At 39.3% G+C, this 57671-nt stretch carries 58 protein-coding genes and 1 tRNA gene (2 of these 59 cut by a window edge); 35 read left to right on the top strand and 24 right to left on the bottom strand.

What is annotated here, in order from left to right; all coding sequences use genetic code 11:
* The 12 genes from E4635_RS04695 to E4635_RS04640 all read left to right on the top strand — a co-directional run.
* Positions 1-389 carry the 3' portion of a Dps family protein gene (locus tag E4635_RS04695; protein WP_135525462.1) on the top strand. Its footprint begins 85 nt before the window's first position, so the window shows 389 of its 474 coding nt (coding positions 86-474); the start codon falls outside the window, past its left edge; it ends in the stop codon at positions 387-389.
* A 37-nt stretch (positions 390-426) separates the two neighbouring features.
* Complete coding sequence (locus E4635_RS04690) at positions 427-1185, top strand: MlaE family ABC transporter permease (RefSeq protein WP_135525461.1); 759 nt, start codon at positions 427-429, stop codon at positions 1183-1185.
* Positions 1186-1192: 7 nt separating this feature from the next.
* A complete protein-coding gene (locus tag E4635_RS04685; RefSeq protein WP_135525460.1) occupies positions 1193-1930 on the top strand; it encodes an ABC transporter ATP-binding protein in 738 nt (245 codons plus the stop codon).
* A gap of 17 nt (positions 1931-1947) precedes the next feature.
* Positions 1948-2694, top strand: a complete 747-nt coding sequence (locus E4635_RS04680) for an MlaD family protein (RefSeq protein WP_135525459.1) — start codon at positions 1948-1950, stop codon at positions 2692-2694.
* A gap of 23 nt (positions 2695-2717) precedes the next feature.
* Positions 2718-3137 (top strand): hypothetical protein, encoded by a 420-nt coding sequence (locus tag E4635_RS04675; protein ID WP_246020682.1) that lies wholly within the window; start codon positions 2718-2720, stop codon positions 3135-3137.
* A 284-nt stretch (positions 3138-3421) separates the two neighbouring features.
* The gene (locus E4635_RS04670) at positions 3422-3640 is read left to right on the top strand and encodes a hypothetical protein (RefSeq protein ID WP_135525458.1); all 219 of its coding nucleotides are present in this window, start codon (positions 3422-3424) and stop codon (positions 3638-3640) included.
* Between the two features lie 8 nt (positions 3641-3648).
* The gene (locus tag E4635_RS04665) at positions 3649-4035 is read left to right on the top strand and encodes a hypothetical protein (RefSeq protein ID WP_211518730.1); all 387 of its coding nucleotides are present in this window, start codon (positions 3649-3651) and stop codon (positions 4033-4035) included.
* 207 nt (positions 4036-4242) lie between these two features.
* Positions 4243-5049, top strand: coding sequence for a porin family protein (locus E4635_RS04660; RefSeq protein WP_246020681.1), 807 nt, complete (start codon positions 4243-4245; stop codon positions 5047-5049).
* 29 nt (positions 5050-5078) lie between these two features.
* Positions 5079-5234, top strand: a complete 156-nt coding sequence (locus E4635_RS04655; RefSeq protein ID WP_135525457.1) for a lmo0937 family membrane protein — start codon at positions 5079-5081, stop codon at positions 5232-5234.
* A 20-nt stretch (positions 5235-5254) separates the two neighbouring features.
* Complete coding sequence (locus E4635_RS04650) at positions 5255-5488, top strand: YtxH domain-containing protein (protein ID WP_135525456.1); 234 nt, start codon at positions 5255-5257, stop codon at positions 5486-5488.
* 90 nt (positions 5489-5578) lie between these two features.
* A complete protein-coding gene (locus tag E4635_RS04645) occupies positions 5579-5926 on the top strand; it encodes a hypothetical protein (protein WP_135525455.1) in 348 nt (115 codons plus the stop codon).
* A 1-nt stretch (position 5927) separates the two neighbouring features.
* Entirely contained in the window at positions 5928-6305 is a 378-nt protein-coding gene (locus E4635_RS04640; protein ID WP_135525454.1) for a hypothetical protein, read from the top strand.
* A gap of 102 nt (positions 6306-6407) precedes the next feature.
* On the opposite strand, the gene E4635_RS15875 is transcribed toward E4635_RS04640, so the two are convergent.
* Positions 6408-6533, bottom strand: a complete 126-nt coding sequence (locus E4635_RS15875; protein ID WP_262710629.1) for a hypothetical protein — start codon at positions 6531-6533, stop codon at positions 6408-6410.
* Between the two features lie 453 nt (positions 6534-6986).
* A complete protein-coding gene (locus tag E4635_RS04635; RefSeq protein WP_135525453.1) occupies positions 6987-8828 on the bottom strand; it encodes a BamA/TamA family outer membrane protein in 1842 nt (613 codons plus the stop codon).
* Positions 8829-9517: 689 nt separating this feature from the next.
* On the opposite strand from E4635_RS04635, the gene E4635_RS04630 reads away from it, so the two are divergent.
* The gene (locus E4635_RS04630; protein ID WP_135525452.1) at positions 9518-11437 is read left to right on the top strand and encodes a hypothetical protein; all 1920 of its coding nucleotides are present in this window, start codon (positions 9518-9520) and stop codon (positions 11435-11437) included.
* Between the two features lie 286 nt (positions 11438-11723).
* On the opposite strand, the gene E4635_RS04625 is transcribed toward E4635_RS04630, so the two are convergent.
* The 3 genes from E4635_RS04625 to E4635_RS04615 form a co-directional block, all read right to left on the bottom strand.
* Positions 11724-12470, bottom strand: coding sequence for a hypothetical protein (locus E4635_RS04625; RefSeq protein ID WP_135525451.1), 747 nt, complete (start codon positions 12468-12470; stop codon positions 11724-11726).
* A 37-nt stretch (positions 12471-12507) separates the two neighbouring features.
* Complete coding sequence (locus E4635_RS04620) at positions 12508-13605, bottom strand: Fic family protein (RefSeq protein ID WP_135525450.1); 1098 nt, start codon at positions 13603-13605, stop codon at positions 12508-12510.
* Between the two features lie 274 nt (positions 13606-13879).
* Positions 13880-14467, bottom strand: a complete 588-nt coding sequence (locus E4635_RS04615; protein WP_394345973.1) for a GNAT family N-acetyltransferase — start codon at positions 14465-14467, stop codon at positions 13880-13882.
* A 207-nt stretch (positions 14468-14674) separates the two neighbouring features.
* Here E4635_RS04615 and E4635_RS04610 point away from each other — a divergent pair, with 207 nt between their 5' ends.
* The 4 genes from E4635_RS04610 (at position 14675) to E4635_RS04595 (ending at position 18701) form a co-directional block, all read left to right on the top strand.
* Positions 14675-16393, top strand: a complete 1719-nt coding sequence (locus E4635_RS04610; protein ID WP_135525448.1) for a hypothetical protein — start codon at positions 14675-14677, stop codon at positions 16391-16393.
* 261 nt (positions 16394-16654) lie between these two features.
* Complete coding sequence (locus E4635_RS04605; protein WP_135525447.1) at positions 16655-17359, top strand: hypothetical protein; 705 nt, start codon at positions 16655-16657, stop codon at positions 17357-17359.
* A gap of 171 nt (positions 17360-17530) precedes the next feature.
* Positions 17531-18091 (top strand): hypothetical protein, encoded by a 561-nt coding sequence (locus tag E4635_RS04600; protein ID WP_135525446.1) that lies wholly within the window; start codon positions 17531-17533, stop codon positions 18089-18091.
* Between the two features lie 46 nt (positions 18092-18137).
* A complete protein-coding gene (locus E4635_RS04595) occupies positions 18138-18701 on the top strand; it encodes a hypothetical protein (RefSeq protein WP_135525445.1) in 564 nt (187 codons plus the stop codon).
* A gap of 380 nt (positions 18702-19081) precedes the next feature.
* Here E4635_RS04595 and E4635_RS04590 read toward each other — a convergent pair whose 3' ends face one another.
* The 5 genes from E4635_RS04590 to E4635_RS04570 form a co-directional block, all read right to left on the bottom strand.
* Positions 19082-19795, bottom strand: coding sequence for a hypothetical protein (locus E4635_RS04590; RefSeq protein WP_135525444.1), 714 nt, complete (start codon positions 19793-19795; stop codon positions 19082-19084).
* Positions 19752-26015 (bottom strand): ATP-binding protein, encoded by a 6264-nt coding sequence (locus E4635_RS04585; protein WP_135525443.1) that lies wholly within the window; start codon positions 26013-26015, stop codon positions 19752-19754. The genes E4635_RS04590 and E4635_RS04585 overlap by 44 nt, the downstream gene beginning before the upstream one ends.
* A 197-nt stretch (positions 26016-26212) precedes the next feature.
* Complete coding sequence (locus tag E4635_RS04580) at positions 26213-26491, bottom strand: helix-turn-helix domain-containing protein (protein WP_135525442.1); 279 nt, start codon at positions 26489-26491, stop codon at positions 26213-26215.
* A gap of 227 nt (positions 26492-26718) precedes the next feature.
* Positions 26719-27963 carry a site-specific integrase gene (locus tag E4635_RS04575; protein WP_135525441.1) on the bottom strand — a complete coding sequence of 415 codons (1245 nt, stop codon included), beginning with the start codon at positions 27961-27963 and terminating at the stop codon, positions 26719-26721.
* 299 nt (positions 27964-28262) lie between these two features.
* Positions 28263-28337, bottom strand: a tRNA-Pro gene (locus E4635_RS04570).
* Between the two features lie 371 nt (positions 28338-28708).
* Here E4635_RS04570 and E4635_RS04565 point away from each other — a divergent pair.
* The gene (locus tag E4635_RS04565; RefSeq protein ID WP_135525440.1) at positions 28709-29047 is read left to right on the top strand and encodes a hypothetical protein; all 339 of its coding nucleotides are present in this window, start codon (positions 28709-28711) and stop codon (positions 29045-29047) included.
* A gap of 196 nt (positions 29048-29243) precedes the next feature.
* Positions 29244-30194, top strand: a complete 951-nt coding sequence (gene trxB / locus E4635_RS04560) for a thioredoxin-disulfide reductase (protein WP_135525439.1) — start codon at positions 29244-29246, stop codon at positions 30192-30194.
* A 71-nt stretch (positions 30195-30265) separates the two neighbouring features.
* Here trxB and E4635_RS04555 read toward each other — a convergent pair whose 3' ends face one another.
* The 6 genes from E4635_RS04555 to E4635_RS04530 form a co-directional block, all read right to left on the bottom strand.
* Positions 30266-31102: a GIN domain-containing protein gene (locus E4635_RS04555; protein ID WP_135525438.1), complete on the bottom strand. Its 837-nt coding sequence runs from the start codon at positions 31100-31102 to the stop codon at positions 30266-30268.
* A gap of 79 nt (positions 31103-31181) precedes the next feature.
* Entirely contained in the window at positions 31182-31913 is a 732-nt protein-coding gene (locus tag E4635_RS04550) for a head GIN domain-containing protein (protein ID WP_135525437.1), read from the bottom strand.
* A gap of 40 nt (positions 31914-31953) precedes the next feature.
* A complete protein-coding gene (locus E4635_RS04545) occupies positions 31954-33027 on the bottom strand; it encodes a M23 family metallopeptidase (protein WP_135525436.1) in 1074 nt (357 codons plus the stop codon).
* Between the two features lie 6 nt (positions 33028-33033).
* A complete protein-coding gene (locus tag E4635_RS04540; RefSeq protein WP_135525435.1) occupies positions 33034-34746 on the bottom strand; it encodes a PspC domain-containing protein in 1713 nt (570 codons plus the stop codon).
* A 2-nt stretch (positions 34747-34748) separates the two neighbouring features.
* Positions 34749-35081 carry a PadR family transcriptional regulator gene (locus tag E4635_RS04535; RefSeq protein ID WP_135525434.1) on the bottom strand — a complete coding sequence of 111 codons (333 nt, stop codon included), beginning with the start codon at positions 35079-35081 and terminating at the stop codon, positions 34749-34751.
* 64 nt (positions 35082-35145) lie between these two features.
* Positions 35146-35598, bottom strand: a complete 453-nt coding sequence (locus tag E4635_RS04530) for a DUF4870 domain-containing protein (protein ID WP_135525433.1) — start codon at positions 35596-35598, stop codon at positions 35146-35148.
* A gap of 207 nt (positions 35599-35805) precedes the next feature.
* On the opposite strand from E4635_RS04530, the gene E4635_RS04525 reads away from it, so the two are divergent.
* The 10 genes from E4635_RS04525 to E4635_RS04480 all read left to right on the top strand — a co-directional run bounded on the left by E4635_RS04525 (position 35806) and on the right by E4635_RS04480 (position 44317).
* A complete protein-coding gene (locus tag E4635_RS04525) occupies positions 35806-36258 on the top strand; it encodes a DUF4442 domain-containing protein (RefSeq protein ID WP_135525432.1) in 453 nt (150 codons plus the stop codon).
* A 92-nt stretch (positions 36259-36350) separates the two neighbouring features.
* The gene (locus E4635_RS04520) at positions 36351-37259 is read left to right on the top strand and encodes a TIGR01777 family oxidoreductase (RefSeq protein ID WP_135525431.1); all 909 of its coding nucleotides are present in this window, start codon (positions 36351-36353) and stop codon (positions 37257-37259) included.
* 186 nt (positions 37260-37445) lie between these two features.
* Positions 37446-38018 carry a nucleotide exchange factor GrpE gene (locus tag E4635_RS04515; RefSeq protein ID WP_135525430.1) on the top strand — a complete coding sequence of 191 codons (573 nt, stop codon included), beginning with the start codon at positions 37446-37448 and terminating at the stop codon, positions 38016-38018.
* 41 nt (positions 38019-38059) lie between these two features.
* Positions 38060-39175: a molecular chaperone DnaJ gene (dnaJ, locus tag E4635_RS04510; protein WP_135525429.1), complete on the top strand. Its 1116-nt coding sequence runs from the start codon at positions 38060-38062 to the stop codon at positions 39173-39175.
* Positions 39176-39290: 115 nt separating this feature from the next.
* The gene (locus E4635_RS04505; protein WP_135525428.1) at positions 39291-39785 is read left to right on the top strand and encodes a hypothetical protein; all 495 of its coding nucleotides are present in this window, start codon (positions 39291-39293) and stop codon (positions 39783-39785) included.
* A 107-nt stretch (positions 39786-39892) separates the two neighbouring features.
* Positions 39893-40816, top strand: a complete 924-nt coding sequence (locus E4635_RS04500; protein WP_135525427.1) for an ABC transporter ATP-binding protein — start codon at positions 39893-39895, stop codon at positions 40814-40816.
* Between the two features lie 64 nt (positions 40817-40880).
* Complete coding sequence (locus tag E4635_RS04495; protein ID WP_135525426.1) at positions 40881-42185, top strand: ABC transporter permease; 1305 nt, start codon at positions 40881-40883, stop codon at positions 42183-42185.
* An 83-nt stretch (positions 42186-42268) separates the two neighbouring features.
* Entirely contained in the window at positions 42269-43432 is a 1164-nt protein-coding gene (locus E4635_RS04490; protein WP_135525425.1) for a sigma-54-dependent transcriptional regulator, read from the top strand.
* 17 nt (positions 43433-43449) lie between these two features.
* Positions 43450-44079 (top strand): DEAD/DEAH box helicase, encoded by a 630-nt coding sequence (locus tag E4635_RS04485; protein ID WP_135525424.1) that lies wholly within the window; start codon positions 43450-43452, stop codon positions 44077-44079.
* A gap of 19 nt (positions 44080-44098) precedes the next feature.
* Complete coding sequence (locus tag E4635_RS04480; protein WP_135525423.1) at positions 44099-44317, top strand: putative signal transducing protein; 219 nt, start codon at positions 44099-44101, stop codon at positions 44315-44317.
* 74 nt (positions 44318-44391) lie between these two features.
* On the opposite strand, the gene E4635_RS04475 is transcribed toward E4635_RS04480, so the two are convergent.
* The gene (locus E4635_RS04475) at positions 44392-45636 is read right to left on the bottom strand and encodes a tRNA modification GTPase (protein ID WP_135525422.1); all 1245 of its coding nucleotides are present in this window, start codon (positions 45634-45636) and stop codon (positions 44392-44394) included.
* A 136-nt stretch (positions 45637-45772) separates the two neighbouring features.
* Between E4635_RS04475 and E4635_RS04470 the strand changes: the two genes are divergently transcribed.
* Positions 45773-47404, top strand: coding sequence for an ABC-F family ATP-binding cassette domain-containing protein (locus tag E4635_RS04470; protein ID WP_135525421.1), 1632 nt, complete (start codon positions 45773-45775; stop codon positions 47402-47404).
* 182 nt (positions 47405-47586) lie between these two features.
* Positions 47587-48669, top strand: a complete 1083-nt coding sequence (locus tag E4635_RS04465; RefSeq protein ID WP_135525420.1) for a PAS domain-containing sensor histidine kinase — start codon at positions 47587-47589, stop codon at positions 48667-48669.
* 64 nt (positions 48670-48733) lie between these two features.
* Here E4635_RS04465 and E4635_RS04460 read toward each other — a convergent pair whose 3' ends face one another.
* The 5 genes from E4635_RS04460 to E4635_RS04440 all read right to left on the bottom strand — a co-directional run bounded on the left by E4635_RS04460 (position 48734) and on the right by E4635_RS04440 (position 52297).
* Positions 48734-49129: a TonB-dependent receptor plug domain-containing protein gene (locus tag E4635_RS04460; RefSeq protein WP_135525419.1), complete on the bottom strand. Its 396-nt coding sequence runs from the start codon at positions 49127-49129 to the stop codon at positions 48734-48736.
* A gap of 15 nt (positions 49130-49144) precedes the next feature.
* On the bottom strand, positions 49145-50074 hold the full coding sequence (locus tag E4635_RS04455; protein ID WP_135525418.1) for a hypothetical protein: 930 nt from the start codon (positions 50072-50074) through the stop codon (positions 49145-49147).
* Position 50075: 1 nt separating this feature from the next.
* On the bottom strand, positions 50076-50576 hold the full coding sequence (locus E4635_RS04450) for an RNA polymerase sigma factor (RefSeq protein WP_169630199.1): 501 nt from the start codon (positions 50574-50576) through the stop codon (positions 50076-50078).
* Between the two features lie 217 nt (positions 50577-50793).
* Positions 50794-51384, bottom strand: coding sequence for a phospholipid scramblase-related protein (locus E4635_RS04445; protein WP_135525416.1), 591 nt, complete (start codon positions 51382-51384; stop codon positions 50794-50796).
* A gap of 52 nt (positions 51385-51436) precedes the next feature.
* Positions 51437-52297, bottom strand: a complete 861-nt coding sequence (locus E4635_RS04440) for a DUF6929 family protein (RefSeq protein ID WP_135525415.1) — start codon at positions 52295-52297, stop codon at positions 51437-51439.
* 71 nt (positions 52298-52368) lie between these two features.
* Here E4635_RS04440 and E4635_RS04435 point away from each other — a divergent pair, with 71 nt between their 5' ends.
* Positions 52369-53244, top strand: coding sequence for a PPK2 family polyphosphate kinase (locus E4635_RS04435; protein WP_135525414.1), 876 nt, complete (start codon positions 52369-52371; stop codon positions 53242-53244).
* Between the two features lie 414 nt (positions 53245-53658).
* On the opposite strand, the gene E4635_RS04430 is transcribed toward E4635_RS04435, so the two are convergent.
* Positions 53659-54132: a hypothetical protein gene (locus E4635_RS04430; RefSeq protein WP_135525413.1), complete on the bottom strand. Its 474-nt coding sequence runs from the start codon at positions 54130-54132 to the stop codon at positions 53659-53661.
* Between the two features lie 140 nt (positions 54133-54272).
* On the opposite strand from E4635_RS04430, the gene E4635_RS04425 reads away from it, so the two are divergent.
* From E4635_RS04425 to E4635_RS04415, 3 genes are all read left to right on the top strand, one after another.
* Positions 54273-55649 carry an MATE family efflux transporter gene (locus tag E4635_RS04425; RefSeq protein ID WP_135525412.1) on the top strand — a complete coding sequence of 459 codons (1377 nt, stop codon included), beginning with the start codon at positions 54273-54275 and terminating at the stop codon, positions 55647-55649.
* Positions 55650-55657: 8 nt separating this feature from the next.
* Positions 55658-55888 carry a hypothetical protein gene (locus tag E4635_RS04420; RefSeq protein ID WP_135525411.1) on the top strand — a complete coding sequence of 77 codons (231 nt, stop codon included), beginning with the start codon at positions 55658-55660 and terminating at the stop codon, positions 55886-55888.
* A gap of 221 nt (positions 55889-56109) precedes the next feature.
* A complete protein-coding gene (locus E4635_RS04415; RefSeq protein WP_135525410.1) occupies positions 56110-56655 on the top strand; it encodes a hypothetical protein in 546 nt (181 codons plus the stop codon).
* Positions 56656-56711: 56 nt separating this feature from the next.
* On the opposite strand, the gene meaB is transcribed toward E4635_RS04415, so the two are convergent.
* A protein-coding gene (meaB, locus tag E4635_RS04410) for a methylmalonyl Co-A mutase-associated GTPase MeaB (RefSeq protein ID WP_169630198.1) crosses the window boundary here: on the bottom strand, positions 56712-57671 show its 3' portion. The gene runs 138 nt beyond the window's last position; only the last 960 of its 1098 coding nucleotides appear in the window; its start codon lies beyond the right edge, outside the window; its stop codon occupies positions 56712-56714.

Raw genomic sequence — 57671 nt, 5'->3', positions numbered from 1 at the left:
TGTATACCAAACTTAGGAAATTTCATTGGAATGTGGCCGGGGAAAGTTTTATGGAGCTTCATAAATTATTCGAAGGACAGTATTCGGAATTGGAATTGGTTATTGATGAAATTGCGGAAAGAATCAACAAATTAGGAAGCAAAACCATCGGGACCATGACCGAATTCCTCGAACAGACCCGGTTAAAAGAAGCTCCTAAAGTGTATCCTTCTCAAAAACAGATGAAAGAATTGCTTTTGAAGGACCATGAAACACTAATTGCGGAATTGCGAAAGGATATCGATACCTGCGCTGATGAAGCCCATGACGCCGGGACTGCAGACTTACTTACCAAAATCCTGCAACAGCACGAAACGATGGCTTGGGTACTCAGAAGATACTTGAGTTAATTGGCAATAGGCCACATAACCTAAAAAAAATAAGACGTTGATACTATACCTGAAAAATATATTTACCGATGTAGGTAACGTAACCTTGTTTATGGCACGATTCTTTAAAGAAATCGCCGTATTGCCTTTTCATTTTAATGAATTTTTCAGGCAGTCTTACGCCATTGGTTATAAATCATTGTCTTTGGTTACCATAACAGGATTTATCATGGGTTTGGTGCTTACCGTACAATCCAGGCCTACCATGGCAAAGTTTGGAGCCGAATCCTGGTTGCCCAGCATGGTTTCGCTTTCGTTGGTCAGGGAAATCGCACCGGTCATTACCGCACTTATCTGCGCCGGGAAAATTGCTTCCGGGATAGGGGCGGAGCTGGGATCGATGAAAGTAACCGAACAGATAGATGCCATGGAAGTTTCAGCCATTAATCCGTTTAAATATTTAGTGACAACACGGATCCTGGCCACGACTTTTATGATCCCTATTTTAGTGATTTATGCAGATTTCATAGGTGTTTTAGGAGGATATATAGGGTATAATATCCGCGGTGATATTTCGCTGCTCCGGTATTTTACCAATGTATTTGAGCACCTGGAATTTATGGATCTTCTGCCTGCTACGATAAAAACGTTCTTTTTCGGGTTTTTTATAGGGCTGATCGGCTGTTATAAAGGTTTTAATGCCGAAAGAGGAACGGAAAGTGTCGGCAAGGCAGCTAATTCTGCGGTAGTTACGGCCTCGCTTTCAGTGTTTATTTTAGATATGCTGGCCGTTCAGATCACTGATTTTTTATTCTGAAAGAAATATGGCAGCCACAACACCGGTAATAGAGATCAAGAACGTATCCAAATCGTTTGGGGACAATGAGGTGCTCAAAGGGATCAATATCACTCTGATGGAAGGGGAAGACCTGATCATCATCGGAAAGTCCGGTTCGGGAAAATCGGTCACGATAAAATGCCTGGTGGGATTGCTTACCGCCGATGAAGGCGAAATAAAGGTTTTTGGAACCGATATTACCCATGCCAGCCATTCGGAACTCAATGAAATCAGGTCCAGGATTGGTTTTTTATTCCAGAACGGGGCACTTTATGATTCGATGTCCGTAAGGCAGAACCTGGCTTTTACGCTCAAGCACCATAACCGGGGCCTTGCTCCCGAAGAAGTGCAAAATATGATCATGGAAGCCTTGGAAAGTGTGGGGTTGGAAGAGGCGATTGATAAAATGCCTTCCGAACTCTCCGGCGGGATGAGGAAACGCATCGGGTTGGCCAGGGCACTTATTATAAAACCGGAAATCCTGCTGTATGATGAGCCAACTTCAGGGTTGGACACCATTACCTCGCGGGAAATTACAGAATTGATGCTGTCTACACAACAAAAACGCAAAACGGCATCCATCATGATCACCCACGATATGGCTTCTGCAAAATTAGCAGGAAATAAGATCATGGTCCTAAAGGACGGAAAGATCAGTGCCGAAGGAAGTTACGAAGAATTAGAAAAAAGCAAGGATGAATGGGTGCGTTCTTTTTTCATTTAAACTAAAAAAAGCAAGCCATGAACAAAAATGCAGGATATATATGGAAATTGGGAATGTTTGTCGTTATAGGAGTTGTTTTGTTTGCCGTTACCGTCTACTTCATTGGTGTCAACAAGAATTTATTCGTGCCCACTTTCCAGCTGCAATCGCATTTTAAAAATGTGAGCGGCCTTAAAATTGGTAGTAATGTGCGTTTTTCAGGTATCAATGTAGGAACGGTGAAAGAAATCGAATTTGTTTCCGATACTGCTGTGGTAGTCAAATTATCGGTAAAAAAAGAAGTACAGCAATATATCAAAACAGATGCCATGGCCAGCATTGGTTCCGATGGATTAATGGGCGACAAAGTACTGACCATATCACCTGGAACAGATTCCCAAACCATAGTAAAAGACAATGCTTCCATACAATCTGTTACGGCCGTCGAAATGGACGACCTGATGAGAAGCATCAAAATTACCGTAGACAATGCTAGTGTCATTACCGAACAGCTGGCCCAGTTCAGTTACAAAATGAACAGCAAGGACGGCGCATTGTCTAAATTAATGGACGATAAGGCTTTTGCCAACCGTATCGATACAACGATGAAGAACATCCAGAAAGCCTCCAAAGGATTAAATGAAAACATGGAGGCGGCAAAACATAATTTCCTTTTGCGTGGTTATTTCAACAAAAAGAAAAAAGCGGAAGAGAAAAAACAAAAAGAAACCAAAAAGGCTGAAGAAAAAAAACAGGAAGCTTTGACTGATGAAAAAGCAAAATGAGTATTAATTTAAAATGTAAGATCATGAAAACGTTGAAATTAATGATAGTAGGGCTATTCTTTTTATTTGTTAATCAGGCAATAGCCCAGGTTTCGGTAAATGTAAACCTTGGAACGCCCCCAGCTTGGGGACCGGCAGGATATACTGAAGTGGAATATTATTATTTACCGGATTTAGAAATGTATTATGATGTGCACCAAACCCAATTTATTTATTTTTCCGGCGGAAGATGGGTACGTAGTGCCTACTTGCCAAGAAGGTACAGGGGTTATGATTTGTACGGAGGCTATAAAGTTGTGCTCAACGATTACCACGGCCCGGCTCCGTATACCTATTTCAAAGACCATAAGGTAAAATATTACAAAGGTTACCGTAATGGGCACCAGGCTACCATTGGTGTAAGAGGAGAGAAAAAACACAAAGGAAAAAAACACCATGATTAAAAAGATGGGAATTCTATAGTACAGAAGCAAAGTTATATAACACTTTTATATGCCTTATTCCCCAACTTTGTTTCTGTACTTCGTTCTTATAATTGTTTTAAAAGAGATTGTCTTACGTGATCATACCGGAGAGGCTAAAAATTCGCGTAGCTGTATGTATTGACAACATCATACCAATACAGTTTGGCGACTGCTTAAAGTGTCCGGGTTACTATCGCTTGAAGACAATCTCTATTTAAAAAGCAAACCAGCCGCTGCCATCGTAAAACTTAAATAACAATGTCATGAAAACTGAAAAAGAACTCAATAGCGATATTCTGGAGCTTACCATGAGCATCAAGAAAAATTATCCGGAACTGACAAAATACCTCAAAGAAATGCAGGTTACCTTACCGGATAATACCAAACCGGAAATTACGGTCAAGATTTTACAGGAATATTACGATTCTTTAAATGAAATGCTCGACAAATACGCCGAAAACAATCATTTAAGCCTACATTAAATACAATTATGATGAAAATAGTCAAAAAAATAGGCCTCTGGATGGACAATTCCATCGCATACATCATAGAATTTGTCCTGGAGCCTTTTCAGATCCAAACCATCGAATCGGAATTTACTCCTTTTGAAAAAGAAAGTACCCCAAGCCATAGTGAAAAACACATGCACCATAAAGAACAGCAGCTGCAAAAGGAATATTATAAAAAATTATCTGAAATTATCATGGCCAACGATGAGGTCCTTCTATTTGGGCCAACCAATGCCAAACTGGAATTGTTCAACATACTCAAAAAGGACAACCGCTTCGATACCATAAAAATTGAAGTACGCCAGGCGGCTCAAATGACCCCTAATCAGAAACTGGCCTTCGTCCGTGATTATTTTTCAGACAATTAAAAGAGATTCAAAAGTTACTTTACCATTCATTTTTAACCTTTATTGCAATCGGAGGCAGGGCGTAAAAACCCTGCCTTTTTTTATGCCCGGAAGCCGCAGGTTTTTACGTGTGAATGATATAAATATTGGGTAAAGTTTTGTAACACAATCCATTCCAATAATAAGCAACTTTACAGTATAACAAATGTCCCATTAAATTTAAATAGTATGGAAAAATTAAAAAAAGCATGGTCTGCTGAAAAAACAAATCAGCCAGGCCTGGAAAGAAAGCCAAAATCACTTTTCTCGGATTTTACCGGTTTCGGTCTAAAATCACTGCTACAGCTTTTCGACAAGGTGCCGGAGATGCTAAACGGGTCCACAATCAAAAATACCGTTGCAGTAGTATTATTTTCTTTAATGATAGGTTTTACGCAAACCGCCATGGCCCAGGAACCAAATCCTGAACAATGCCAGGTCCGTTTCGGGGTTAAGGGAGGTGTCAATTTCTCCAACATGTACACAGATGATGTTGATGACGAAAATGTGCTCACAGGATTCCACGTAGGGGTATTCGCCAAAATGCAATTCAACGATAACATCGCTTTGCAGCCCGAGCTTCTCTACACTACAAAAGGATCGGAACTTACCTATAACAACGCCTTTGCGGAAGGAACGGCAAAATTCAGGCTGAACTATATAGAAGCACCGGTTTTACTGGTCGTTAACCTTACAGACAACCTTAACGTACACGCCGGGCCTTATTTCGCGTATTTAATTGACGGTAAAGCCACAAATGATTCTGACGCTAATTTTTTCGACTCCGAAGAAGAATTGGATAACGATGACTTCAACAAGTTCGATTTCGGGCTGTCAGCCGGGCTAGGATTTGATTTCGACTCCTTCAGCGTTGGTGCCCGCTACAATTATGGTCTTACCACTGTTGGTAAGGACAGGGATTTCGGAGGAACCACATACACCTTTCCTGATGGAAAAAACAGTGCCATCAACGTATATGCGGCCTTCTCTTTTTAACTAAATAGTATAACACTAACATCACTATTATGAGTAATTTACTTTATACAATAGCACTAATCCTGGTGATATTTTGGGCGATAGGTTTTTTCGCCTACAGTGCAGGTAATTTGATCCACATTCTGCTTGTTATCGCGGTCATTGCGGTAATATTGAGAATCATACAAGGAAAAAAAGCAATATAAATCTTTAAAAATCAATAATCATGGAAACAAGCAAAGTATTATTAGGAGTATTGGGCGGAGTCGCCGTCGGAACTGTTTTAGGAATTTTATTTGCCCCTGATAAAGGAGTAAATACCAGAAAAAAACTGGTAGACCAAGGAATGGGCTACGCCGATAACTTAAAAGGAAAAATCAACGACATCAAACAGGAAGTCACCAACAAATACGACAGCCTTTTGGGTGACGCTAAAGAATTGGCAAAAAAAGAAGTTTAGGCTCTTAGAAGGAAAGCCTGTAGGATATCGTCAAAAATATCACACAGGCTTTTTTCAACATTTTCAGTGCAACATTTTTAAACTCAAATTATGGAAAGTAATGCGTCAACAATAGAAAAACTGGCCGAAAAAGCAGAAACCTACGCTAAAACAACCTTCGAGCTCTATAAATACAGCGTAGTAGACAAATCTGCAGATATTTTCTCAAAACTGGCCGCCAGATTGGTCATTACCCTAATTATCCTCATGTTTTTCCTCATGGCCACCATCGGCCTTGCCTTATGGGCAGGAGAATTATTAGGCAAAGAATATTACGGTTTTTTTGCCATAGCCGCCGGTTACCTGGTTTTGGCCCTGCTGCTTTATGTTTTCAGAAAACATTTCATCAAAAAACCGGTAAGCAATTTCATCATTGGCTGTACCTTAAAAGAAGACTGACATGAAAACAACCGACAAAAAAGAAGCGCTAAGGAACAAAATTATCTTTCTGCAAAACAAGCAGGCAGAAGACCTGCAGTCACTCAAAGAGCAATTCCACTTAACTTACAACAGTTTTAAACCTTTAAACCTGTTAAAAAACACCTTGAGCGAAGCCTCGTCTTCTTCCGAGATGAAAAAAGACCTGCTCATGGGTGCCCTGAACCTAACCACAGGTTACCTGTCGCATAAAATAACAGACATCGGTAACAACCCCATCCAGAAAATACTCGGCAACGCCCTGAATTTTGTCCTTAAGAAATTCGCCGGCAAAAAACAGGACAGCAAAGAAACAGATGAACACCAGCCTGTAGTACCACCACCGGAGAAAGATTATTGATTAGAAGAGGCAAGAGAAAAGAGACAAGAAAAAAGAGAGAATACACTCATTTCCACAATCTTGTCATTCCGACGAAGGAGGAATCTCCGCAATCTTTCCAAGTTATCCGGAAAGAAGAAATGAATTCTGCTGATGTAATCTGTTTTTCATGATGTAATTGTCTATTGCACTGATGTAATTGCTTATTTCACTGATGTAATTGAATATTTCGTTGATGTAATTGTTCATTTCACTGATGTAAATGCTTATTTTGCTGATGTAAGAGCATTTTTCGTGATGTAACTGTCTATTGCATTGATGTAATTGTTCATTTCACCGATGTAATTGAATATTTCGTGATGTAAATGCCTATTGTACTCTAAAGCCGCAGCTACTATGCTCTCTTGTCATTCCGACGAAGGAGGAACCTCCTCAATCTTTCCACGCCAGCCATTTTTAACAGAAAAGAATAAAGAAAATAAAACCAAGAAATAAGTTTGCGGAGATTTACTTCGTCAGTTCGCTTCGCTCGTGCCCTCCTTCGTCGGAATAACAAACGTTATGCAATCTCGTCATTCCGACGAAGCAGCAATCTCCGCCATCAAACTCATACTAACTACAAGTAACCCTAAAAAACTGTTAGACTCCTGAGACTGAAAACTGCAACTGCGACTGAAAACTGCGACTGCAACTGAAAGCTACCTACTGATACGGCACAATATACGGTTTTGATAAATCAAATTCCTGCAGCCCCAAGTCATACGATTTGATAGAATTGGTCTTAAAGGTCGAACCGGCATCCACCGGAATCCTCGGATAATACGAAAAAGAGAACTGGAAATTATGGAACACTAGGAAGTCATTGCTCAAAATCACGCCCAAACCAATCTGCGAATAGACTTCACTGTTTTTAAAATCAACATTTTCCTGCCCCAGCATCCCCAAAGAAAAATTCAGGAACGGATTTAGCCTGAAACCCAAAAGCTTCCAGGGCGAATACCCCTGCGTCTGGAAAGTGACCAGCAATTTTTTGGTCCCGAAAAGCGTTTGGCTGCTAAAACCCCTGATTCCCGCATCACCATTAAAAGTAAGCCTGTCGGTATTGCTGTTCAGCCTGTTGTGGCCAATGATGAGTTCCGGTTTTATAAACTGCCTGAATTTCCAGCGACCGGTCCCGTTTTCATACAAATTGGTAAAATAAACGGTGCTGATGTTAAAAGTATTCTGTACTGTTTTGGAATGGTCAAAATAAGTCCCGTATTCTATGTTGGTGCTCAGGTAACCAAAATCAAAATATTTACCCAGTGCAAACCGCCCGCCCAGGTAAAACCTGTAATCGTTGTTTTTTTTCTGGTAACCGGTCGTAATATTATACAAAACCCCCGAAGCGACATCTTCTACAATATTAAAATTGAAGATATACTTATCCTGCGTATACTGCCGAGAGGACAGCCCTATTCCCAGCAGGTAAAGGCTCTCGCTCGTATAAAGCCCTAAACTGTCCTGGAGCTCCACGGGTTTTTCGATATAATTCTTATGGTAATACCGAAGGCTGGTAATAAGGTTCGTGGCGCGGTTTTCTTCGGTATTCCCTTCAAAAACCTTAAACGAATGCCCGCCCCAGTAATCCTGCGAATTGGACTTGAAACTCTGGTCCTGCAGCACCTGGTTGGCATCAAGCACTTTACTATGGTTAAACTGCTGGTCCAGGTAAACACCGGCAGCCCATCTGGTGTAAGTGGAAAAGAACGGCCTTTCGATATTGACGAGTTTGGTAAAATTCCCGTCCAGGTCAATAGTATAACTCACCGTAGATTTGATAAAGGTATTCATGATATTCGGGACGGTATAGCTGGTTTTGTACCCTTCCTGGCTGCTTTTTAGGCTTTTGGTATACGAATTGGCAAATTCATGGCCTGTTCCGGCAAAGTTCCTATCAGTGAGGTAAAAAGTAGATTTCGAGCTTGAAGCCGAAAAATCAGGAAGCAGGCTCCAGCTATCCAGGACACGGATGGACACATCTACCGAATCCGAGTTTTTGGAAGCCAGTTGCGCCGTGATGCGGACACCTCTTATATACCGCTGGCTTCGAATTAACCTTTCCGATTCCTTTACCAGCATAGAATCCAGGGGCGTGTTGCGTTTTATCAGCAAAAGGTTTTTAATAGCCAGCGCTTTGGTTTTGGTATGCAACGAATTACCGGTTTTGTAGATGAAACGTTTCGGTTTAACTGTCGTATCTATTTCGGAATACCCAAAAGGATCCAGCGTGGTAATTTGTATCTGCCGGATAATTTTCCCTTCCAGGCCGTCATAGACCTGCCGTTTTGTTTTTTGGAAGGAATTCTTTTTCATCCGTTGTTTTTCTACCGGCTTGAAGACCAACCGGTGCAGGAACTTGGTAAAGCCCCTTTTCTTGGAATACTTCTCGATAGACCGGTACACCTTGAGTGTATCTTTGGCTTTGGGTTTGATTTGGGCATGGGAAACTGGATAACTGCAAATTATCAAGATAAATAACAGGAATTTAAAAATAGAAGGCATTGCAGGTTTTAATATCAAAAATACAACTAAAAAGAGGTATTCACCAGTAAATATGTAAATTATGAAACGTATCGGGGAAATCCTAAAAGAGATACACCGGCACTATACTACTGATAACGTTTTACAAACAATGATATTGCAGTTTTTTTAAGGAGGAAGGCTGTTTTTTAATGATGGCAGAAGAACTGTTGATAACCATAAAAAATAAAAGCCTGTAAATGTGAAATTTACAGGCTTTTTATGAATTGACAACTTGGTTGTCGGGGTGGCAGGGTTTGGCTCTGGAAGGCAGGATTTGGCGTAATACAAATTAATAGCAAAGGATTTAATTTGTATTTTTGTAATACTAAGCGTTGGTTATAAACTAAATACGCATTGTGTTTATTTGTTCCTATCGCCAATGCTCAAAAATAACGATAGTAATCAAGATGAAATACAATAAATAAAAAACAAAGTGTATGTTCAGGTATATTAGTTTTCTTTTACATATTTGTAACAGCTTTATATACTAAAGAACCTGAATTTTCTTGTCCTCAAGATTCAAGTATTACTATATCTGCTATTTATTTTCTTAAAGTGTCATCTAGTTGTTTATCCTTATATAGTATGCTATTTATCAGAAGAAAGTAAAAGAGCCTTTTAAAATTTCAAAAATATTTAATTGTTGTTCAAGATAAAAACAAATTGTTATGCCGTTAAGCCGAGGTAGAAAAGGAAAGAAAAAGAAAAAGCCACAACAAAAAGGAAAAAGCAATTCAAATTACGAAGAGTTCAGTGCTAGCGGGACTAAAGTGTATAGGCAAGGTAAAAATGTTTTTATACGAACAAATAGAACTCCAGAACAACAGCAACAACTTCTTGATGAAATCAAAAAACACCGACCTCAGATACTACAATCGGTTAATGATTCAATTGTCCAAATCGTCGAAATTTTTTCTGAATACGATAATTTTCAATTGCTCGGTGGGCTTGGGTACAATTTATTTGAAAAGCACGACAGCCCTGAGGATGACGGCGCTTCCGAGTTAATGATTGAATACGGATTGAGTTTTGCCACAGCAATAACTGGAAATGGAACAAAAAGTGTGACATCTGAAATCCTCAATGAGCTAATTGATTTACTTTTCGCGACAAGACAATTGTACAATCAGTACGTGATGACTGAGTTTGTGGATGCTAAGTATTCTGAATTGGAAAGTCATTTGAGATTTAAAACCATTTTGGAATCATTGTATATGCGTGGTGACGGATATATGCAACATATTTACCAAACCTTTGAAGAATTATTCTCCGGTCATGATGCGATGTTCCAAAAACATTACGGATTTACCGCGAGCGATTTGCTCGAAGCGATAATTCAATTTGAAGATTCATTTTATTGTAGAACGGTATTACCAAACGGAATGCCACATTGGAAGTCTTTTGAGAGGTTTGAACAATGGCAGAAAACGAAAGGCATACATTCTTTCCGGGCGGATGATCGACAACCCTTGCTAGATTTTCTAAAAGATAATCCTGATATGGCTGATGACGCAGGCGAAAGTGGTGGGCGTAGAATTGATGATATCTCTGAATTTATGGAACTTTATAAAGTTCGTGCGAGAAAACCAGTGCATCAAAAAGTAATTGAAGCACTAGCGATTGAATTTGGTGATAATTCAGAATTTTTGAATCCTAAATTCCCAGGCTTACCACTAAATGATAGTCTGTCAAATTTGAAGCCTGTAATGTTATTTAACGGTGCGTACTACTTATTTGCCTTCAATCTTTTGACAAGAAATCTATTTTCAATTGCAGAGAAATTAATACTTGATGCTGATAAAGTTTACTACGAACAAAACTTTTTAGGTAATAAGTTTAGTAAATCGAGAGATAATTACCTTGAGAATAAGACTGCTGATTTATTTAGAGTCTTTATCCCAGACTCAAAGTCATATTTGAACCTGAAATACAAGCCAGGCCAATTAGATGCAGCCGGTAATAAAATAGAAACAGAACTCGATCTTTTGCTCGTATCTGATAATGCCAACTACATAATAGAAATGAAAGCCGGCGGTTTGTCTGCACCATCGAAACGCGGAGCATTAAAAAGCCTTACAGGACAACTTGCTGACACTGTTGGCTACGGTGCATATCAGAGCCACCGTGCGTACAAGTATATTTACGATACTGCTTCGCCAGATTTTTATGATGGTAAAGGAAATTCGGTAAAAATAGACAAAAGCAAAAAACTGTTCAGAATCACCATCACGTTAGAGCATCTTTCTGGCTACATTGCAAATATGCATGAACTCAAAATGCTAGGGGTTGTAGAGAAAGATGTTGAATTTGCTTGGACTTGTAGTCTATTTGACCTAATTATATTTTCTGAAATTATCGAGAATGAAAATGATTTTATCGAGTACTTGGAAAAACGCCTACCACTCTATAATAATCCTCATATTAACGTAGATGATGAGATTGATTTTCTCGGTTATTTCTTAGATAATGACGAATTGGTAGATAAAAAAGCCCTAAAAAAAGTAAGCACCTACAAACTAAATAAGACTTCAGAAGACATTGACAACTACTTTCAGAAGGGTGGCCCGAAACCCACAAGAAAGAAGTAACCTAATAATTTCCTATGAAAAACTAAAATGAGGACTGGACGCTTTTCTATGACTCATAATCAACGCATAAGCTTCATTGATCCTTACGGTAATCTTAGTGCTGGTTTGTTTCTCGTCAGGACTTTCCAGCATTTGTGAAATTTTACTCGATAAATAATTGTTTTTTAGTAATTGAGTTTGTGTTTCTAAAAAAGTGATATTCTTCTATATTATTGAACATTTGTATTTTTTTAATGGTTAGAGGAAAGACCTTTGACATATAATTAGATAATTTCTGTTCGGTCGATTATTTATTTTCAACCCATCTAAGATATTTATATTTTTTGGAAAGGATTGTTTTTAAAGCTGCCAGAACCTCTTCTTTTTTATCAAATGTAATTTGGGCGGTAAGATTGTAAATTGCAATCATTGAAAGTTTTGAAGTGAGGTTATAATCTTGCTTGGTTAAAAAATAGTTTCCTTTAAACACGGGAAATTTATATACTAATCCCTGATATATCAGATTACCGCCTTTGTATTTGAAAACCATAAAGAAACCCTCGTTTTGGTCTTTTAAAATATCGGGTGAAAGGAATTCTATGTTTTTCGCCATATCCAAAATGTTAAGCCCTTTTTTTAGCCTCATTCTCGTTTTATTGATCTTTACAATATCTTTATACATTTCATTCTTATTGTTAAGATCTGTGAGCCAGCAATTGTTTCTTTTAAGTTTTCCGGGATTAATTTTATGGCCTAACCATATTTCTTTTGTGAGGTATTCCTGCACCATACCAAAATTCATCATTAACCGAAGCAACTTAAAAGTTGAAATTTCGAAAATTGTTGTGTGCTCTCCTGTAAGCTGATTTGTTTTGTGCAAGTCAACGGTTTTCTTCCGACTCCAATAGCGAATGGTGTAGTGCATATCTTTTTCTAATGAATTGAAAGATATTTTTTCTGCACCTGGGTTCTTTTGGATAAATAGAAATAATTTTTCTAATGCTGCGAACGGATTGGTTTCTATTAAGTGCTCGGATAGTTCGGTGTTTTCCATAATTTAAACAATTCTTTTCCAGTTTTTGAAAAGGCTGTTATTTCACCTTCAAAACCTGCAACAGCTTAAAATTCAAATACAGTTTTTCTTTGCCCACCTGTTCACTTTTTAAAAAGCCTTCGCTTTCGAGTTCCTTTAGATAATTTCCGACCGTTTTTAAATTTCCAAGTCCTGCCTTTTCCAACTGATTTCTTTTTGTATAAGGCAGCCGGAACAATTCTTCCATAAGATCCTTTGAATATATTTTTGGCAGCTTTTGCTGAATGTCTTTTCCCATTTCTGCCATTAACGTTTCGATTTCGGCAATCTGGTGCCGGCCTTTCAACGCAGTTTGCTCGACCATATCAAGCATGTACATAATCCAATCCTGCCAGTTGCCTTCTTCTGTTACTTTCCTTAGATTGGTGTAGTATTTGTCTTTGTGCTGGATGATATAGTTACTCAGGTATAATGCAGGCAGATCCATTAGTTCTGTCATTTTCAGGTATAGCAAGAGTATTATCCTACCTGTACGACCATTGCCATCAAAAAATGGGTGTATCGCCTCAAACTGATAATGGATGATTGCCATTTTGACCAATGGATCTATGTTATCTTCGGCATGAATAAAATCTTCGAGGTTTTTCAATTTTTCCCGGATTACATTTTCGCCTTCGGGTGGCGTATAAACTACTGTATTTGTAGCCGGGTTTTTTAACTGTGTTCCCGGAGCATTTCGGATGCCCGATTGGTTTTCTTTAATGATCTGCATCAATGCTATAAATAGATTTGTGGTCAGGATCGGGCGATTGTCTATCTGGCCGACACCATACCAAAGCGCATCTTTGTAATGCATTACTTCTTTTGTAGCCGGGTTGTCATTTTTCCTGTCGGCAATGGAAGCCTTAAATAATTCGTCCTGTGTTGTAATTATATTTTCTATGGCTGAACTCGCTTGTGCTTCCTGAAGGTTTATTGTATCGATGAAAAGTGTTGGGTTTGGCAAATTTGTAATTGCTCCTTTCAGTTCGGATAATGCCCGACTTGCCGCGATGGTCTTCTTTAGAATCATGGTATTTTCTATTTCCGTATCGGGTGGCAGTAATGGCAAGGCATTGTATGGAATTTCGGGATTGTAGTTCTTTTTTTGGCTCATGACGGCATTTTTTGACACGGGCGCTAAACGCCCTTGATTTATATTCGAGAGTAAATATAGTGAAAAATTACTCTCGTTTATTATATGAGGGTAATTTTTGCCCTCGTTGGATATATGTTTTGTATTGACTTTTTAAAATAAAAACGTTACCTTTGACTGAAGCGATTGTAGCGCTTCAGTCTTACACTTACTGCCATGCTTGCACCTGAATGTCTTAAGACATTCAGGTGCAAGCATGGGCGAAAAAAACAGTGAGCCCTACAGAAAGTGATTATTAATGTACTTCTGGCGGTGCAGGCAATTTATCGATAAATAGGCAATTGCCAAATTCCATATCCCTGTACAGATATTTAAGTTTACAGTCTTTAATAGCTTTATTCCCCACTATCCACCTGACACGCCAATCATAATCGGCATACAACAGTACTGGTTCTTCTAATTCTCTCGTACCTTTTTTGAAAGATAAATTATATACCCACTTTGGAGGATTGTCTTTCGTTATATGTGGTTCATCGTCCCAGATTTCAAGAGTTTCATGCTCGGAGAGAATTATTGAGGGTTGCAGATGTAACCCAAAAGTCAGGCATAACATCTTATTTTCACTTGGATCCATTTGCTTTGGCATGTCGGTAAATCCCATCTTTCTCCAAATGTTTTCGGAACTGGCCGGAGCACACATTAAATCTAATGTATAAAAGTTTTGTCTTTTAAGGTCGTCAATAACAGCCGATAACGTTCTTGTTGCAATATTGTTTTTTCTAAAAAGGGGATGGATTTCGGCTAAATCGATTGTAACAGCAGGATATTTTTTGGTGAGTGCAAAGAAACCCACAGCCTCGTTTTCAATTGTTGCAATAACCAGGCAATTGTCCTTGAAGCTTAACCTGTATAATATACCATAAGAAATTTCAGAAGATACTATTAACTATCTCTAATTTGTTTATGTTTACATATGACAACTAAATCCCCTAGTCAAATAGCAACTCTATTATTATATTCTATATTTAATGTGTAATTTTCTCAAGCAGAATAATTAATTTTAACATCTTAAAACTTCTGGTAAGCCTTCATGCAAAATAACGTAACCACACTTTCTACTAACCTAAAAAATTTAATTAGAAAATATGAACATAAAACTTTTATTGCGCATTGGAGCTTTTATACAAACATGCACTATCGAAACAATAGTGTTTTAAAAGTTGAATTAAAATCTCCCATTCGGCAGTTAACATATTTAATTTCATTGTACCACAGGACTGGATTTGGGGGAAACGAACGTTTTGAGGCTTACAGCGACGACTATACGAAGATAGTTAACCTGCTGAACGACATTGAAGAACAGTACTCCATTACTTCTGAAGAGTATAAAAATAGTGGCTTTAACGGCGAAAATGCCGAAAAATTATTTATAAGCAATAGTACCTTCCTCAATTTTTATCTTAATGCTCCATTGACATATACAGAACAGGATATTGAAAAAATTCGTAAGACATTTATCCATTTTGAATCTCTGATTGTGGAAGAATATGGATTAACAATTGACGATTTTATTAACTTTTACATTGGGCTGTGTAATTTGGAAACTGAGCGCTACGAAAAATATTATGATCATACTCATGAGCAAAGGGATTTAATCTTAAAGGCCCGCGACTACCCGGAAGATCTAACAAGGCAAGAAGCTTCTGAATTACTTGAAATTATGGATAACGGCATATTTAACCTTGGAATTCCTATAGAAAGAGTAAAGTCGCTTTTACCTGAAGATAAAATAAAAACCCTACTCGCCATTTTCACGCTAACAAGGGAAGAAAATGTAAATTACCTATACTATAGCGATAGCTGTCCTTATCTTTTACAGCCAATATTGCTAATGGATGGGGATCATCTGGTAATGATCTTTTCTAAACAGTTGATAAATGCTACTTATGATTTTCTATTTGATTTTTGTTCAACCATAGACAGTGACGGGAGGAGGGTACTGGACCAAAGGGAAAATTACCTCGAAGTCAAAACAGCAGACCTTTTTAAAAGCTTTTTTGGAAAAAAAGCTAAAGTGTATACTAATTATTACGTAACTAAACAGGAGAAAGACCTTCTTGTAGTAATTAATAAATATGCGTTCATCATAGAATGTAAAGCTAATAAATACCGTATTCCGTTTAGAGACTCATTAAAGGCGTTCGACAGAATTAAAGATGATTTTAAACGATCTATTGGTAAAGGTTATCTTCAGGCTAGAGAAATGGAAGAATTAGTATTAGCTGGACAACCTTTTCATATAAAAAATCATCGTGGCGAAATTATAGATAAAATATATCCTGGAAAGATTCACGAAGTATTTTCAATTGTTGTAACACAGGAAAGGTTTGGACAGATAGAATGTAACTTGGCACACTTGCTTGAGGTCGAAGATGATAATGATTATCCTTGGGCAATTGCCGTCGATGACTTGGAAACATTTTTAATTACGCTGAGTCGAAAACAAAATCATCTTCAGGAATTCGTAACCTATCTTACTGCACGTGAAAAACTGCATGGAAGATTATTTTGCTACGATGAGCTGGATCTTGGTGCGCTGTTTCTTATGCAGCCAAAAGTCTTTTTCAGCTATTGCAATCACTTCGCCCCGGTAATTATGTCTCCCGATATGAATAATTTTTTTGATGAACTATATTCGATTGGTCTAGGGTCTAAAAATGAATTACATTTAGATAAAAAGAAACAACGGGAGGCACCTATAGCATATGCACTTCTAAAAGAATTAAAACTTGGCAAGCCAAAAATGTGAGATGTTTAAATTCCGGAAACGTTCAGTCGCATGGCGAGGTTAGGGAATAAAGATGCTAGATTTTTAGGTTAAACACGAATTTTCCAAGTACAAAACGAACTTTCCATTAAACCTAAAACTCCAATCTCGCCAAACAATTATTAACGGATGGCTCTCTTGCTTACGTTTAAGGTACTTTTTGCAATAAATTCAGCGGTTTACTTTTCTAAATTAACTTTTGAGTAATTTCGTAAAGGTCTAATTAACTTTTAATATTTTAATATGATTCAATTTGATATATATCGAGATTCAACAAAAGAAATCTATGCAGATGATATTCCAGAGTTTTCAGGTTCTGAAAATTGGGGGAATTTAAGCAGTAAATTTTTATTTATATTCAGCAGATTAGATTATCTCAATGATACTTTAGTTTCAATATGCGAAAAAGTAGAAATTTATAATGTCAATTTCAAAGAGAGAAATGGTTTAACTAGTAAGAAAACTAAAATCGCACCTTATATTGAAATTATACATGTTATGTCAGATTTAAGAATGATAGTTGATGAGCTTATAGCTTTGCTATACATTGTTGAAAAAAGAAAAGTTTTAGGTGATTATCCTAGTAAAATTGAAATAGAATCTATTGGGAATCTATTGGGTAAATGGAATGAGAGAAAATTTGATGATGTGAGATTCTTTATTGATTATAAAGATTTTTTAAAGAATGTGAATGATATTACGAACACTTACAAACATTCATTTATAAATGACCATATTGTATTTTATAGACAACTTGATAAACCAACTGTTTATGCAATAAGGAATTTTAATGGAGAATTTGATAAACAAAAAAATAAATTAACAGCAATTCCACTAGAGAATATTGTAAATGGTTTCAATAAAATGTTTAAAGAGTATAGAATATTATTAAAAGAAATGACATATGAGCAAATAGTAAATGATTTTGAAAAGAAAAAAAACTTATAAAATGTAGAGTAGAAAATCATGCCTAGTATCCGCTAAATCTTTTTTTGACTAATCGCAAATTTATGTTGTCGTTTCGAAAAACTTTATCTTAGCGGAAATCACTTCCACTCGTTTTTTCAAAGCGAAGATCGGTGGCGTACAATTTTAAGTCATTTTCAAAATAACCTACGAATGAGCGAAGAATGTAAAATATGGTTTCCGCATGAGATTTTCTACATTGAAAGTTTATTGTCAATAACCCGGACAATTCTTTCTGAAAAAAATGTAGTGGTAACCGTCTTAGACCAAATTCAGGAAGGAGATTATGAAAACGGAAAAATTCTTATTGACGCAGTCCAGAATATCTGTACCCAAGCTGCATTAATTTCTAAATTTTTCTGGCCGGTTAGCAGAACCAAGATCCATAAAGGCAGGGGAAAAAGGTTACGCGAAGCGTATGGGATTCATGAGCAGAATTGCCTTAAGGATAAACAGGTAAGGAATTTCATCGAACACTTCGACGAAAAACTCGACTTGTATCTGTCTGAATTCACAGCGGGAACCATTATTCCCATATATGTTGGTCCAAGAATTGACATGGAGGCTAAGCAAATATTTCGCGGCTATTTTCTTAACGAAGCAGTATTCACAATTTTGCATTTGGAATATAAAATCATTCCTATAATTGACGAGATTGAGAGGATACATTTACTTTTAGAGCAAGATTTCATAAGTGGAAGGTTTAGTAATTAACAAAAAGTCCGACGATTCGCTTAAACTATTTTATAAATTTTAAACTATGAAAAGACCTCTTGAAAAAGACCTCTCCTTAATAAAGAAAATTCTGGAACTGAGTATTGATGAATTAATTGAACGTGATAGTGATATTTTTAATCATGCTGAAGAAGTGATTGATCAACTATCAGGTGAGGAGGTTATTAGATTAAACAGAAAGCTTCATGAAACTACTATCAATCATAGACTGGCTTTTTATCTGGAGAAATATTGTTATGAAACGGAATTAGAAGATCTAATAGTGGATATCGAATACAATAGGTATTACGAAAACCCAAAAATGCTTAACACAATTGAAGGAAGGATTACTGCCAGGCCGGATATAATTATGCATTCAAGGATGGATAAAACTGTTCCCACACAGCACTTTTTGGTTGTCGAAGCAAAAAAGGAACTGATAACTGAGCATGATAGAAATAAAATAAGAGGTTTTATTAGTGATGACGACTATACTTATCTTTTCGGCCTAACCATTTCATATTGCCAAGACCCAAATAACGTTATCGCTACTTTATTTTATTATAATGGCGAAAATATTATCGAAGAAGATATTTCAAGGCATAAATAAAACAGTTATCGTTTAATAATGAATCGTATATAACGACAATTTATGGACAAATCAATCTCAAATACGGAAAAATACTTAATTGTCCATAAAAAAACTGATTTATTTTTCAATGGTTTCAGTGACCCACAATATCAACAAGGTAAAAACACATTATCTAAAACAAATTTTGTTTCAATCAGAGAAGGTAACAGATCTGATCAAGAAATTTTAAACACTACTTTTAATGGGCGCATTATAGTCAGGAATGAGTTCATTTGATGCATAATAATATTGTTTATGCCGGAAGCGAAATAGCGAAGACTCTTTCTGAATTTTACGATGACTTGTCTTATTTACCAATAAACGATTTCGCAGTTGAAAGAAATTTCAAAAGACATTGATTATTGATTTACTGTCGCTAGTTTTTGCTTTAAATTTTTCAATAATTTCCCATGAAGCTTTTGAAAATTTTGCAAGAAGTCGATATTAGACTGTAGTTTTTCAATTTTGATTTTTTTCATTAGGTCTTCCTTACTTTCTTCGGTACTGTCAATCAGGTCGAAATCCTTTTCCTTGTCTAGCACGATATTTATTATTTGTACATCGATATCTTCTGTGAGGCGGGGTGCATTTTCCAACCATTTTGTTTCTTCATCAGTGGTTACTTCTGATGCAGCATTATTCAGGGCTTGGTCAATGCAAATTCGAGCATACTTGTCCGCGGCTTTGGCTACGTCCAACCAACCATCACTATTGAAAGGTTTTTTTGTAACTGTCTTTTTCTTTGAAGCAATGGCATCATCAAAGTAAAACGATCGTTCACGGTCAGGATTTAGTTTGACCAAAAATTCAAAAATGGGAACAAAATTCTGAAAAGGTTTTGAGTTACCAGGCAATTGCCACCTGTGGCTCCAAATCTTCAAAATAATGTCGAAGCATTCTTTATCGAGCCTGCTTTTTTCTTGACCGCTTGCACTTTCCGCTTCAGTCATTTTCATGGCCAGGTAATGTGCCATCCATCTGCCTAGCGTGTCAACGCTTTGTTCCAGTTGTAATTCTTTAACTAACAACTTACCCAAGTTGATGGTTTTCTGTTGTGCTTCTGATTTTTCCATCTGCTGACAATATAAAAATTTTACTTGTTGATTCTTTGTATTTGTGATCATCCATATAACGTCGGTATATTTGATTTCGTCCCAGCTGCACTTCGATTATCAACTCAGACTTAAGATCGATGCAAAGCTGTTTTAAAAACAACAGTGATGCCGACATGCGATTTCCTAATTGCTGCGGTTCCTCATCACGAGAACCATTGTAACTGGCATAAAGCGAGTTGAGTAATGAGGGTTCACAGGAATCGTTACAATACCATTTTTTTCCATCTTCTGAAACTAAAAGGTTCATATCCTTGACTATTTTTTTTCCCAATCGATAAGGTGGGAACGTGATTTCACCGGCGAATGGGTCAAATTCGTCAAGACTTTTTGAAATGTCTCGGTCTTTTATCCATCCTTTAAGAATGAAAGGCATAGAGTTTATTTCCATACGTTTTTCTTTATAAGATGGCAACTTAAAGTCCCGGAAATCGACACAAGTTGATAACGCATTAAGTAAAGCTTCCGAAGTCTCCGGTGACACTAACGCTGACGTTACATAATAGGTGCCTTTTATCGTACTGTTGCTCTCCTGCCAAGACCCTTTTACGTTCAGCCAGGTTTCTCCATTGCGTTTTTCGATTAGTGATTCCAAGAATTCATCGTCGGATATTTCGAGCTGCTGTTCGTCTCGGTAATCACTTTTTACCCACGTTGGGCTTGTAGTGGGTACAGGATCGCGGAAATCAGAAAGCCATCTTCCATCTGGACTGGTTAGCAGGTGACGGGACAACCATTCGCTCCAATCATCTTCGCTCCAGTTCCTTCTGATTACCGTCGGCATCTTTTCGAGCAATTGTGCGGCTACGATCATTAGGGAATGATAAGAAATGTAAAAGTCCAGACGATCTATTCGGGGATAACTTCCGTGATCATGATGGGTACTGTAATCATTGGAATTATTCCATAATCCGACACGTGGATCACTATTATATCCACCTTTAATGTTACCCCATTTTTCTTCGATAACAATCGCCGCAAGATCTTCTGTTTGTTCTCCCGATATGCCGAAAACCTCGCCTAATGGCTTGAACCAATAATTATCGAAATCCCATCCAAAGTAGAAACCTTCTTTCCGCTCAACTTCATTATCTCTGTGCAGATAACTCTTGGTTTGATAATTATAATCAACTGTTTTTATCGGAAACCTCGATTTTGTAGCATTGCTTAATGAATTAACGACCTCGATTCCATAAACATCTTGGTTATTTCTTGCAATGTTTAATGCAGTGTCAGCCGCAAATTTTTGAATCAATATGTGCTTTTCACTTAGAGCGTAACGCATGATTGTGCTGGCATATTTTTCAACATTTGAAGTTTTTTCCATAGTCGCCCTGCTTAACGATATAAACAAGTACAACCGCGCATGGAAGCTGTAAAAAGGATAACTTTTGACGCCGAACGGTCCGGCATTGTCACGCTCCAGCCAATAGAAAAGCTGATTGATGACATCAACGCAGTCAAAGTGCACTAATTCCCGAACGCAATGTGCCGCTTTCCAACGGATTTCTGATTTTGGCGAAGCTAGCGATGACCACACGAACCCGGCAACGCTTCTGGAAGCGTCATAGACTTCATCAACGGCAGGATTGGCCGAGCCATCACCAAAATCTTCGTCAACGTGCAATTCAAATCTTGAAAGAGTGTAGTCCAGTAAATCAACTGCTTCGTCGTTGGTAAGATGAGAACGTGAAATGACTGCAAATCCAAACAGCATCTCCGCATCCGCAAATTCGTTTCCGGTCGCCAACCCTTCATAGATGCCATTCTGCAAAACGGAAATTTGCTCTCCATCCAATGACAGTTTCTCTATCGTCGACTTATAATGCCAGGGGATAACCAGTTCATGAGCAAATTTTTGCCCGATCGACGATAATGATGGAGATAATCGTTTTTTGAAACTTACTTTTGATTTCCAATCTGTTGGTAGTGCCTGGAAAATCTCTTCAACATCATGCAACGACAGCTTATTTACGTTGGGTACGTTGCCAAGAAAATTATATGCGTCACTTTCTTCGATGCGATTGAGGACATTTTTCCAAAATTCAGATTTATGTATAAATGGATTGCGTTCGGCAATTTTTATTTCGAATTTCGCCAACGATGCACTAAGCCCGTCATCCGTATTTAAATCGGAATCCGAAAAAATCTTTTCCCAATCAAAGGTATCTTGCTCGGTTGCGCTGTATCTTGTAGCTTCTTTTTTCTCCTCTGAGCTAGCTTGTTCTTCAAAGGAATTTATGATATTGTCGAGCTCAGCGTTTTTAGTGCCCGCGAGATCCGATGCCTTTTTCAACGAATTCCAATATTCCGGTGTTGCGCCTTCATTTTGTACGCGAGGTATTAACCGTTCTAGTAATATGTTTTTTGCTTGTAACGAGATAGGCCTCTCAATCAACTTACCGATGATATTTCGGACTTGGTCGATGTCAAGAAATGTACTTAAAGCAATTGCGGTTTGGATTGAGATTTTTTCGCTACTAATGAGTTCTTGTATCAAAGCCGATTCGAGCCACTCAAATCGTCCAATCTCCCTTTCACGCCATCTGCTTAAGGCGGCTATTCCGCTTGATGTTGACAATCTTGTGCAAACTTGTATGGCTTCGCCTCGGTCCCAATGTTTTTCCCGAAGATTTTCTCCAACTAGTTCCGCGACGCGAATAAAGCGGTAAGCAAGTTTGGGATTTGGCTTGTGATTGGCTACAGATTGTTTTGCCAATGCCTGAGTTGCTTCCCACCGTTGGTAAATTTCGTCACCGAATTTCGAAACTATCTCGATTGCATTTTCAAAGTAAACGCTTGCATCGTCTTTCGATACAGCCAGAACAGCACGGGACAGTGAAATATAACGGTCTGCAATTTCTTCAGGACCATCCTCGCTAACAGATTTAATTAGCATAAATGCATCTTCCTCAGATTCCTTTGCAAATGCTTTGAGGTGTGGTAAACGATAAGCTATTCTTACCAGTTTTATCTGATGATTAACCCTAAGAGATCCGTTACCTTTGATGTAGGACATAAAGAATTCTTTCAACTCTTCCGTAGAACAATTCTTCGACCACTTTAAAATTGAGAGGTACAATGTTGCGATTTCTGAAGGGAAATTATCACTGCTCCTGTAGCGGCCTTGTAATGCCTGATTTGATTTTGGAATCGCCTCTTTAACGCGTGCAAGTATATCTGATGGTTGGTTCATTAAAATGTCCAGTCTTAACTGATATAATGGCAACAACCCATTAATAATAAAATTAAACTCTTTTAGATCATCAGATTGTTGATGCTTTTTATTGTCTTTATTTATTAGATCCGTCGGTGTAATATCTTCAAAACTAACCGTGTCCTTTTTACTTATATGCAGCCTGATTGCCAGCGACCGTAAGTACAACATTCTATCCTCACCAAAATGAGAATTGTACACCATCTGATTGGCTCGCTCCGGAAAATAGTAATTAAGGGATTTAATAATTCTTTTTTCGGGCAGATTATGTTGTAAACATGCTTCTAAAAAAGAAAGAATAGCAGGAGTTATCGTGTCGTTGTGGCGATATATTGGTTCTTTTATGCGTGTTCGTTCGGCGCTTAACGCCTTTAAGCATTTTTCGAGAAGTACGCTATCTGGGAATTGTCCGACCTTGCCAAGTTCATCGGTGATGGCAACAACATAATATGGATAATCGTTAAGCTGTTCCAATATTTTTGTAAGCAGTTCGAATTCTCCTTTATCAATAAGTCTTGAAGAAAGAGATTTAATAGTTCTGTAAACAGCAGAATGAGGTTTCAACCCCGTTACAAATTTTGCAAAACCTTCTACACCATTTATGTTTAGGTGCGCGTTTGCAAGTTCCAGTACATCGCCATCTTGCAGTTTTTCTTCATCATGAAAATGGGGACGTTTTTTTTTCTTTTTTGATTGTTCAAAATACGCATTTAGCCAATTCATGGCAGCCCTCAAAAATCCTCTCGCTTCACCCTTATATCCATCTACTGCCGATAAAAGTGCGGAACTATAAACATTTTCCGACCCTGCCCAAGCACCCGATATTGATCTTTTGAAAGCAAGTTCTTTTACCTTATCCTCGCTTTGCAGCGGTACAATTAAATCCAGATTTTGTCGCAATAATAACAATTGCCGCTGCTCTCCGGCCATTTCTTCACCTGCGCGTACGGCAAGTTTTATGGCATCTTTAAAACGGCGGAGTTTTAACGCGGCTTTGAAAGCAAATTGCAATCGATAAACCCTGACGTTTCTTGCGTCAATCGGATTATCCTTCGGCAAAAAGTCATCAGACAGGGCACTTGAGATTAATTTATCATATTCTTCCGCTTGAAGGTATAATTGTGGTAGCACCTGGGAAACATAGGTTGAATTGATGGCTAATGGTTCTAATGAAGTGATGTATTTTTGGAAGTCGGCCTTAGAGGCGCAAAATTTCTTTCGAAACCACGTTTCTGTTGGTTCATCCCTGAATTGAACCGACAAGTCAGAAATCCAGAGTGGCCGGCCAATATCGGCGACGAAACTCCTTACTGTAGCAATCTCTACACCGGCCGCAAGCGCTAGCACATCCAATGGAATGTGCGGCGAAAGGCTCGCAAGGCCAATGCAAATGGATTGTACATGATCCTTAAATCCTGGCAGATACAGATCTTCAATTCTTGTAACTGCCCTAGATAGTTGCAACTCGATTTGATCTTCAATTTTCGTTCCCGCCGGCCCTAAATTGGTTAATAATTCTGCTACAGAGTCAGTTTTAAAATCTAGAGCATTCGCCTGAACACGGGGATTCCCATTGGTAAGTCTGTGAAATTCTGTTCCATCTTGCGGTTTCGCGTCCGGGAAATAATTTTTAAGGTTTTCCAGCGATTCATCTGCACTAAATCCTTGAAGTTCAAATTTACCGGTGGCACCCAAAGGTTGCAAAAGATCAATTCTTTCGGTCCTGCATAAAAAGACTATTTTACAGCCTAATGGCAGATTTTCTCTCATCAGTTCATGCGCAAAGCATAACTCATTGAATTCCTTTGCAGCCATTTCTGCATTGTCAGCTGCGTCGATTACAATGACCAACGCAGCATTTTCGTTTGCCATTTTTAGGGCAGCAGTTGCTGAACCAATACGAAGCAAGAAATCTCGCATGATCTCACGGTCCAGTGTTGTATTTTGTACAAGTAGGGGGTCGCACAGTCCTTTGGCGGCTAATTCATTTGCTATTTGCACCAATGCGGTGCGATGCATATGGCGTGTCGTGCTTCGATTGCGGTAACCTCCGGCACCGAAACAGTCATACGCAACGCCCATGGATCCTTCATCAAGTGATTTTAAAACCTGTCTTGCGAAAACAGATTTACCTACTCCGCCTTCCGCATGGATTATTATTGGCAAATTAGCCTCCATTATATTGCCTACCAAAGTTTTATGCTGAACACGCGTAATTGTTTTGTCCATGTTTTCCCAAACTGCATCTGCAGGGAACATGGCTTTCTCTGAAGTAACGCCAATTCTGTTTAAAATATCTTCTTTGACGATTAAGCCATTGGAATCGGGAAGCACCTTCTCTTGCATAAGCGTGATAATACTGTCAACATATGCATTGTCAAAAGTTCCCGAGACAAGCTGCGACATCTCAACCCTCAATTCATCCTTCTGTACATTATAATTACCTTCGCCGTCCTCAAAATTTATGACGGAACAAAATTCCTTCAATTGAGCATCGGCAAAACCTGTATATTTTTTTAAAGTATCCTTAAAAGTTTTGTTTGTTGTTTTATCGTCCGCAATATTGGTGATTCCTTTTTTAAAGTTATCATCAATCTTTCGGTTTGATACGATTGTAAACGATATACATTTTGTTTTAATTTCATTCTTTTCGGCATGCTGAGTATATCTCTTAGCAAATCCTTCGAAAGTTGTTTTGAGGTCGCTTAACACAAACGGGACGCCCGATTTAACAGTTGTGTGTTTAAGCTGATAATACTTGATTTGTTGCTCTTCGTCAGGTTTTCCGTAGCACTCAGTGAGATCAATGACGTACTCACCGGCTTTATCTTTCTCCGGTGATCCTTCAATAGTTATGGAACCCAATGATGAAGTTGGAAAAATCATCTTTAAAGACCGCCGAGCCGCCCATCGGTAATGAAAAACATCTCCTGCTCTCGAAAATCCTACTAAATCATATGCCATGTGATTACATTTTTGCCTTTGTAAATATCGAGTTTTTAAAATTTAACATCACCATTTAGAATATATAGATTTTAATTCTCGTCGATTTTGTTTGGTTTTCCCCTAATCTAGTAATTTCTATACTTCAACGTCTCCTTAAGTGGGCGATGAGGGATTCGAACCCTCAAAAATACTTTACCTTATTCGACCTTATGTAATTACTTAATATTGTTCACACCATTCATCAGTTTTTGAATATCCTCGTATCTGTAGTACATAAGCCCGCCAATTTTATTATAGGGCAGAGTGCCGTTTATCCTAAGATTCTGCAGAGTCCCTGCTGAGATACTTAGAAGTTTACGAACCTCATAACTTTTCAGCCATATGCGCTCTTCCTGACCTTGCTTACGAGGATATTGCTGAAATTTACGAATTTCTTCTAACAGTTCTTTTTTAAATTTTTCAAGATCATCCCTTGTAATAATATCTACATTCATAAATTCTCACTTTTAAATTAACAATACCACCTGACGCGTAGTTTTGGTGGTCTCAATATATCAGAACAAAATAAAGGTATGATAGTACTAAAAAGTTTGTTTATAATAAATGCTTTAACCAGAATAATAGAAATTAGGTTTGTTATGACCAAATCATACTTGATTTAGCCAATAAAAAAGGCGGTCATTATGAACTAACTGCCTTTTAAATCGAAATTTCTATGTTTTCAAATACCTTGTACATCTGCAGACATCCGCTGTTCAAGATTGCGCATATCCTCGCTGAGTTTATGTTCAACAACTTTAGCATAGATTTGTGTAGTACGAATACTAGTATGTCCAAGCATCTTTGATACGCTTTCAATCGGAACACCATTACTCAAGGTGACTGTCGTTGCGAATGTATGCCGTGCTATATGAAATGTCAAAGTTTTCATAATCCCACAAACGTCAGCGATTTCTTTTAGGTATCCGTTCATTCGCTGGTTTGAAATTACGGGGAATACTGTGCCGTTATTCAGCGCCCTTGGATCATCACGGTATTTTTCCATCAAATCCGTCGCTACAGGCAGTAAAGGTACGCGTACTCTCGTGTCTGTCTTTGCCCTGCTTGTAGATATCCATAGACCGCGGTCTATACCTGTGACAATCTTGTTTGGAGTCAGTTCAGCGAGTTCAATATACGAAAGACCCGTATAGCAGCTGAAAAGAAACATATCCCGAACATGCCTCAGGCGTTCAATAGACAGCTCTTTGTCTGTCAATATAGCAAGCTCCTCGCTGTTCAATGACTCGCGTTCTACTTTATCGAAACGTTTTTTAAAGCTGGCAAAAGGGTCTTTGGCAAGCCAATCCAGCTTGACAGCCATATTTATCATTTTGCGCAGCCTCTCAATATGCTTCATTATGCCGTTGTTGTTAATTGGCTTCTGGTGATCTTTGGGAACATAATTAAAAAGGAAGCGTTCAAATTCCAAAATGAACTTGTAATTAAGCTGTGAAAGGAAAATATCAGTTCTCTTGAACTTCTCCATGAGAAAGCTTTTTACATACCGCTGGGTGGTATGGTAGTTCTTCATGGTTCCGGGAGCAAGTTTATGTAATTGCTGCTCATTATGATATTCCATCAACAGCACTAATGTTGGGGCAAGGCGGTCCGTGCCCATTACTTTATCACGGATTGTAGGCCCATCAATCGGTTCATCATTGAGGAGCATATTCTGATAGGTATTTATGATCTTTGCCTTGAATTGTGTAAGGAACAGGTTGAGTTCAGTGATTTCCTTACGGTTTCCCTTGGCCATGCCTTTCATTTCATTCCACTCGTTTACATTCAGCGAACGTTTCACTGAAATCTCGGTCCGCTTTCCGTTTACTGTAACCCTGGCACAGATGGGAGCCTTTCCCTGCAGGGAGGTCTTTTGTTTCTTTAGGTAAAATAGTACCCCGAATGTTGTAGTAGCTCGTTTCATATTTCGAAAATTTAATGTTCAGACCAACTGCACATTTAAAATGGTCTCAATGCAGCCGAACTGTCAACTAAAAAACGTAGTTATTGAGAAATAATAAATGTTAAAATAAAACATCAATTGACTGATTATTAATGAACTAAATCGAATTTTGGGACCCTAAATATAAAAAAAGAAAATGGGTAGCCTATGGGGTATCATATCCTTTGCTACAACTTGAATATTTTGGAGTTGAATAAAAAGAAAAACCCCTTAAATCATTGGATTTAAGGGGTTTTGACTGACTTTGAAAGTCTTAAAAGTCGGGGTGGCAGGATTCGAACCTGCGGCCTCCTGCTCCCAAAGCAGGCGCGATAACCGGGCTACGCTACACCCCGTAATCGGGTGCAAATATAAGTTTTAATTTTTCTTTTCAAAAGGAATTTCAAAAATAAATGGAAATTATTTTTTGAGAAGAAAGAAGCACAACGATGGTTAGCTACAGTCGCAGTTTCAGTCTCGGTTATACTTATGAAATTGTGACCGAGATTGAAACTGAAGCTGCTAGCTCTTCTACATACTATCTCCTTGATTATCAGTCCAAGTATTTTTACCTGGTTTTAAAATACGTAAAACTACTCTTACAAAACGTATTTTTATGAAGTACTTTAGCTATGTGTAACAGACGTCTTAATAACACATTACTAATCAAAACAGGTCGTATCCGAAAAACCTATATAAACGAGTAGGAACCAAAATAACTAATATTATGTCACAATCATCATTTAACTGGACATTAGAGGCTTACGAAAACCGCGGTAACCTATGGTTACGATGGAGCACAACAGCTCCTTTTAGAGCCCAACAAGGTCAAATCCATGTGTATAAAGCTGGATTCCCTTCAGATCCTACCAAAGACACAGCTGCGTGGTCTTGGGATAACGAGAACAACAGAAACTGGGACACAGGTCAAAAATGGGGTACAGGCTGGAACTGTGCTTACATCGCAGAGGCAAGCCCTAATGGGCCTTATGTGTATTTTATCCAGTTGACTACAACTAGTGCTATGGGGCCAAATGTCCTTAAAGCAGAGGTTGTTACTGCTTAAATGCAAGCCATTTATAATCATGAGTAATTGGAGGCCGCCTTTTTTGGGCGGTCTCTTTTTTGTTGGGAAACAACAGTAGCAGCCTTTTAAGGTTTCAGATAAATAAAATTTATTTCCAGATAGTTATTTAGGATTTATTAAGCTGTGAATTTTTTATAATAAAGTTTACATTTGCAATTCAAAAAATAATTACGCTATGTCTGATACAATCGAAAAAATTAAATGCCTTATTATAGGTTCTGGTCCTGCAGGTTACACTGCTGCCATTTATGCCGCCAGAGCTAATATGAATCCTGTTTTGTACCAAGGGGGCCAACCCGGAGGACAATTGACAACAACCAATGAAGTAGAAAATTTCCCAGGCTACCCGGAAGGGATTACAGGCCCGGAAATGATGGTACAATTACAGGAACAAGCCAAACGTTTTGGAACAGATATCCGTGACGGCTGGGCAACTAAAGTTGATTTTTCAGGTGATATCCACAAAGTCTGGATTAACGATACCATCGAATTGCACTGCGAAACGGTTATTATCTCTACCGGGGCTTCTGCCAAATATTTAGGATTGCCTTCCGAGCAGCATTACCTTCAAATGGGCGGAGGAGTTTCAGCTTGCGCCATTTGCGACGGGTTTTTCTACAGAAACCAGGAAGTAGTTATCGTTGGAGCAGGGGACAGTGCCTGTGAAGAAGCGCATTACTTATCTAAAATGTGTAAAAAAGTAACCATGTTGGTTAGAAGCGAACAGTTCAGAGCTTCCAAAATCATGGAGGAACGCGTACGCAAAACAGAAAATATCGAAATACTGATGCATACCGATACCGTTGAGGTTATAGGAGACGGGCAAGTGGTTACAGGAGTGAAAGTACTGGACAAATCGACACAGGAAATTAAAGAGATACCTGCTACAGGTTTCTTTGTAGCTATTGGCCACAACCCGAATACAGCTATCTTCAAAGACTATATCACTCTTGATGAAGTAGGCTATATCATCAATACACCGGGTTCTTCCAAAACGAATGTCCCTGGGGTTTTCGTCTCAGGAGATGCAGCGGACCACGTATACAGACAGGCTATCACGGCTGCCGGCACAGGATGTATGGCTGCTTTGGATGCTGAAAGGTACCTGGCTGCCAAAGGACATTAATCCTTACAAACAAGTATAAAAAAATCCATCCGTAACAGGATGGATTTTTTATTTGTCCCAATGCCAATAGGCTATTGTTTTGATTTTTTATACAAAACGGCGTCATCGCCAAATTTTTTGAGTTCGATTTTCGGTTCCCCGTAAATGTATATTTCAGATTTGCCCAAAGCCGTAATGGATAAGCTGCCGTTTGTGTTTACGCTGCAGTCGGTATAGCCTTCGGTAGTAAGGTTGAGTATTTTTGAAGACAGGTTCTTGCCGGTGTATTTTGCATTGTTGTCCAGGCGGAGTTTCATTTCATTGATATCGCCTTCAATCACCGCTATTGATTTTTGGTACATGTCAAATTTCAATTTATTGGACGAAATCAACGCTTTTATTTCTGCATTCTTGCTCATTTCCACAAAAGAATCCTGTCCTTTTAGGTTTAATTCTATCTTTGATTTATCATTGGCCAAAAGTGTAAAATTAGGTGAATTCACATTGGCAAACGTCTTGGAATAGTCATAAGTCTTGATGGTAATATTATTGAGCTGCATTTCTGAAATCAGGTTCAGCCGGGCTTCGTGCTTGACCATGATTAATTTTAAGCTGTCAGTGTAAGTAACCCTGATTTCCAGTTTTTTAAATCCGGAGATGTCTTTGTTGGTATTCAACCGAAGCACCGAGCCGTATACCTTGTAATCGATGGCCTGGTGCAGGTTGTCATCAGTCTCGATTTCAATACCGCCTTTATCGCCTTTGGTCATGAAAACCTCTACATTGTCTTCAATCTCAATCTGGTCAAATAATCCGACATCGTGTTTTTCAACCGTGACGATTTTTGAACCTTTTACTTTTTCCTTTTTTTGTGCTACAGCAAAATGAGAGCATAAAACGACAATAAAAAGCAATGTAATTTTTTTCATCTTTGGGGGGTGTTTGTTTTACAAATATAAAAAAATCATCTACTTGTGATAGATGATTTTTATTATTTGAAGCTTTTTTTTATTTCTGGCTTACATCGCCTGCGGAATTCTTTTGGATGTTCAGGTTTTTAGGCGCTTTTTCATATTCTATAGAGCTTCCGCTCGAAGCATGGGCCTTTAATGACAAGATTGGGTTGACTACGGAATTGCTTCCGCTGGAACTTTGCGAAGTAATATCGTTAGCCATTAATTTCCCAGCGTCGATGGTACTTCCGCTGGAAGAGGCCGTTGAAACCTCAAGCGCTTTTCCTCCTACGGTCAAATTACTTCCGCTGGTGGCTTCCAAAATAACCTTGTCAACTTCGAGGCTGGCTTCCAGATCGCTTCCGCTGCTTGATTTTAAGTAGATATTTTCTCCTTTAAGGGTATTGGTAGTCACCAGGTTGGATCCGCTTGTGGTTTCCAGTCCGGAAATTTTCGGCATTTGTACCTTGATCTTTTTAGAAGCTACGTTACGGTAGTTATTGTACTTTGAGGTAATTTTAAGCGTACCGTTTTCAACTGTTGTGATGATCCCGTCCTGAAGGTTATCGTCTGCTTCTACGATTACTTCGGTTTTGTCTCCCTGGGTCACTTCGCACTCCAGGCCTTTGCTGACTTCTATTTTGGTGAAATCCTGTACCGTCCGTTCTTTTGAAACTACTTTCCCGCTTCCTTTGATGCTTGTGCCAATATCATTGCATGAATTGAATAACAAGGCGATGCATGCTGCCACTATCAGTCTTACTAATTGTGTCGTAAATTTTATCATAATCATTGGTTTGTGTGTTTGTTTATTTATTTGTTTTTTTTTATTTTGATTGAATAATATCTCCGGTATTTACGGTCCCTTTTTTTACCACTTGTTTAACCGAGCCTAAAATTACATAAAAATCCGAAAAGTAAGAAGGAATTCCTTCCGCTTCATGCGTAATATTGTTCCGGACCTCGAAATGCAAGTGTGGGAAAAATGAGCTTCCCGATGTGCCTATCAAACCAATAACCTGTCCTTTTTTGACTTTATCCCCAATTGTAAAGCCGGACGAACTTTGTTTTTTTAAATGCCCATACATACTGTACACTTCTTTGCCATGTTTAATGACAACATAATTCCCGTATAAGGCCAGCGGATGGTCTTTCAGTGAAGGGACATCGAATGTTTTGTTGTCTTCCTGGTTGGTGACAACCTCGATGATTTCCCCATCGGCGACAGCCAGGACTTCGGAGGCAAAACCGAACCATTCCTCATTTTTTTCTCCTTTGCCCGAAAATTGCCTGTTTTCCGGATCCAATATCGCAAAATCGTACGCATAGCGCATGAAATTCCCGGTAAAACCCAAGTCATGGATAAACGGGAATTCATAATTGAAACGCCGGTGGTGCGAATTGAAATCGTGCCCGTCATACACCAAAACCTTCTTTTTAAGAGGCAATATGAAATCCTGCGCCTGATGGTATTCCTGAGGGACAACCGTTTTCTTTATTTCAATCTTATCATTAAAAGTAAACGTATATTCCAATTTGCTGATCAGGTTGTTTATTTCAGGAAACGGATTGAAAACCAGGACTTTTGAAACACCATTCCATTGATTGTCTGGAATGGTGCCAATGCTCGGTGCCGTACCGTTGTTGTCTAAGAACTTTTGTTGTATCAGGACATTGTCTTTGTCTAAAAGGCGCACTTCCAAACGTGTTAATTTTAAAGTGTCGGCCGAATGGTTTTCAATACTGAAATCGAAATTCAAACTGTATTGGTTCCCGATTTTCTCTTTTATCGGCTGCCCCGGCCTGTTCTCAATGGTAATGCTGTTTTGGGCAGCAAGGCCGAAATGGAACAGGGCGGCAATCCCGAAAGCAATGCTTTTTGGTAAGGTTATGGTTTTCATGCGGGACTATTTTGTCTTTATGATAATACCGTCCTTGTTTATTTTAAGCTCTTTGATGTCTTTCGTATCCGAAATTACCGTATCGTTTTCGATTTTGACACCTTCTTCATTGATGATGACTTTTGTAGTGTTTTCAGTATCGGAATCATCATAATCGTTTTCGTCTGCAGGGCAATTCAGGCATTCTATTTTTTCGTTACCAACCCTGTAGGAATAATTTGAACTGTCTCTCAAACGGAAGAAATCACTGTCTGAAGAATCATAACGTTCTACCGAAGCATCCGGTTTCAATAACGTTCCTTTTGGCAAATACAGGTAAAGGGAAACTTCCTGGCCGCGGTATTTGCTGTTGACATCCGTAAGGAAATAATTGTCAAGGATGATCTGGTTTCCTTCGATCTTGAATCCGTAATTGATTTTCTCGGCTCTTTTTTTGGCTTCCGTAAAAGATTTACCATTGGCTTCTTTTTCAATTTGAAGGTATGCCACGTTTTCATCGGTAGGCATCACTTCAATCCTTACATTATTAGAGTAGATCAGGTTGTGGTTGGATTCGTCCTGCACAAACTTGAAGTCTTCGGTGTGGTAGATGTCTTTAGTGTAATAATCATTGTACCTGAATTTCACAAAAAGAGTGTCATTTGGCTTTAAATCAATGATTTTCTTTTCAACTACTTTGTTTTCAAAAGCGATTTCAGTAGCCTGGCGAACTCCTAAAAGGATCAGTATCCCAACTGCGATGATCCACACAGCCAATAGGGTATATTTTGCAACGTTCCCAATCGATCTCATATTGGCCACCAATATCTTCAGTCCTAAAATCAGGAAAAAGAAAACCGGGATCCCTATAGCAAAAAAGAACAATAAACTGATGAACCACATGGAGGTATTTGTGTAATTGAATGTATTGAAATAATCCAGCCAAGGCACATTCATAAAGGACGTGGAACCTAAGGTAAACAAACTCACAAGCAGTGAAATGATACCTATTGAGGCAAATAAAACCATAATGGCACCAATGAATTTTGCAAATACATTAAACAAGGTTATGAAAATGTCTCCTAATGTACTGCCAATTCTTTCGGCCCCGTTCCTTGCCTGGTTGCCTAATTTGCCATAATCGGCATTTTTGAATTTTTCGGATACATTTTCAAATTCTTCCTTTACTTTTTTCTCGATATTTGAAATATTGATAGGTTCTCCGCTCATTTCCAGTTTTTCAGATGTGGTAATCGCTTCAGGAGTAACAGCCCACAAAACAATATAAGCGATTATCCCGGTACCGAATCCGGCAAAAACCAATAAAACCAATGCAATCCTGATCCAAACCTTGTCCACGCCAAAATAATGGCCCAAACCGGCTGCAACACCGCCTAAAATACCGCCTTCTTTGTCACGGTATAGTTTTTTGGAACGGTTTGTCGCATAGGCATAATTCTCGCCTGAAGGCTCGTTGTCTTCAATTTTATAATCTTCCGGCTGACCCATAACCGCAATTACATCGTCCACGTCTTTTATGCCAAGAACCTGTTTGTCATTGGTTAGTTTTTCAGAAAAAAGCTCTGAAATTCGACTTTCGATGTCGTTCATGATTTCCTCACGTCCTTCATTGGAAAGGGATCGCTTTATAGCATCAAAATAGCGATTTAATTTCTGATAGGCATCTTCATCAATGTGAAAGAAAAAACCTCCTAAATTCATATTTACTGTTTTGTTCATGGCTATTTGTTTTGTATGGTTATTATGTTTACCGCATCTGACAATTCTGTCCAGGTGCTATTTAATTCTGTTAAAAAAAATTGTCCTTCATCGGTTAATCCGTAATATTTCCTTGGTGGCCCCGATGTTGATTCTTCCCAACGATAGCTTAGCAAACCATCGTTTTTTAGTCTTGTAAGTAAAGGGTATACTGTTCCTTCCACTACGAGTAGCTTTGCGTTTTTCAGTGTGTCCAGGATTTCAGAAGTATAGGCATCTTTTTCTTTTAAGACCGATAAGATGCAAAATTCCAAAACGCCTTTTCTCATCTGAGCTTTTGTGTTCTCAATGTTCATAGAATTTCTTTTTTTGTGATTAAACTATTCATTTTTGATTGATGATTGTGATTGATGATTGAAACTATTTTAAAAAATTGATGGCTAAAGGATATCTGTATCTTTCTCCGTTATTGCTTTTTACGGCAGCATAAATGACCAGGAAAAACTCAACCACCTTTAAGATACATAAGATGAATAATGAGGTCAGGCCGATAACAAGTATGCCTGTGATGTTCCCGGCAGAAAGTTGTTCGATGGCAAAGTCACCGTTTTCAAATTGATCAAAAGTGACATTGTTAAAGATGCTGTACAATAAAGTTGGGATGGCAATGAATGCCAAAACGATAGTATACAAAAGGAGGCTCAGCTGAAAATTCAAAGTCTGCTTCCCATTATGGTCTACAAATTCAGATTTGTCTTTTTTGAATGACCAGATTAGCATTGGGAACAGGTAATTCCCAAATGGAAAGAAAAACTGTGTCAGCGTGCTTAAATGAATTAGAGTTGCCGTGTTTTTTTCTTGAGTTGTTGTCATGATTTTGTTTTTTTTGCCTGTGTGCAACAAGCTGGTTGATTATCGGTTTTAATAATACTATAGATAAGCTATTAATTTCTTATACAAAGATAAGTCTAAAAAAAGGTATTATGCAAAACAAAGTACTACAAATTAACATTTATTTAACATATATAAATAGTAGGCGTGCATAGTATTTTTTTGTAGTTTAGCAGAAAATCAAGCACTATGGAGTTTTCGCCGTCAAAATTAAATACCTTTTTGTTTTTCAAATTACCGTCTGCTTTTTGGAGCGGTGTACGGGTAAAGCAAATTTCCGATCAACAATGTGTGGTAACGGTAAAACACCGTTGGTTCAACCAAAACCCATTCAATTCTATGTATTTTGCCGTACAGGCAATGGCTGCGGAACTTACTACCGGCGCATTGGTCATGCTGCACATCAGGAAAAGCGGCAAAAAAATCTCCATGCTTGTAGCCAATAACAAAGGGAACTTCTCCAAAAAGGCCACCGGAAGGATTACCTTTACCTGCAAAGACGGCCATTTAATAGAAGAGGCTATTCAAAAAACCATTGCGACAGGAGAAGGCCAGACTTTTTGGATGAAATCCATTGGGATTGATGCAAAAGGCGACCAGGTTTCCGAAATGGATTTCGAATGGAGCATCAGGGCCAAATAGAGTAGAACACCACTTGCCTAAAAAGTTAAACTCAAGACAATTAGGACTTTTTTAAGGTTTTTCTTCCGTAATTTTGGGTAAAGCAAATGAGTATGAAAGTCTTAATTACAGGAGCGACAGGACTAGTGGGTAAAGCACTCACCGAACTACTGTTGCAAAACGGGATTAAGATCAATTACCTGACTACTTCAAAAAATAAAATCCAGTACCAACCTAATTACCAGGGCTTTTTCTGGGATCCTGCTTCAGGGATTATTGATGAAAGCTGTTTGTTGGGCGTCAGTGCAATCATCAACCTTGCCGGTTCATCCATTGGAAAACGCTGGACTTCCCAAAATAAACAGGAAATTGTAGAAAGCCGGATCCTGTCGGCGAATTTGCTCTTTACGACTTTAAGGAACAATCCCCATCAGGTAAAACAGGTTATTTCAGCTTCAGCCATCGGGATCTACCCTGACAGCCGGAAAAATTATTATACGGAAGACTTTACAGATTTCAACGATTCGTTCCTTTCCAATGTAGTAGTAAAATGGGAAGATGCGGCACATCAATTCGAAAGGTTGCAAATTAAGGTATGCAAACTGCGTATTGGTTTGGTGTTATCCGATAAGGACGGGGCGCTTCCAAAAATTATCAAGCCTATTAAATTAGGGATTGGTGCTCCTTTTGGCGATGGAAACCAAATGCAATCCTGGATACATATCCATGACCTGGCCAATATGTTCCTGTTTGCGCTGCAACACAAGCTCAGCGGTACTTATAACGCCGTAGCGCCCAATCCGGTACCCAATAAAGAACTTTCTGCTATGATCGCGGATATTTTGGACAAGCCTTTTTTCCTGCCCGGGATTCCTAAAATAATAATGCGGCTGCTTTTAGGGGAAATGCATACCCTTCTTTATGAAAGCCAGAATGTAAGCTCCCAGAAGATTTCCAGTATGGGGTTTCATTTTCAGTACAAATCGATTCACAAAGCACTCCAGCAACTGCTGTTAAAATAAAAAGCGCCCAAGGCGCTTTTAAGGTATTGTGAATTAATAATCGTATATAATAAATAATAAGTAACCGGAGATTGTATTCCAAATTTACATAAAATCCGGCAACTTCCTCTTAAAATTATATTAAATTTATTAATGACAATTTGGCATTTATATCATATTTGGCAGTACTTTTGCATACCCAAAGTAATGTTTCAAAATATATTTAAAAATAAATCAAAAATGACTACGGAGAATACTGAAATAGATAAAGAATTGGATGAAGCTACATTAGAGCAAAACGCTAATGGTGAACAGCTGATTGTAGAAGAATTAAGTATCGAGGAGCAAATGGCCAAAGACCTGGCGCATGAAAAAGATAAATTTTTACGTCTTTTTGCTGAGTTTGAGAATTATAAAAAACGTACTTCAAAAGAACGTTCGGAACTTTTCAGGACTGCCAATCAGGAAGTATTACAAGCCATGTTGCCAGTTATGGATGATTTTGACAGGGCTTTGGCAGAAATTTCAAAATCGGAAGATGAAAACCTGGTTAAAGGTGTCGAACTGATCCATAATAAACTCAAGGACACCTTGTTTTCAAAAGGATTGGAAGTTATCGAAATCAAATCCGGAGATGCTTTTGATGCTGATTTTGCGGAAGCGATCACACAAATCCCGGCTGGTGATAAATTAAAAGGGAAAGTGGTTGATGTAATTGAAAAAGGATACAAATTAGGGGATAAAATCATTCGTTTCCCTAAAGTTGTGATTGGTAATTAAACATAAATTTTGACCTTGAGCGAAAGCAAAGGGATATAAAAATGAAAAAAGATTTTTACGAAATATTAGGCATTGCTAAAAATGCTTCGGAAGCTGAAATTAAAAAGGCATACCGGAAAAAAGCCATTGAATTCCATCCTGACAAGAACCCGGGTGACAAAGCGGCTGAAGAAAAGTTCAAGGAAGCTGCAGAAGCTTATGAAATATTGAGCGATCCGCAAAAGAAAGCCAAATACGACCAATACGGGCACCAGGCTTTCGACGGAGCAGGAGGTTTCGGCGGAGGCCACATGAATATGGATGATATTTTCAGCCAGTTCGGTGATATTTTCGGAGGAGCTTTTGGTGGCGGAGGTTTCGGCGGATTCGGCGGCGGAGGCGGACAACGCAGGGCCAAAGGAAGCAATCTGCGCATCAAAGTGAAACTGACCCTGGAAGAAGTTGCCAATGGTGTGGAGAAAAAAGTGAAGGTTAAACGCAAAATCCAGGCACCCGGAGTGACCTACAAAACCTGTTCTTCCTGTAACGGGCAAGGGCAAATCATGCGTGTTACCAATACCATTTTAGGACGTATGCAAACAGCAACAACCTGTCCTACTTGTGGTGGTTCGGGGCAAGCGATCGATAAAAAACCAAATAATGCCGATGCACAAGGTATGATCCTGGAAGATGAAACCGTATCGATCAAAATCCCTGCAGGGGTAGTCGACGGCATGCAGCTGAAAGTTTCCGGTAAAGGGAACGATGCTCCCGGAAACGGGATTCCTGGTGATTTGATCGTTGCCATTGAAGAAGTAGAGCACGAATTCCTTAAACGTGAGGGCGAAAACCTTCATTACGACCTGTATATTAGTTTTGCGGAAGCAGTTTTAGGTGTTTCCAAAGATATCGAAGCGGTAAACGGCAAAGTAAGAATCAAATTGGAAGAAGGTATCCAGTCCGGAAAAATCCTTCGTCTGAAAGGCAAAGGAATCCCAAGTTTAAACAATTACGGAAGCGGTGACTTACTGGTTCATGTTAATGTTTGGACTCCGAAAAACCTAAACAAGGAACAAAAGAAATTCTTCGAAAGCAACCTGGTGGACGAGAATTTTATCCCAAAACCTGAAAAATCGGAAAAATCATTCTTTGAAAAAGTCAAAGACATGTTCTCATAATTTTTTTGGATAGATATTGTATCTATTTATTTTCCCATCCTTTGAAAAAAGGGTGGGTTTTTTGTAACGCTTTGTGTATTATGAGACTAATTGTCAGTCTAAGATGTACCATGTTATGAATTATACAATAAAAGAACGTAGCTGGAAAAAAATAATCTTAACCCAAGGGGAAAAGGAGTTGGGAAGCCTGGATTATATAGGGTGGAGTTCGGCCAAATGTGAAATAAACCTCCATAACGGCGAAAAATTCAGCATAGATCCTAAAAGTTTTTGGAAATCTTCCTTTGAACTGAAACAGAATGGGAAAACCTTGTTGGAATATGCCATGAATTTCGGAGGGACTTTTGCCTTCAAATCATCGGTTAACGATCCTGATGTTGCTTTTACAATGAAAAGCAAAGGGTTCTGGGGCAAGAGTTATGTAATCCTCGACAAAAAAGGAGATCAAATGGCACAAATCATGCTCGGTTACAGCTGGAAAACATTCAAAAGCCAATACGACATCCAAACAGTTCCTGCCTTCGATGCATTGCCCTTGCGGGATGTTTTAGTGCTAAGTATGGTGCACGGCATCCGTTATTTTACAGCTATGGCGGCCGCTGCGGTATGATTGGCCCGTAAAATTATAGTTTCAACTTTAAAAAGCATGCCGTTTTCGTAACAAAAGACTGCAATTTTGTACTAATTCTGTACATTTACAAAAATCTAATTTCTACAATGAGTAATATTCTTGAAGTTAAAAATGTAGTAAAACAATACGGTGATTATACCGCTTTAAACAGTGTTTCATTACAAGTTCCCAAAGGTAGCATTTACGGGCTTTTAGGCCCAAACGGAGCCGGGAAGACCTCCTTGATCCGGATTATCAACCAAATAACCATGCCAGATAGCGGCGAGATTATCCTGGACGGTGAAAAACTGGCCCCAAACCATGTGCAGTACATCGGTTATATGCCTGAGGAAAGAGGGTTGTACAAAACCATGAAAGTTGGCGAACAGGCATTATACCTGGCCCAATTGAAAGGAATGTCGCATGCGCAGGCTAAAAAGCAATTGAAATATTGGTTTGAAAAGTTTGAGATAGAAGGCTGGTGGGACAAGAAAATCCAGGAACTTTCTAAAGGAATGGCGCAAAAGATCCAATTTATCGTGACCATCCTGCACGAACCGAAATTACTGATCCTCGACGAACCGTTTTCTGGTTTTGACCCGGTAAACGCGAACCTGATTAAAGATGAAATCATCGAACTGAATAAAAAAGGGACGTCCATTATTTTTTCGACACACCGTATGGAAAGCGTGGAGGAAATGTGTGATTACATCGCTTTGATCCATAAATCGAACAAACTCATTGAAGGGAAATTGGAAGATGTGAAACGAAACCACCGCACGCATAAATTCCAAGTAGGTATCCTGACCAATAACGTAGAAGGGCTGATGTATGATTTAACACAGAAATTTACGGTAGCATCCACCGATTTCAAATCCCTGAACGATGATTTGAAACTTGAAATCGATTTGGGGACTTCTACATCCAATGAGTTGCTACATGTCCTGACCAAAAACGGACAGGTGACCCATTTCTCAGAGAATATTCCAAGTGTAAACGATATTTTCATCCAGACCGTAAGCAATATATAGATTTTAAGATATCTAACTGTCCAAAAACGGGCAATTCGGTAATCTAACCATCAAACAGAAAAAAATGAGCCTATTATCCTTAATTATAAAAAGAGAGTTTATTGCCAAAGTACGCAATAAGTCTTTCATTGTCATGACTTTTTTAAGCCCGTTGCTAATTGTGGGAATGTCTTTCTTTATTGGCTACCTGGCTAATATGAACAAAGGCGAAGTCACTAAAATTGCGATTCACGATGCAGTGGGAACCTTAAAACCGGATTTCAAGAACACCAAAGAAATAGTATACGTTGATTTGTCGGCCATGCCTTTGAAATTGGCCAAGGAAACCTCAAGCAAAAACTACGAAGGATTGATCTACATCCCAAAAGTGGCAGACCAGAAGGAACTGATTAATAAAGTCGAATACATTTCAGACGAGAGCCCAAGCATGGAATTCATCATGGAAATGGAGGACGTGATTGACAATCAGTTAACTAAAAATAACCTGAATGCTTTAGGTTTTGATTCCGATAAAATCGAAAAAGCGAAAACAAAAGCCAGTATCCATTTATTGAAATTTTCCGGCGAGGATACTATTAAAGGAATCAATGAAATGAAAATCGCTATCGGCGGCGCTTTCGGTTACCTAATTATGATGTTCATCATCATTTATGGGAATTTTGTAATGCGTAGCGTAATCGAGGAAAAAACATCCAGGATTATCGAAATCATCATTTCTTCGGTAAAACCGTATCAGCTGATGATGGGTAAAATCATCGGAAATTCATTGGCCGGAATCCTGCAATTTACCATTTGGGCAATCGTAGGTGGCGTGCTGATTTTTACGGCAACATCCTTTTTCGGAATGCAGGCAGGAGCTCAGGGAAGCGTCGATCCGGCTGTTATGCATGCGGCGCAGGGAGAATTGGGCGCTACTTTTCAGAGTTATATCAAGGAATTTTTCAACCTTCCTTTAGCAACGTTGGTCATCTCTTTTGTCATTTATTTCATAGGAGGCTATTTCCTATATAGTTCACTGTATGCGGCTATTGGGGCTGCCGTTGATTCGGAAACCGATTCACAACAATTCCTGTTGCCTATCATCATGCCTTTGATGCTGGGGGTTTATGTGGGTATTTTTACCGTAGTCAATGATCCGCACGGAACAGTTGCAACGGTATTTTCGATGATCCCGCTGACTTCGCCAATCGTTATGCTGATGCGGATCCCGTTCGGAGTGCCGTGGTGGCAGCTGGCCCTTTCCATCGGATTGTTGTTCGGGACTTTTTTAGGCGTGGTATGGTTTGCTTCCAAAATATACAGGGTAGGAATCCTGATGTACGGCAAAAAACCAACCTGGAAAGAGTTGTACAAATGGCTTAAATATTAAAGTAAAGTAATAAAGAAGCGGAGTTACAGGGGTGAAAGTTTGAAAACCTTTGTAACTTTGCTTTTTTTTAGAAGAATAAGAAAATGAGTAAAATCCTTATCATAGAAGACGAAGCTTCCATCAGGAGAGTTTTGGTAAAAATCCTTTCCGAAGAAAACGATACCTATAAAGTGGAAGAAGCCGAAGACGGTATCAAAGGCCTCGAGAAGATAAAATCAGAAGATTACGATCTTGTTTTATGCGATATTAAAATGCCTAAAATGGATGGTGAGGAAGTGTTGGAAGCCGTAAAAAAAATAAAACCGGAAATCCCGATGGTTATGATCTCCGGCCATGGAGATTTGGAAACCGCTGTAAATACGATGCGTTTAGGTGCTTTTGACTATATTTCGAAACCACCGGATCTAAACCGTTTACTGAACACGGTCCGTAATGCCCTCGACCGGAAAAAACTCGTAGTGGAAAACAAGATACTGAAAAAGAAAGTGTCCAAAAATTACGAGATGGTAGGGGAAAGCGAGCCGATCAACCATATCAAGGAAATGATCGAAAAAGTGGCGCCTACGGAAGCCAGGGTCCTAATTACAGGGCCAAACGGAACCGGAAAAGAATTGGTAGCCCACCAGCTGCACGAAAAAAGCGAACGGTGCAATGCACCTTTAATCGAGGTAAACTGTGCGGCGATACCGTCGGAATTAATCGAAAGCGAATTATTCGGGCATATCAAAGGAGCGTTTACTTCTGCGGTGAAAGACCGTGCGGGTAAATTTGAAGCTGCTGACGGCGGTACTATTTTCCTGGATGAAATAGGAGACATGAGTCTTTCGGCGCAAGCCAAAGTATTACGGGCCCTGCAGGAAAACCTAATCCAGAGGGTAGGTGCCGATAAGGATATCAAAGTCAACGTCCGTGTGGTTGCGGCAACGAATAAGGATTTGAAAAAAGAGATCGCAGAAGGCCGTTTCCGGGAAGATTTGTACCATCGCCTGGCCGTAATCCTGATCAAAGTCCCGGCCTTGAACGACAGGCGTAATGATATCCCGATACTGGTTAATCATTTTGCCGAAAAAATTGCCTCAGAACAAGGGAGCACGGTCAAGAAATTTTCGGCTCCGGCCATCAAACTGCTCCAGGAATACGACTGGACGGGAAATATCCGCGAATTAAGGAATGTTGTCGAACGTCTGATCATCCTTGGCAATAATGAAATATCGGAAAATGACGTAAAATTGTTTGCGAGTAAATAAAAAATTGGAACGCTAAAATGAATTTAAAAAAAATAAACCCCGGCCTTCAACAAGCACTTATTGAAAATGGGATAACCCAAGCCAATGAAGTGCAATCCGATTGTTTCGGAACGATTAAAAGCGGTGCCGATGCTGTGGTCATCATGCCAAAAGGGGAAGGGAAGTCAACAACAATAGTGTATTCGGTAATCCAAAAACTGGAAAAAGCCGTTGGGGAATCCACCCGTGCGCTGATTATTGTAAAAGATAAGGAAGCCGTTTTGGAAATGGTCGATATGTTCAAAAAATATGGGAATTATAGCGATTTGCGTGTTTTTGGCTCGCATGACAAAGGAGATATCGATTATGATAAGAACCAGATTTCGCTAGGGATTGATGTACTGGTTGGCACGCCCAATAGAATCAATGCTATGTTTTCATCGGCAGGATTTAATATGAATACTGTCAAGATGTTTGTCATTGATGACGCTGATGAATTGTTCAGGTTGCGCATGGATGCCGTAGTCCTGCGACTCTCCAATAGTGTTGAAAAAACGCAGCGGCTTTTTTTCTCAGAGGAATTAACCGAAAGAGTTGAAATCATGGCCGATAAGATCATGCTCGAGCCCTTTTTGTTCGGTGTGGAAGATTACGAAGAAGAGGAATAATAGTTAAAAATACAGAAAAATGGGACTAATGAAAGTGTTCTCCGGAAGTGAGATACTGGCACAGGCATTACAGGCAAAACTAGAAGAAGCCGGAGTTGGTACGGTAGCAAAAAACAATATTCAATCAGGAAGGCTGCCAGGTTTTGGAACCGCAGGCCAGGCCATGGAAATCTTTATACAGGAAACCGATTTTGCCAAAGCGAATCCAGTAATAGAGGAATTTCGGATGAATATTTAAATACATTGTTTTCAATAAGCAAAAAGGCCAGGAACATTTATCCGGGCCTTTTTTATTTTTTGCAAGTTTTGAAATTAGAATATTTTGTATGCCAAAATAATGCCAATCGAGCTGTATTTTGCAGACCATTGCTGGTAGCCCAGGATTTCTCTAGCCGTATTGACCCTAAATTCAATACTATACCTATTTTGGAAACTATAACCGGCACCGAAGGCAAAATTATTTCTTGAAGTACCTTCAAATATTGTTTTGCCATGATCAAAATCGAATGTTGCATTCCCTCCAAAAGCACTAAAGACAAATGCCCCGTTTATAAATATTTTTGAAGTTTTATTTAAGAAAATATGGTGCCTGATTCCAATAGGAAGTTCTACAGATGAATATTCGACATTAAGAGTATGCGGAAGGATCACTCCAAAACCATTGTCTCGGGTGTAATTTTTTTCAGCTTCATATTTCTGATAGGCAGGATTAATGAAAACACTCCATGTGTTCTTGTTAAATGGAAGTGTATATTCTAATTCTGCACCGATTTTAAAAATCGTTTCCCCTTTTACCTCGTTGCTGGCATTATAATAAGTATTAGGGTCGGTCAATTTTAATGATGCCTGGTCGATTCCTGCCGTTATTTTTACCGCTAACAGATCTTTATCGCTCTTGCTTTCAAAACTTACCATTGTAGCAGAACCGGTACTGGAATTGTATTTTTTGAAGATTTTCACCAAAGAGGATTTTGTATAGCTCACATTTTTAATGTCTTCTTCCGAAATGGCTTCAGATTTTAATCCATTAAATAACTGTTGCCTGAACTGATTGTTCTCTTTGAGACTGTCATCAGCATAATTTTGGCCGGGAACAGGAGTAAGGTTGATGTATTTTATCCTTATCAATTGCTCAGTAGGGACATTTTTTGTTTCAAAGAAATACTTGTATAAATTTCCTTCAGAATAGGAATACAAAGTCGCGTCGCCTTCAATTAAAACTTTTAGGAATAAAGTTTCCTCTTTCCATTTAGGGGAGCTGCTTTTCGAAATGTCGCTGATATCGTTGCTGGATCTTTCGATGTTGATTTTAAACCGTTTGTACTTACTGCTGTTGTCAATCCCGAATTCTTCGACATTGGTAATAAAAGCTTTCGAAGCGGCTTCTTTCAAATCTGTTTTGTATTCAAATTCAGTTGGGTTGTCTTTCCAGTCAATGTTTCTGATGTAACATTCTGTTTTGCTGCCATTTGAGATAAAATAGCCTTTTTCGAAGGTTATCTGGGCTTGAGCATAAGAATAGATAAGCAAAAAGATTGCCAATACTTGTTTTTTCATCTGTAGGTTATTTTTTTTGTGCGCGCAAAAGTAATCAATTTAATCCTTACCCATTTCTTATAAAGGTAAATAGTTGGTAAATGCTAAATTACCTTATCTTTGCGCCTTTAAAAATGGTACAATCAAATAACCGAATATGATTACAGTAAATGATATCGCCGTAGAATTTGGAGGAACGACACTTTTTAGCGAAGTGACTTTTGCGATCAATGAAAATGACAAGATTGCCCTTATGGGTAAAAACGGAGCAGGAAAATCGACACTTTTAAAGATAGTTGCGGGCGAAAACAAACCTTCCAGAGGAAATATTTCGGCACCAAAGGAAGCTGTAATTGCTTATTTGCCACAGCATTTGCTCACTAAAGATGATTGTACCGTTATGGAAGAAACCTCAAAAGCATTTGCGGAGGTTTTTAATATGAAAGCGGAAATCGATGATTTGAATGAGCAATTGACAATCCGGACCGATTACGAAAGTGATGATTACATGAAACTGATCGAGCGTGTTTCGGAATTAAGCGAAAAATTCTATTCTATAGAAGAAGTAAACTACGAAGCTGAAGTAGAAAAAGTCCTCAAAGGATTGGGTTTCGAAAGAGAAGATTTTACGCGTTCCACTTCGGAATTTTCAGGAGGCTGGAGAATGCGTATCGAATTGGCTAAAATCCTGTTGAAAAAACCGGACCTGATCTTGCTGGATGAGCCTACAAACCACATGGACATTGAGAGTATCCAATGGCTTGAGGACTTCCTGATCAATTCCGCCAAAGCCGTTATGGTAATTTCCCACGATAGGGCATTTGTCGATAATATTACCAATCGTACCATCGAGGTGACCATGGGAAGGATTTACGATTACAAAGCCAAATATTCGGATTACCTGGAATTGCGTAAAGACAGAAGGATCCATCAGCAAAAAGCCTACGATGAGCAGCAGAAATTTATCGCAGACAATCAGGCCTTCATTGATCGTTTCCGGGGTACTTTTTCCAAAACAGAATCGGTACAGTCCCGCGTGAAAATGCTGGAAAAGATTGTTCCAATAGAAGTTGATGAAGTGGATACGTCTTCTTTAAAACTAAAATTCCCGCCATCGCCACGTTCGGGGCAATATCCTGTTGTGGTTGACGGTTTGTCAAAATCCTATGGCGACCATGTCGTATTTAATGATGCCAACCTGGTTATCGAACGAGGGCAGAAAGTAGCTTTCGTAGGGAAAAACGGGGAAGGGAAATCGACCATGATCAAGGCCATCATGAAAGAAATCGATTTTGAAGGAAAACTGGAAGTGGGGCATAATGCTCAAATTGGCTATTTCGCCCAAAACCAGGCGGCCCTTTTGGATGGCGACCTGTCTATTTTTGAAACCATTGATCATATTGCCGTAGGGGACATCCGTACAAAAATCAAGGATATGCTTGGAGCTTTCATGTTTAAGGGCGATGATATCCAAAAGAAAGTAAAAGTGCTTTCAGGAGGTGAAAAAACCCGTCTGGCCATGATCAAATTATTGCTGGAACCGGTAAACGTCCTGATTCTGGATGAACCTACGAATCATTTGGACATGAAAACCAAAGATATTATTAAAGATGCATTGAAGGACTTTGACGGAACCCTGATCCTGGTGTCGCATGACCGTGATTTCCTGGACGGTTTGGCCGAAAAAGTATTCGAATTCGGGCATAAGCGTGTGAAAGAGCATTTTGAGGATATCAAAGGCTTCCTGGCCCACAAAAAAATGGAAAGCCTTAAAGAAATCGAAAAATAAATATAACAATAATAAAAAAGACAGGGATAAGACGGGAGTTTTATCCCTTTTTCTTTTTCACTTTTTGTAGGAATAGTTATTGAAATGTAGTTTTATATCTGATTTATAGTTACTTATAGCGGAATGTAGGCTCGTGTTGTTCTTTATTAAGCCATTTATGGCTAACTTTAAATAGTTGATTAATGATAGTTATGGAGTCTTTTTTTAAATCGAAGGAAGATGTCGTTAAAATTGCCAATTTTTTACCTTATCCATTTATTATTACAGAAATTGAAACATTTGACGCACATTTCCAAAGTCTTTTCTTTAATGAGAACTTGATTCAGGAGTTTGGTTACACCACACAGGATATTCCCGACGTAGACACTTGGTACCAGCTTTTATACCCTGATGAAGCGTACCGTAATGAAATACGCAATGCCTGGAATATAAAACTTCATGAGGCTATTTCAAAAAATGAAAAAGAAGTTAAAATAAAAGCACGTTTAAAACCAAAAGGGAAAGAAGAAAAATGGTATGAGATCAAGACTTTCTTTTTGGATAATTTTTTCATCCTGGCTTTTGTAGATATCAACAATGAAGTTATACTACAGGAGAAACTGACCAAGATCAACCGGAACAATGAGCGGATGTTATCCATTTTGGGGCACGACCTGCGGAACCCGATCGCCAATTTATCAGCAATGTCCTTCATGTTTGAAAACAATGATGTCACTGATGAAGAATTCAAGGCGATGGTAAAATTGATTTACCAGGAATCGAACCTGCTTTTGGGAATGATTGAAACTATTTTAAACTGGACAAGGCTGAATTTCAATACGATAGAAGTTTCTCCTGTGGGCATACAGTACCAAACATTGGTTACAGACATCATCGGCTTTTACAAAAGCATGATCCATCATAAAAATATATCGGTTTCTGTTGATTTACAGGATTTTGTTACCAGGGATTGTGATGCGGAAATCATGACTGTCATCATAAGGAACCTGCTTTCCAACGCTATTAAATTTACACCGCAATATGGTCAAATAAAGTTTTACCATAACGATAATGTATTAACTATCGAAGATTCGGGAGTAGGGATGTCACAAGAGAAAATAATGAGTATAAAAGCCAATAACTGTATTTCAACCAATGGGACGGAAAACGAAAAAGGCATCGGGATGGGATTGCAATTGGTGAAGTGTTTCGGGGAGATGAATAACTGTGAAATAGATTTCGAAAGCAGTCCTGGAATCGGTACCAAGGTCAGCATACGTTTTTAAAACAAAACCCGCCCCGTTGTGAAAAACGGAACGGGTTTTCAATAAACATATTAACCAAAATTTATTACTGCCTGGTTATGAGGCTGTCTTTTGCTCTTTGGCGGGCCAATGCCGCATCGGAATCTTTCTTTAGCTTTCGGAGATCTTTTCGTGGTATGTCTTTTAGGGTGATGATTATCGCTCCGTTGCTGCCTTTTACTCCATAAATTGCTGTTGCTTCTATTCCTTTTATGACATTTACAGATTCGATGGTGTTGGTATCCAATCGCATCATGATGTCTTCAGTGGTTTCAAAGCCGTTTACAATGAAAAGCGATGATTTGCCCGGATTATTGCTTATGGATTGCACACATCTGTATGCGAAATGTTTTTTGTTCCCAATCGAATCTTTTTGCTGCCCGAAAGCCATTGAAGACAGTAAAACGGTCAGGGCCAATACCATGCGTCTTGCACTTTTCATCTTGTGATTTTTTAGTTAATTCCCTTTTTTGATGGAAGGTTTCCCATCTTTTGTAATAATAATGACCACTCCTTTTTCGCCTTTTTTGCCGTATGGGGCGATTTCGTTTTTCTCATGAAGGATCTTGACGGTTTTAATTTCCTGTTGGTCCAAGGGTGCGTAAGGACTTGTCGGGTTTTTGCCAAAAAGCTCTTCTTCAGAATAATACGTCCCATTGATGATATACAAAGGCTCGGCCAGGTAAATGGTTTCTGTTTCCTCTCCATCCATTTCGGCAAGCATTCTTTCTTTTGTTTTCCCGTTAGCAGTTACGGCCTTACCATCAATAACAAGCAACGGCGGGTTTTTTGGGGCAGCATTGTCATCAGTTGTTGAAGATTCGGCAATGTGGTGCACACCAATCGCATCAAAAACCCGGCCTTTTAAAGTGTAGTCAGCAGTATTGAAGAAGCCGTCGCTTTTTGTGCTGATAGTATCCAAAACAGCCTTTTTTTCTTCAGCAACAGAATAGAAATAATTCTTTATCACGATTTCATCAGTCCTTATGGGCTGTTGCAGGACAATAGTCTGCCCGCTGTTTGAAAGTTGTTTTTCCAATAATGTTTCTCTTTCCCTTCTTTCCCTGATGCTGTCTCCAGCTATTTTAACCTCTTCAGCAATAGGTAACGGCGGGGTTTGCTCCGTGTTTTCCCGGACCACTATTTTATTTTCAGGAAGCACTAGTGTACTTTCGGGTTTAAAAAACTGATATCCTATAGAAACCAGGGCCACAACCGAAGCCGCAACGGCTATTTTTTGCCAGGTATTGGATTTCTTTGCCAGCGCTTTTGTTTCCAGTTTTTCCTCCACCCGGTTCCAAACCTTGTCCATCGAAGGAAAACCTTTGGATTCTGCCTTTTCGGCAGCTTTTTTCATTTGATCGAATACGGTATCTTGATTGTCCATTTTACTTCGCTTTTTGGTAATAAAAACCATTGATTAAATCTTTCAATTTGGTTTTGGCTGCATTCAACTGTGATTTTGAAGTCCCTTCGGATATATTGAGCATGCCGGCTATTTCCTTGTGGCCGTACCCTTCAATCACAAAAAGGTTGAAAACAGTCTTGCATCCTTCCGGTATAAAATGAAGCAGCTTGAGCAGGTCCTCTTCCTCTAATTGCGTTTCGGGCAAACTCTCCGGCTGCACTTGTAATTTGGTTTCTTCCAGGTAAAGGTTGAAATTTACATTGCGCTTTAATTGATGCAGGCAATGGTTCACCGTTATCTTTCGGGCCCAAGCCTCAAAAGCACCAAGCTCTTTTAAGGTATCCAGTTTTGTAAAGATGGTATAAAACGCATCGGCCAGCACTTCTTCTATTTCTTCCTCTTTTTTCAGGTAACGCTTGCAGGTCCGGTACAGCTTTGGCGCCATGTATTCATACACTTGGCGTTGTGCATCCCGCTGCATTTTCCGGCAGTTTATTATAAGGCTTTCGTGTATCACTATAAAGGTCTTTATATGGTAAGAGGCAGTTTTGGGTAAAAAGGTTGGGACGAAGGTAAAATATTTTTAATTTTTTTAAAGATAAGCAGTAATTGCCATAAAAACGATGGTAAGCCCCGAAAATCGAAGAAGCCAATAATCATAAAACTATTGGCCTCTTTCTGCTTTCTTCTTTTCTGTCTTATCTTTCCTTAAGCACCATATCGATACACAATACAGCGGCAAAGATCAATTCCCTGATACTGTCATCCTGTGGTACCGTATCTTTGATTTCCAGGATGTAATTGTCGGCGGTGGTAAACAATTCTTTTCCTATTCCGGCCCATTTTTTCGAAACCTGGGCGATTTCCTGGGCATCTTTCATAAATTTAAAGTCCCAGCCGGTCCATTTTCCCTGTAAAGTACACACTTGTTTTCCTTGTTTGTCGAAAATCTCGAATTTTCCGCCCATAGACCAGAATTTTTGCTTGAAAGTCCCGATTAGGTGCTCTTTTTCATCAAATACTTCTACGTCAGACCTGAAAATGGCAACGCCTCTTTTTAAGCCGATGACTTTTTTCCCGTCATTTGCAGTTACCTGTACATTAAAAGGAGTCATGGCTTTGTATTTGGTAAAACGGAACATCTTGGTAAAAAAACCAAGGTCGGTTTCCGTGCTGTTCATAATGATTTCCCCCGATTCCGGATTTAGGATGTCATAGCTGTTCGCCGCTTTGAAGATGCCTAATTTTTCTTTTACCAAAAAAAGATTGTTGTTTAAAACAGTGTTCATTGATTTTTTAATTAAAAGGTTTTAAATTATTGTATTCGTTTATTTCGCTTGTTTAGTCTCTTCCCGGTGCCGGTTTGGGAATTTCCAGTTTGTAAATCCTGGACTCCAGGGCTTCGGTGTCATTGTCTTCGCAAAGTAGGAAAATAATTCCTGTTTCGGATTGTCCAAAAGGAGTCAAACCTTCAAATTTGATGGTATTGGTAATCTGGATAGTAAAATCGACCTCAAAAGAAACCGCATCCATACAACCCACAAGGCTGCCTAACACTTCACCATCTTCATAGGTAGAAACACTATCTTCGGCCGCAGCCAGAAAATAAATCTTTCCCGCTACTAAAACAGCATCGGTAAAAGTCGCTTCCACATGCCCTATTTTAGGCAGGGAAACCGGTACGAAACGAATCGGCATGCCGTCATTGCAACCTTCTTCTTCGTTGTAATGGTCAATCGCCACGATTCCATTTTGAGAATTGGCACCGTTTCCTCTTTGGAACAAATACAAACTATCTTTATAAAACAAAGCACCTTCAATATTGAGGTCATCGTCAGAAATACCGGCCATCGTTTTTACCTTCCGGTACAGGTTTTCCAGGCTCTTTTCCGAAACTTCCTGTGTCCGGGGATCGAAAATAAAGTGCCTGTTCCTGTTTTCTGTGGCGCCCGAACCAAAAATATACAGTTTGTTGTCCTTTAACGTAATCGATTCCAGGTCAGGTTTGCGCTTTTTTTCGATATTTTGTGCAGGACCGCTAACCAATGTATGTTGCAACGTATCCTGGGCACCTAACCGGTATTCGTACAAAAAACCGGAATTGTCACTGATAATGAATAAGGAATCTTGATAATGTACCAAGCCGGAAGCCGAGCCTATACCATTGACATCCAAAAAAGGAGTAAGTTGAAATTTTTCCATAAATTAGCCATTGGCATCCGTTTGCCTGAATTTTCCGATAGTGCAAATAAAAGAAATATAAATCAAAAAATATGGCTGTATTTAATCCCGATGATTTCAAAATCACATCAAACTTTTCCATAAAAGAGTTCCCTACCGAATTGCCGGTTTTGCTAACCGATGAGGAAAAAGAAGCAAAACTAGAAAAAGTGCAAACCAAACTCAGTGAATTACAGGATATTATGTATGCCCACAACCGGTACGGCGTGCTTATCTGCCTTCAGGGGATGGATACTTCGGGCAAAGACAGCCTCATCCGGGAGGGTTTTAAGGAATTCAATCCCAGAGGAGTCGTGGTCCATAGCTTCAAGACCCCTAATTCCACCGAACTCGAACACGATTATTTGTGGCGCCATTATTTGGCCCTGCCCGAAAAAGGGAAGTTTGCGGTTTTCAACCGTACGCACTACGAAAACGTATTGGTAACCCGCGTGCATCCGGAATATATTTTGTTTGAAAACCTTCCCGGGATTGAAAAAACCACAGATATTACGCCCCAATTCTGGGAAAACCGTTTCGAGCAAATCAATAATTTCGAAAAGCACATTACCCAAAACGGGACTATCGTACTTAAATTTTATTTCCACCTGAGCAAGGAAGAACAGCGCAAACGCCTTTTGCGACGGTTGGAAGAAGAAGAACACCATTGGAAATTCTCGCCCGGCGACCTTAAAGAACGGGAACGTTGGGACGATTATATGGCCTATTACGAAGAAGCCATCAATAAAACTTCCAAGGAATATGCACCCTGGTATGCCATTCCCGCCGACGATAAGGAAATGGCCCGCTATATGGTCGCGAAGATCATTTTGGAAGAAATGCAAAAACGCACCGACATCAAGGAACCGGCCCTGGACGAAAAAATCAAAGCAAATTTCGCCGATTACAAAAAGCAACTCGAGCCCTAACATTTGGGCGTGTCTCCCGTTACACCAAAAGCTTGTTCGTTCCTCACGGCAGGTATGGGCTATAACGGGAGCCGGGCTATCCGCTTCAAGTCCTCGGGAATTTTCGCTGCCGCTATAATTCCCTGTGGGCTTTCCGCTGCTATCCCTCACGCATGCCCGCTTTACATCACAAATCCACAATAATAGTAACTAATCCAAACAACAGCCGGTACCTTTTGCCACTATCACGTTCCTCCCTCACTTACTCCTTTTTACTCCCGGCCAAAGTGCGCTTAGAGTGCAGGATGTAGTATGGATGTAGTATGGATGTAGTATGGATGTAGTATGCTTAAGCCATCCTACAATGCATATCAAATGCCTCCCGGGCTCTGATAACCCACAAAAAAAGCCTTGGATCCCAAGGCTTCTTATTGATTAGAGTTTATAGCCATAAGCCAGTCGCAATGATACCTGGCCGGTATCAAACTTGCTGTAATTTTCATACCGCAGGCTGATATCAATATGTTTTGTGGCAATGCCCACGCCCGGCGTCCATAGCGGAGAAACACCCATGCCTTTGCTCACGCCTATGGCCGCGCCCACTTCTCCCAAAACATACACCTGGTCACCCAAAAAAGATTTGAATCCCAGTTTGGCAGGTACAAATCCCGTATCATGTGTTTTGCTGTTAAACAAATGGGTGTATCCGGTCGTTGCCGAAAAAGACGTTTTCATCGTAATGTCATATTGTAGCCTTCCATCGGCACCAAGGCTGAAATTGAAGGCGTTATTGGTAGGGACACCTCCGTTAAAACCATAGCCCAGCCTGAAATCCCCTTTTTCTTTTTGGGAATAAGCAGCGGAAAAAGACAACAGTACGGCAAAAAGGAACAAAATGTTATGTTTCATAGTAAGTAGGTATTGGTTCTATTGTAAAACTGTGTTTTTCCGGTTTTGGTATATGGTTTTGGCATATTTTTTCAGGCAAAGACTAATTTTCTTCCCAAATCAGCTATAAAATATCGTATTTTTGCCGGCAAATCAATAGCATGAAACTTTCTGTCTACACCCGTGAATTCAAAGAAAATATCAAATTAGCCTATCCTATTATCCTTGGGATGCTGGGGCATACACTTGTGGGTATAGTCGATAATGTAATGGTAGGGAAATTAGGCCCGACCGAATTGGCAGCCGTTTCTTTGGCTAATAGCTTTGTTTTTATCGCCATGTCTTTGGGTATTGGTTTTTCAACCGCAATCACACCGTTAATTGCTGAAGCCGATGGTGAGAACAGTTTGGTCAAGGGCCGTAGTGTTTTCCACCACGGATTGGTGTTGTGCACTGCTCTTGGGCTTTCGTTGTTTGGGATCATCTTCCTGGCAAAACCGTTAATTGCCCATATGGGGCAGCCGCAGGAAGTGGTGGACCTGGCTAAGCCGTTCCTGGATTTGGTGGCCTTTTCATTAATCCCATTGATTATTTTCCAAGGATACAAACAATTCGCCGACGGTAAATCGGAAACAAAATATGGCATGTGGGCTAACTTACTCTGTAATGTGGTGCATATCATTTTAAATGTCATCTTCATTTACGGCTTCTGGATTTTTCCTAAAATGGGAATGCTCGGTGCAGCGGTAGGAACTGTAATTTCTAGGTTTGTCATGCTTGTTTTTATGCATTTCGCCTTAAAATCGAAAGCGAAATTCCAACCGTATTTTGATGGTTTCAGCCTTAAAGGCATCGGAAAGGCAATGACAAAAAAGATTATCAGCCTGGGATTGCCATCGGCTTTGCAGATGTTTTTTGAGGTTGCTTTGTTTACCGGAGCTGTGTGGCTTTCCGGAAGTATCGGGACCACCAGCCAGGCCGCCAACCAGATTGCCCTGAGCCTGGCCACGTTCACTTTTATGTTCGTTTCCGGTTTAAGCGTAGCGGGAATGGTCAGGGTAGGGAACCAGAAGGGAATCAATGATTATATAAAACTCAGGATTGTGGCACGTTCCATTTTCTTGCTGGCCATTATGGTACAAGGGTTTTTCGGGTTGATGTTTGTCATTTTCCATAATTACCTGCCGGAATTATTCCTTAATGCAGAAAATACGATAAGGCTCCACGACAATTCGGAAGTGGTTGCCATTGCATCGAAACTGATATTGATAGCGGCGGTATTCCAGATTTCCGACGGGGTCCAGGTAGTGGTTTTAGGAGCCCTGCGCGGATTACAGGATGTGAAAATCCCGATGTACATCACTTTTGTGGCGTATTGGATCATCGGATTCCCCATTTCGATCTATCTGGGATTATATACAGAACTCAAAGCAACGGGGATATGGATCGGATTGTTGTCCGGGCTAACTGTAGCCGCACTATTTTTGTATCTTCGCTTTAACAACCTGACAAAAAAACTTATTCAACATAATTTATAATTAAACGTATGGAATTACCTAAATTTTTACTTGGAGACAATACGGATTTTCCGGACGATATTTTTATCATCCACCTTGATTACCCACGGTTTATCATCAATTTAAAAGACGATGAAGTCGAATTTATGGAAGAAGCGGAAGATCTTGACGAGGCAGAACTGAATACTGAAATGGAAGGGCTTATCGAACAGGCGAATGATTTCTACGACCGTGAGATGGAACGTTACGAGAAAGACTGATCAGGAAAGGCTACTGCTTTGACATAACCGATAAATAATCAAGAAAACATAGAGTTGCAAAGCGATGCGGGTATCGTTTTGCAACTTTTTTTATACGCTTTCGAAAAATTTTCAAAATAAGGCCCAATAAGGGGTAACAAAAAATAATTTAATTGATATATACCAAAACCGGCGAAACCCGAAAAGCCGATCAAAGAGTAGGGGCAATTAAATTACAAACTATGAAAAATTTCCAAAACACCAAAACCAACCGATCGGTATCATTTGCAAAAGTAAAAATGCTACTGGTAACGATTTTCTTAACCGCTTTTATGGCAAGCTGCGACAAAGACAATGTTCAGGATACTAAGACTGACGGGCCTTCTAAAGAGGTTTCCAATACCACAGCCAGCCGGTACAATTATCATGGTACCATCATTGTGCGTGCCTGGGGATCACACAACGTAGATTGCAGCCAGCCTGAAGGATTTTGCCATAACATTGTGTGGGTAGACGTTTCTTTTTTTAGGCCACAGCCTGACGGAACTCCGGTAAAAGTAGAAAATGTGAATGATAATTTTGTCATGAAGATTTACAAAAGCGCTTTAACCGAAGAGCATAAAAGAGCATTGTTAAGAAACGGGTTGTCTTACAGAATCCCTGAAGGCCAGACCATTCCGGAACAATTTGTTGCATCTTTAGGCTTTCATTCCAATGCATTACGTGAAGGAAATTACAGAATTACTGAAGACAGGGAATCCTATACGATTGCCGTACCGGTAAACTAAAACAATAAAAACCCAGCGTTGAAAACAGTTCCGGATGCATTTCCGGGGCTGTTTTTTTAATCCTTGGTGTTGTTCTGGTAAAGATCCAATAAGTGGCGGGCTGCGGCAAAAGGGGAAATTTCGCTGTTTTGCACCGCTTTTTTATTCTCTTCCAAAAGTTTCTGGATTTCCGGATGATTGTAAAAATTGGTCTTTAATTGCTCATTGATGGTTTCCAAAAGCCAATATTGGTTTTGCTCGTTCCTTTTTTTGTCAAAATAACCGTTTGCCCGAGTCAGGGAAAAATAATCGGAAATGGTTTGCCAGACTTCTTCGATTCCTTCGTTAGCCAAAGCACTGCATGTAGTCACTTTTGGCGACCATCCGGAGTTTTTCATCGGGAAGAGGTGTAATGCCCGGTTGTATTCGGTTTTGGCCAGGCGTGCCCGTTTGATATTATCGCCATCGGCTTTATTGATGACAATCGCATCGGCCATTTCCATAATACCGCGTTTGATGCCCTGCAATTCGTCACCGGCGCCAGCCAGGTTCAACAATAAAAAGAAGTCAACCATACTGTGGACCGCCGTTTCGCTTTGGCCGACACCTACTGTTTCGATCAGGATGGTATCAAAACCGCAGGCTTCACAAAGAATGATGCTTTCCCGTGTCTTGCGAGCCACACCGCCTAAACTTTCACCCGAAGCGCTCGGGCGTATGAAAGCGTTTTCGTTCCTCACCAATTCTTCCATACGGGTCTTGTCGCCCAATATGCTTCCATGCGAAATCGAACTGCTTGGGTCTACGGCTAAAACAGCTACTTTTTTACCAAGATTCGTTAAAAAAGTACCAAATACTTCTATAAATGTACTTTTTCCCACTCCGGGAACACCAGTTATTCCTATCCTCACAGATTTGTTGGCATGTGGCAAACAGGCTTTAATGACGTCATTGGCTTTTTCAAGATGTGCGGCACTAGTGCTTTCCACCAGTGTTATCGCCCGGCTCAAAGCGGTTTTATCACCTGCAAGAATCCC

It is taken from the genome of Flavobacterium humi, from assembly GCF_004745595.1.
Lineage (GTDB): Bacteria > Bacteroidota > Bacteroidia > Flavobacteriales > Flavobacteriaceae > Flavobacterium > Flavobacterium humi.
This window is presented reverse-complemented; position numbering and strand designations above follow the sequence as displayed.

What these genes read in the sequence shown, in the direction of transcription:
- E4635_RS04630 (WP_135525452.1), top strand. Translation starts at nt 9,518, where the DNA reads ATGCCGTTAAGCCGAGGTAGAAAAGGAAAGAAAAAGAAAAAGCCACAA.
- trxB (WP_135525439.1), top strand. Translation starts at nt 29,244, where the DNA reads ATGTCTGATACAATCGAAAAAATTAAATGCCTTATTATAGGTTCTGGT.
- E4635_RS04595 (WP_135525445.1), top strand. Translation starts at nt 18,138, where the DNA reads ATGAAAAGACCTCTTGAAAAAGACCTCTCCTTAATAAAGAAAATTCTG.
- E4635_RS04585 (WP_135525443.1), bottom strand. Translation starts at nt 26,015, where the DNA reads ATGGCATATGATTTAGTAGGATTTTCGAGAGCAGGAGATGTTTTTCAT.
- E4635_RS04650 (WP_135525456.1), top strand. Translation starts at nt 5,255, where the DNA reads ATGGAAACAAGCAAAGTATTATTAGGAGTATTGGGCGGAGTCGCCGTC.
- E4635_RS04480 (WP_135525423.1), top strand. Translation starts at nt 44,099, where the DNA reads ATGGGACTAATGAAAGTGTTCTCCGGAAGTGAGATACTGGCACAGGCA.
- E4635_RS04535 (WP_135525434.1), bottom strand. Translation starts at nt 35,081, where the DNA reads ATGAACATTGAGAACACAAAAGCTCAGATGAGAAAAGGCGTTTTGGAA.
- E4635_RS04640 (WP_135525454.1), top strand. Translation starts at nt 5,928, where the DNA reads ATGAAAACAACCGACAAAAAAGAAGCGCTAAGGAACAAAATTATCTTT.
- E4635_RS04435 (WP_135525414.1), top strand. Translation starts at nt 52,369, where the DNA reads ATGGCTGTATTTAATCCCGATGATTTCAAAATCACATCAAACTTTTCC.
- E4635_RS04655 (WP_135525457.1), top strand. Translation starts at nt 5,079, where the DNA reads ATGAGTAATTTACTTTATACAATAGCACTAATCCTGGTGATATTTTGG.
- E4635_RS04450 (WP_169630199.1), bottom strand. Translation starts at nt 50,576, where the DNA reads ATGCAGCGGGATGCACAACGCCAAGTGTATGAATACATGGCGCCAAAG.
- E4635_RS04505 (WP_135525428.1), top strand. Translation starts at nt 39,291, where the DNA reads ATGAATTATACAATAAAAGAACGTAGCTGGAAAAAAATAATCTTAACC.
- E4635_RS04620 (WP_135525450.1), bottom strand. Translation starts at nt 13,605, where the DNA reads ATGAGCCAAAAAAAGAACTACAATCCCGAAATTCCATACAATGCCTTG.
- E4635_RS04605 (WP_135525447.1), top strand. Translation starts at nt 16,655, where the DNA reads ATGATTCAATTTGATATATATCGAGATTCAACAAAAGAAATCTATGCA.
- E4635_RS04600 (WP_135525446.1), top strand. Translation starts at nt 17,531, where the DNA reads ATGAGCGAAGAATGTAAAATATGGTTTCCGCATGAGATTTTCTACATT.
- dnaJ (WP_135525429.1), top strand. Translation starts at nt 38,060, where the DNA reads ATGAAAAAAGATTTTTACGAAATATTAGGCATTGCTAAAAATGCTTCG.
- E4635_RS04555 (WP_135525438.1), bottom strand. Translation starts at nt 31,102, where the DNA reads ATGAAAAAAATTACATTGCTTTTTATTGTCGTTTTATGCTCTCATTTT.
- E4635_RS04525 (WP_135525432.1), top strand. Translation starts at nt 35,806, where the DNA reads ATGGAGTTTTCGCCGTCAAAATTAAATACCTTTTTGTTTTTCAAATTA.
- E4635_RS04575 (WP_135525441.1), bottom strand. Translation starts at nt 27,963, where the DNA reads ATGAAACGAGCTACTACAACATTCGGGGTACTATTTTACCTAAAGAAA.
- E4635_RS04425 (WP_135525412.1), top strand. Translation starts at nt 54,273, where the DNA reads ATGAAACTTTCTGTCTACACCCGTGAATTCAAAGAAAATATCAAATTA.
- E4635_RS04520 (WP_135525431.1), top strand. Translation starts at nt 36,351, where the DNA reads ATGAAAGTCTTAATTACAGGAGCGACAGGACTAGTGGGTAAAGCACTC.
- E4635_RS04465 (WP_135525420.1), top strand. Translation starts at nt 47,587, where the DNA reads ATGATAGTTATGGAGTCTTTTTTTAAATCGAAGGAAGATGTCGTTAAA.
- E4635_RS04530 (WP_135525433.1), bottom strand. Translation starts at nt 35,598, where the DNA reads ATGACAACAACTCAAGAAAAAAACACGGCAACTCTAATTCATTTAAGC.
- E4635_RS04685 (WP_135525460.1), top strand. Translation starts at nt 1,193, where the DNA reads ATGGCAGCCACAACACCGGTAATAGAGATCAAGAACGTATCCAAATCG.
- E4635_RS04590 (WP_135525444.1), bottom strand. Translation starts at nt 19,795, where the DNA reads ATGGAAAAATCAGAAGCACAACAGAAAACCATCAACTTGGGTAAGTTG.
- E4635_RS04540 (WP_135525435.1), bottom strand. Translation starts at nt 34,746, where the DNA reads ATGAACAAAACAGTAAATATGAATTTAGGAGGTTTTTTCTTTCACATT.
- E4635_RS04675 (WP_246020682.1), top strand. Translation starts at nt 2,718, where the DNA reads ATGAAAACGTTGAAATTAATGATAGTAGGGCTATTCTTTTTATTTGTT.
- E4635_RS04580 (WP_135525442.1), bottom strand. Translation starts at nt 26,491, where the DNA reads ATGAATGTAGATATTATTACAAGGGATGATCTTGAAAAATTTAAAAAA.
- E4635_RS04625 (WP_135525451.1), bottom strand. Translation starts at nt 12,470, where the DNA reads ATGGAAAACACCGAACTATCCGAGCACTTAATAGAAACCAATCCGTTC.
- E4635_RS04565 (WP_135525440.1), top strand. Translation starts at nt 28,709, where the DNA reads ATGTCACAATCATCATTTAACTGGACATTAGAGGCTTACGAAAACCGC.
- E4635_RS04645 (WP_135525455.1), top strand. Translation starts at nt 5,579, where the DNA reads ATGGAAAGTAATGCGTCAACAATAGAAAAACTGGCCGAAAAAGCAGAA.
- E4635_RS04490 (WP_135525425.1), top strand. Translation starts at nt 42,269, where the DNA reads ATGAGTAAAATCCTTATCATAGAAGACGAAGCTTCCATCAGGAGAGTT.
- E4635_RS04430 (WP_135525413.1), bottom strand. Translation starts at nt 54,132, where the DNA reads ATGAAACATAACATTTTGTTCCTTTTTGCCGTACTGTTGTCTTTTTCC.
- E4635_RS04660 (WP_246020681.1), top strand. Translation starts at nt 4,243, where the DNA reads ATGGAAAAATTAAAAAAAGCATGGTCTGCTGAAAAAACAAATCAGCCA.
- E4635_RS04470 (WP_135525421.1), top strand. Translation starts at nt 45,773, where the DNA reads ATGATTACAGTAAATGATATCGCCGTAGAATTTGGAGGAACGACACTT.
- E4635_RS04550 (WP_135525437.1), bottom strand. Translation starts at nt 31,913, where the DNA reads ATGATAAAATTTACGACACAATTAGTAAGACTGATAGTGGCAGCATGC.
- E4635_RS04460 (WP_135525419.1), bottom strand. Translation starts at nt 49,129, where the DNA reads ATGAAAAGTGCAAGACGCATGGTATTGGCCCTGACCGTTTTACTGTCT.
- E4635_RS04635 (WP_135525453.1), bottom strand. Translation starts at nt 8,828, where the DNA reads ATGCCTTCTATTTTTAAATTCCTGTTATTTATCTTGATAATTTGCAGT.
- E4635_RS04440 (WP_135525415.1), bottom strand. Translation starts at nt 52,297, where the DNA reads ATGGAAAAATTTCAACTTACTCCTTTTTTGGATGTCAATGGTATAGGC.
- E4635_RS04500 (WP_135525427.1), top strand. Translation starts at nt 39,893, where the DNA reads ATGAGTAATATTCTTGAAGTTAAAAATGTAGTAAAACAATACGGTGAT.
- E4635_RS04680 (WP_135525459.1), top strand. Translation starts at nt 1,948, where the DNA reads ATGAACAAAAATGCAGGATATATATGGAAATTGGGAATGTTTGTCGTT.
- E4635_RS04665 (WP_211518730.1), top strand. Translation starts at nt 3,649, where the DNA reads ATGATGAAAATAGTCAAAAAAATAGGCCTCTGGATGGACAATTCCATC.
- E4635_RS04545 (WP_135525436.1), bottom strand. Translation starts at nt 33,027, where the DNA reads ATGAAAACCATAACCTTACCAAAAAGCATTGCTTTCGGGATTGCCGCC.
- E4635_RS04670 (WP_135525458.1), top strand. Translation starts at nt 3,422, where the DNA reads ATGAAAACTGAAAAAGAACTCAATAGCGATATTCTGGAGCTTACCATG.
- E4635_RS04485 (WP_135525424.1), top strand. Translation starts at nt 43,450, where the DNA reads ATGAATTTAAAAAAAATAAACCCCGGCCTTCAACAAGCACTTATTGAA.
- E4635_RS04495 (WP_135525426.1), top strand. Translation starts at nt 40,881, where the DNA reads ATGAGCCTATTATCCTTAATTATAAAAAGAGAGTTTATTGCCAAAGTA.
- E4635_RS04420 (WP_135525411.1), top strand. Translation starts at nt 55,658, where the DNA reads ATGGAATTACCTAAATTTTTACTTGGAGACAATACGGATTTTCCGGAC.
- E4635_RS04475 (WP_135525422.1), bottom strand. Translation starts at nt 45,636, where the DNA reads ATGAAAAAACAAGTATTGGCAATCTTTTTGCTTATCTATTCTTATGCT.
- E4635_RS04455 (WP_135525418.1), bottom strand. Translation starts at nt 50,074, where the DNA reads ATGGACAATCAAGATACCGTATTCGATCAAATGAAAAAAGCTGCCGAA.
- E4635_RS04515 (WP_135525430.1), top strand. Translation starts at nt 37,446, where the DNA reads ATGTTTCAAAATATATTTAAAAATAAATCAAAAATGACTACGGAGAAT.
- E4635_RS04415 (WP_135525410.1), top strand. Translation starts at nt 56,110, where the DNA reads ATGAAAAATTTCCAAAACACCAAAACCAACCGATCGGTATCATTTGCA.
- E4635_RS15875 (WP_262710629.1), bottom strand. Translation starts at nt 6,533, where the DNA reads ATGAACAATTACATCAACGAAATATTCAATTACATCAGTGAAATAAGC.
- E4635_RS04445 (WP_135525416.1), bottom strand. Translation starts at nt 51,384, where the DNA reads ATGAACACTGTTTTAAACAACAATCTTTTTTTGGTAAAAGAAAAATTA.
- E4635_RS04610 (WP_135525448.1), top strand. Translation starts at nt 14,675, where the DNA reads ATGCAAAATAACGTAACCACACTTTCTACTAACCTAAAAAATTTAATT.